52 protein-coding genes and 1 pseudogene (1 of these 53 running past the window's edge) are annotated in these 56,110 nt (G+C 63.9%); 12 read left to right on the top strand and 41 right to left on the bottom strand.

Going from position 1 to position 56,110, the window contains the following annotated elements; genetic code table 11:
* Positions 1 to 639, bottom strand: the 5' portion of a protein-coding gene (locus tag FJ967_RS11850; protein ID WP_140731888.1) for a lysozyme inhibitor LprI family protein. The gene continues 213 nt to the left of window position 1, outside the view; only the first 639 of its 852 coding nucleotides appear in the window; it begins with the start codon at positions 637 to 639; the stop codon falls past the left edge of the window.
* 137 nt (positions 640 to 776) lie between these two features.
* Between FJ967_RS11850 and FJ967_RS11855 the strand changes: the two genes are divergently transcribed.
* On the top strand, positions 777 to 1,022 hold the full coding sequence (locus tag FJ967_RS11855) for a hypothetical protein (RefSeq protein ID WP_140731889.1): 246 nt from the start codon (positions 777 to 779) through the stop codon (positions 1,020 to 1,022).
* A gap of 23 nt (positions 1,023 to 1,045) precedes the next feature.
* On the opposite strand, the gene FJ967_RS11860 is transcribed toward FJ967_RS11855, so the two are convergent.
* From FJ967_RS11860 to FJ967_RS11870, 3 genes are all read right to left on the bottom strand, one after another.
* Positions 1,046 to 2,308 carry a sodium:proton antiporter gene (locus FJ967_RS11860; RefSeq protein WP_140731890.1) on the bottom strand — a complete coding sequence of 421 codons (1,263 nt, stop codon included), beginning with the start codon at positions 2,306 to 2,308 and terminating at the stop codon, positions 1,046 to 1,048.
* A gap of 83 nt (positions 2,309 to 2,391) precedes the next feature.
* Positions 2,392 to 3,102, bottom strand: coding sequence for a hypothetical protein (locus tag FJ967_RS11865; RefSeq protein ID WP_140731891.1), 711 nt, complete (start codon positions 3,100 to 3,102; stop codon positions 2,392 to 2,394).
* A 6-nt stretch (positions 3,103 to 3,108) separates the two neighbouring features.
* On the bottom strand, positions 3,109 to 4,221 hold the full coding sequence (locus FJ967_RS11870) for an endonuclease/exonuclease/phosphatase family protein (RefSeq protein WP_140731892.1): 1,113 nt from the start codon (positions 4,219 to 4,221) through the stop codon (positions 3,109 to 3,111).
* Positions 4,222 to 4,412: 191 nt separating this feature from the next.
* Between FJ967_RS11870 and FJ967_RS11875 the strand changes: the two genes are divergently transcribed.
* Both FJ967_RS11875 and FJ967_RS11880 read left to right on the top strand, forming a co-directional pair.
* Positions 4,413 to 4,982 (top strand): BA14K family protein, encoded by a 570-nt coding sequence (locus tag FJ967_RS11875; protein WP_140731893.1) that lies wholly within the window; start codon positions 4,413 to 4,415, stop codon positions 4,980 to 4,982.
* A 180-nt stretch (positions 4,983 to 5,162) separates the two neighbouring features.
* Entirely contained in the window at positions 5,163 to 6,452 is a 1,290-nt protein-coding gene (locus FJ967_RS11880; protein ID WP_140731894.1) for an alpha/beta hydrolase, read from the top strand.
* A 71-nt stretch (positions 6,453 to 6,523) separates the two neighbouring features.
* On the opposite strand, the gene ilvC is transcribed toward FJ967_RS11880, so the two are convergent.
* The 3 genes from ilvC to FJ967_RS11895 form a co-directional block, all read right to left on the bottom strand.
* Entirely contained in the window at positions 6,524 to 7,543 is a 1,020-nt protein-coding gene (gene ilvC, locus FJ967_RS11885; protein ID WP_140495398.1) for a ketol-acid reductoisomerase, read from the bottom strand.
* 25 nt (positions 7,544 to 7,568) lie between these two features.
* Complete coding sequence (locus FJ967_RS11890) at positions 7,569 to 8,222, bottom strand: TetR/AcrR family transcriptional regulator (protein ID WP_181175795.1); 654 nt, start codon at positions 8,220 to 8,222, stop codon at positions 7,569 to 7,571.
* 132 nt (positions 8,223 to 8,354) lie between these two features.
* Complete coding sequence (locus FJ967_RS11895; RefSeq protein ID WP_140731896.1) at positions 8,355 to 8,813, bottom strand: MarR family winged helix-turn-helix transcriptional regulator; 459 nt, start codon at positions 8,811 to 8,813, stop codon at positions 8,355 to 8,357.
* 101 nt (positions 8,814 to 8,914) lie between these two features.
* Between FJ967_RS11895 and FJ967_RS11900 the strand changes: the two genes are divergently transcribed.
* A complete protein-coding gene (locus FJ967_RS11900) occupies positions 8,915 to 9,640 on the top strand; it encodes a glutathione S-transferase family protein (protein WP_140731897.1) in 726 nt (241 codons plus the stop codon).
* A gap of 34 nt (positions 9,641 to 9,674) precedes the next feature.
* Here the strand turns inward: FJ967_RS11900 and FJ967_RS11905 are convergent, their stop codons facing one another.
* The 4 genes from FJ967_RS11905 to FJ967_RS11920 form a co-directional block, all read right to left on the bottom strand.
* Positions 9,675 to 12,455, bottom strand: a complete 2,781-nt coding sequence (locus FJ967_RS11905) for a CHAT domain-containing tetratricopeptide repeat protein (protein ID WP_181175797.1) — start codon at positions 12,453 to 12,455, stop codon at positions 9,675 to 9,677.
* A gap of 56 nt (positions 12,456 to 12,511) precedes the next feature.
* Positions 12,512 to 13,771: an NAD(P)/FAD-dependent oxidoreductase gene (locus tag FJ967_RS11910; protein ID WP_140731899.1), complete on the bottom strand. Its 1,260-nt coding sequence runs from the start codon at positions 13,769 to 13,771 to the stop codon at positions 12,512 to 12,514.
* Positions 13,772 to 13,791: 20 nt separating this feature from the next.
* Positions 13,792 to 16,761 carry a caspase family protein gene (locus tag FJ967_RS11915; RefSeq protein ID WP_140731900.1) on the bottom strand — a complete coding sequence of 990 codons (2,970 nt, stop codon included), beginning with the start codon at positions 16,759 to 16,761 and terminating at the stop codon, positions 13,792 to 13,794.
* 144 nt (positions 16,762 to 16,905) lie between these two features.
* Positions 16,906 to 17,310 (bottom strand): helix-turn-helix domain-containing protein, encoded by a 405-nt coding sequence (locus FJ967_RS11920; protein ID WP_140731901.1) that lies wholly within the window; start codon positions 17,308 to 17,310, stop codon positions 16,906 to 16,908.
* Between the two features lie 135 nt (positions 17,311 to 17,445).
* On the opposite strand from FJ967_RS11920, the gene FJ967_RS11925 reads away from it, so the two are divergent.
* Complete coding sequence (locus FJ967_RS11925; protein ID WP_140731902.1) at positions 17,446 to 18,336, top strand: SDR family oxidoreductase; 891 nt, start codon at positions 17,446 to 17,448, stop codon at positions 18,334 to 18,336.
* A gap of 34 nt (positions 18,337 to 18,370) precedes the next feature.
* Here the strand turns inward: FJ967_RS11925 and FJ967_RS11930 are convergent, their stop codons facing one another.
* The 4 genes from FJ967_RS11930 to FJ967_RS11945 form a co-directional block, all read right to left on the bottom strand.
* Entirely contained in the window at positions 18,371 to 19,411 is a 1,041-nt protein-coding gene (locus FJ967_RS11930; RefSeq protein WP_140731903.1) for an aldehyde reductase, read from the bottom strand.
* A 104-nt stretch (positions 19,412 to 19,515) separates the two neighbouring features.
* On the bottom strand, positions 19,516 to 21,435 hold the full coding sequence (locus FJ967_RS11935; protein ID WP_140731904.1) for a potassium transporter Kup: 1,920 nt from the start codon (positions 21,433 to 21,435) through the stop codon (positions 19,516 to 19,518).
* A 194-nt stretch (positions 21,436 to 21,629) separates the two neighbouring features.
* Positions 21,630 to 23,543: a potassium transporter Kup gene (locus FJ967_RS11940; RefSeq protein WP_140731905.1), complete on the bottom strand. Its 1,914-nt coding sequence runs from the start codon at positions 23,541 to 23,543 to the stop codon at positions 21,630 to 21,632.
* Positions 23,544 to 23,640: 97 nt separating this feature from the next.
* Positions 23,641 to 24,381 (bottom strand): pyridoxine 5'-phosphate synthase, encoded by a 741-nt coding sequence (locus FJ967_RS11945; RefSeq protein ID WP_140731906.1) that lies wholly within the window; start codon positions 24,379 to 24,381, stop codon positions 23,641 to 23,643.
* A 158-nt stretch (positions 24,382 to 24,539) separates the two neighbouring features.
* Here FJ967_RS11945 and FJ967_RS11950 point away from each other — a divergent pair, with 158 nt between their 5' ends.
* The gene (locus FJ967_RS11950) at positions 24,540 to 24,944 is read left to right on the top strand and encodes an STAS/SEC14 domain-containing protein (protein WP_140731907.1); all 405 of its coding nucleotides are present in this window, start codon (positions 24,540 to 24,542) and stop codon (positions 24,942 to 24,944) included.
* A gap of 24 nt (positions 24,945 to 24,968) precedes the next feature.
* On the opposite strand, the gene FJ967_RS11955 is transcribed toward FJ967_RS11950, so the two are convergent.
* From FJ967_RS11955 to FJ967_RS12000, 10 genes are all read right to left on the bottom strand, one after another.
* Positions 24,969 to 26,096 (bottom strand): ATP-dependent RecD-like DNA helicase, encoded by a 1,128-nt coding sequence (locus FJ967_RS11955; protein ID WP_140731908.1) that lies wholly within the window; start codon positions 26,094 to 26,096, stop codon positions 24,969 to 24,971.
* Positions 26,097 to 26,237: 141 nt separating this feature from the next.
* Positions 26,238 to 27,167 (bottom strand): EamA family transporter, encoded by a 930-nt coding sequence (locus FJ967_RS11960; protein ID WP_140731909.1) that lies wholly within the window; start codon positions 27,165 to 27,167, stop codon positions 26,238 to 26,240.
* 83 nt (positions 27,168 to 27,250) lie between these two features.
* On the bottom strand, positions 27,251 to 27,595 hold the full coding sequence (locus tag FJ967_RS11965; protein WP_140731910.1) for a nitrile hydratase accessory protein: 345 nt from the start codon (positions 27,593 to 27,595) through the stop codon (positions 27,251 to 27,253).
* The gene (gene nthB, locus FJ967_RS11970; RefSeq protein ID WP_140731911.1) at positions 27,582 to 28,241 is read right to left on the bottom strand and encodes a nitrile hydratase subunit beta; all 660 of its coding nucleotides are present in this window, start codon (positions 28,239 to 28,241) and stop codon (positions 27,582 to 27,584) included. The genes FJ967_RS11965 and nthB overlap by 14 nt, the downstream gene beginning before the upstream one ends.
* Positions 28,238 to 28,843, bottom strand: coding sequence for a nitrile hydratase subunit alpha (nthA, locus tag FJ967_RS11975; RefSeq protein WP_140731912.1), 606 nt, complete (start codon positions 28,841 to 28,843; stop codon positions 28,238 to 28,240). Before nthA ends, nthB begins: the two co-directional genes overlap by 4 nt.
* Before the next feature lie 78 nt (positions 28,844 to 28,921).
* Positions 28,922 to 32,083, bottom strand: coding sequence for an efflux RND transporter permease subunit (locus FJ967_RS11980; RefSeq protein WP_140731913.1), 3,162 nt, complete (start codon positions 32,081 to 32,083; stop codon positions 28,922 to 28,924).
* Positions 32,080 to 33,345 (bottom strand): efflux RND transporter periplasmic adaptor subunit, encoded by a 1,266-nt coding sequence (locus FJ967_RS11985; protein WP_140731914.1) that lies wholly within the window; start codon positions 33,343 to 33,345, stop codon positions 32,080 to 32,082. Before FJ967_RS11985 ends, FJ967_RS11980 begins: the two co-directional genes overlap by 4 nt.
* Before the next feature lie 226 nt (positions 33,346 to 33,571).
* A complete protein-coding gene (locus FJ967_RS11990; protein WP_140731915.1) occupies positions 33,572 to 34,168 on the bottom strand; it encodes a LysE family translocator in 597 nt (198 codons plus the stop codon).
* 122 nt (positions 34,169 to 34,290) lie between these two features.
* Positions 34,291 to 34,866 carry an acetolactate synthase small subunit gene (gene ilvN, locus FJ967_RS11995; protein WP_140731916.1) on the bottom strand — a complete coding sequence of 192 codons (576 nt, stop codon included), beginning with the start codon at positions 34,864 to 34,866 and terminating at the stop codon, positions 34,291 to 34,293.
* Positions 34,867 to 34,949: 83 nt separating this feature from the next.
* Complete coding sequence (locus FJ967_RS12000; protein ID WP_140731917.1) at positions 34,950 to 36,731, bottom strand: acetolactate synthase 3 large subunit; 1,782 nt, start codon at positions 36,729 to 36,731, stop codon at positions 34,950 to 34,952.
* A gap of 380 nt (positions 36,732 to 37,111) precedes the next feature.
* Here FJ967_RS12000 and FJ967_RS12005 point away from each other — a divergent pair, with 380 nt between their 5' ends.
* Complete coding sequence (locus tag FJ967_RS12005) at positions 37,112 to 37,996, top strand: AraC family transcriptional regulator (RefSeq protein WP_140731918.1); 885 nt, start codon at positions 37,112 to 37,114, stop codon at positions 37,994 to 37,996.
* Positions 37,997 to 38,092: 96 nt separating this feature from the next.
* Here the strand turns inward: FJ967_RS12005 and FJ967_RS34085 are convergent.
* The 4 genes and pseudogenes from FJ967_RS34085 to FJ967_RS12020 all read right to left on the bottom strand — a co-directional run.
* Positions 38,093 to 38,374, bottom strand: a pseudogene (locus tag FJ967_RS34085) (PcfJ domain-containing protein); the annotation flags it as partial.
* Positions 38,375 to 38,407: 33 nt separating this feature from the next.
* The gene (locus FJ967_RS12010; protein WP_348643091.1) at positions 38,408 to 39,238 is read right to left on the bottom strand and encodes a hypothetical protein; all 831 of its coding nucleotides are present in this window, start codon (positions 39,236 to 39,238) and stop codon (positions 38,408 to 38,410) included.
* 668 nt (positions 39,239 to 39,906) lie between these two features.
* On the bottom strand, positions 39,907 to 40,491 hold the full coding sequence (locus tag FJ967_RS12015) for an HD domain-containing protein (protein WP_140731919.1): 585 nt from the start codon (positions 40,489 to 40,491) through the stop codon (positions 39,907 to 39,909).
* Complete coding sequence (locus tag FJ967_RS12020) at positions 40,488 to 41,639, bottom strand: gamma-butyrobetaine dioxygenase (RefSeq protein ID WP_140731920.1); 1,152 nt, start codon at positions 41,637 to 41,639, stop codon at positions 40,488 to 40,490. The genes FJ967_RS12015 and FJ967_RS12020 overlap by 4 nt, the downstream gene beginning before the upstream one ends.
* A gap of 118 nt (positions 41,640 to 41,757) precedes the next feature.
* Between FJ967_RS12020 and FJ967_RS12025 the strand changes: the two genes are divergently transcribed.
* Entirely contained in the window at positions 41,758 to 42,645 is an 888-nt protein-coding gene (locus FJ967_RS12025) for a LysR family transcriptional regulator (protein ID WP_140731921.1), read from the top strand.
* A 6-nt stretch (positions 42,646 to 42,651) separates the two neighbouring features.
* Here the strand turns inward: FJ967_RS12025 and FJ967_RS12030 are convergent, their stop codons facing one another.
* The 3 genes from FJ967_RS12030 to FJ967_RS12040 are packed head-to-tail and all read right to left on the bottom strand — an operon-like array spanning position 42,652 to position 44,096.
* Positions 42,652 to 43,176, bottom strand: coding sequence for a GNAT family N-acetyltransferase (locus tag FJ967_RS12030; RefSeq protein WP_140731922.1), 525 nt, complete (start codon positions 43,174 to 43,176; stop codon positions 42,652 to 42,654).
* A gap of 43 nt (positions 43,177 to 43,219) precedes the next feature.
* On the bottom strand, positions 43,220 to 43,528 hold the full coding sequence (locus FJ967_RS12035) for a hypothetical protein (protein WP_140731923.1): 309 nt from the start codon (positions 43,526 to 43,528) through the stop codon (positions 43,220 to 43,222).
* A gap of 4 nt (positions 43,529 to 43,532) precedes the next feature.
* Positions 43,533 to 44,096, bottom strand: coding sequence for an XRE family transcriptional regulator (locus FJ967_RS12040; RefSeq protein WP_140731924.1), 564 nt, complete (start codon positions 44,094 to 44,096; stop codon positions 43,533 to 43,535).
* A 154-nt stretch (positions 44,097 to 44,250) separates the two neighbouring features.
* Between FJ967_RS12040 and FJ967_RS12045 the strand changes: the two genes are divergently transcribed.
* Positions 44,251 to 46,083 carry an ATP-binding protein gene (locus FJ967_RS12045; RefSeq protein WP_140731925.1) on the top strand — a complete coding sequence of 611 codons (1,833 nt, stop codon included), beginning with the start codon at positions 44,251 to 44,253 and terminating at the stop codon, positions 46,081 to 46,083.
* A gap of 312 nt (positions 46,084 to 46,395) precedes the next feature.
* Here FJ967_RS12045 and FJ967_RS12050 read toward each other — a convergent pair whose 3' ends face one another.
* Both FJ967_RS12050 and miaA read right to left on the bottom strand, forming a co-directional pair.
* Entirely contained in the window at positions 46,396 to 47,190 is a 795-nt protein-coding gene (locus FJ967_RS12050; protein WP_140731926.1) for a GGDEF domain-containing protein, read from the bottom strand.
* A 104-nt stretch (positions 47,191 to 47,294) separates the two neighbouring features.
* On the bottom strand, positions 47,295 to 48,260 hold the full coding sequence (gene miaA / locus FJ967_RS12055; RefSeq protein WP_140731927.1) for a tRNA (adenosine(37)-N6)-dimethylallyltransferase MiaA: 966 nt from the start codon (positions 48,258 to 48,260) through the stop codon (positions 47,295 to 47,297).
* Between miaA and serB the strand changes: the two genes are divergently transcribed.
* Complete coding sequence (serB, locus tag FJ967_RS12060) at positions 48,250 to 49,137, top strand: phosphoserine phosphatase SerB (protein ID WP_140731928.1); 888 nt, start codon at positions 48,250 to 48,252, stop codon at positions 49,135 to 49,137. The genes miaA and serB overlap by 11 nt on opposite strands.
* Positions 49,134 to 49,706, top strand: coding sequence for a GNAT family N-acetyltransferase (locus FJ967_RS12065; RefSeq protein ID WP_140731929.1), 573 nt, complete (start codon positions 49,134 to 49,136; stop codon positions 49,704 to 49,706). The genes serB and FJ967_RS12065 overlap by 4 nt, the downstream gene beginning before the upstream one ends.
* Before the next feature lie 44 nt (positions 49,707 to 49,750).
* Here FJ967_RS12065 and FJ967_RS12070 read toward each other — a convergent pair whose 3' ends face one another.
* The gene (locus tag FJ967_RS12070) at positions 49,751 to 51,268 is read right to left on the bottom strand and encodes a DegQ family serine endoprotease (protein ID WP_140731930.1); all 1,518 of its coding nucleotides are present in this window, start codon (positions 51,266 to 51,268) and stop codon (positions 49,751 to 49,753) included.
* Between FJ967_RS12070 and FJ967_RS33945 the strand changes: the two genes are divergently transcribed.
* On the top strand, positions 51,258 to 51,383 hold the full coding sequence (locus FJ967_RS33945; RefSeq protein WP_281405676.1) for a hypothetical protein: 126 nt from the start codon (positions 51,258 to 51,260) through the stop codon (positions 51,381 to 51,383). The two genes, FJ967_RS12070 and FJ967_RS33945, sit on opposite strands and share 11 nt — an antisense overlap.
* A 30-nt stretch (positions 51,384 to 51,413) precedes the next feature.
* Here FJ967_RS33945 and FJ967_RS12075 read toward each other — a convergent pair whose 3' ends face one another.
* From FJ967_RS12075 to FJ967_RS12100, 6 genes are all read right to left on the bottom strand, one after another.
* Positions 51,414 to 51,602, bottom strand: coding sequence for a DUF2065 domain-containing protein (locus tag FJ967_RS12075; RefSeq protein WP_013894746.1), 189 nt, complete (start codon positions 51,600 to 51,602; stop codon positions 51,414 to 51,416).
* Between the two features lie 6 nt (positions 51,603 to 51,608).
* Positions 51,609 to 52,574, bottom strand: coding sequence for a protease modulator HflC (locus tag FJ967_RS12080; protein WP_140731931.1), 966 nt, complete (start codon positions 52,572 to 52,574; stop codon positions 51,609 to 51,611).
* Complete coding sequence (gene hflK, locus FJ967_RS12085) at positions 52,574 to 53,689, bottom strand: FtsH protease activity modulator HflK (RefSeq protein WP_140731932.1); 1,116 nt, start codon at positions 53,687 to 53,689, stop codon at positions 52,574 to 52,576. Before hflK ends, FJ967_RS12080 begins: the two co-directional genes overlap by 1 nt.
* A gap of 151 nt (positions 53,690 to 53,840) precedes the next feature.
* The gene (locus FJ967_RS12090) at positions 53,841 to 54,458 is read right to left on the bottom strand and encodes a dimethylsulfonioproprionate lyase family protein (protein WP_140731933.1); all 618 of its coding nucleotides are present in this window, start codon (positions 54,456 to 54,458) and stop codon (positions 53,841 to 53,843) included.
* Entirely contained in the window at positions 54,455 to 54,985 is a 531-nt protein-coding gene (locus FJ967_RS12095) for a dihydrofolate reductase (RefSeq protein WP_140731934.1), read from the bottom strand. Before FJ967_RS12095 ends, FJ967_RS12090 begins: the two co-directional genes overlap by 4 nt.
* Positions 54,985 to 56,001, bottom strand: coding sequence for a DUF4424 domain-containing protein (locus tag FJ967_RS12100; RefSeq protein WP_140731935.1), 1,017 nt, complete (start codon positions 55,999 to 56,001; stop codon positions 54,985 to 54,987). The genes FJ967_RS12095 and FJ967_RS12100 overlap by 1 nt, the downstream gene beginning before the upstream one ends.
* Positions 56,002 to 56,110: the final 109 nt, after the last annotated feature.

Here is a 56,110-nt window from a genome sequence, read left to right on the forward strand (position 1 = left end):
GCATTTCGCCCGCGCCTGCGCGCGCCCATCGACGATATCGGCGACAATGCGCGTGGTCTGCGACGTGTAGGAGGCAAAGTCGGTGCTCTCGCTGCAGACCCTGTCGCCGTTCTGGCGGCTCATGCTGCCGAAGCAGTTGTAGGTATAGTCGTTGGGATGCTGCCGGTCGGGGATGAAATAGCAGCTGCTTGAAAATCCGGCCCACGGTCCTTTACCGCTTGGCCCAAGCGCCTTGCGCTGCGCCAGCGCGCCGGCCACGAAGGCGGGTTTACCGCCGGCGGTCTTCTTCAGGAAGCTGGTGCGCTCCCGGGTCACGCGGGTGAGGACATCGGCCCAGCTCGGCGGCGTCGAATCGTCATCGGTACCCGAGCCTTCGAGGGTCGCCGGGTCATTGATGCCGCTGTCCCGCGCCTTGATCCAACGGCGCTGGCTCTCGATCAGGGCCGCGTGGATTTCAGGATCGTCGAGCGTGCGCAACAATTTCGTATAGGCCGCGCTCATGTCCTCGTCGGCGCGGCGCAGGGCCTTGCTGCCGCAGATCTGATGTTCGACGTCCGAGCTTGCCTTGGCGCAGTCGAACGCGAAGGCCGGCGCCGTCAGGCCAAACACCGCGGCGGTGGCAAGTATAAGCGATTTCATGGATGGATCCTGCAATCAGAAGGCGAAGAGCGGTGTTTCATATTCGTCCTCGCCCGGCAACTCACAGGATGCAACTCGGCCAGTGGCCTGCTATCCAGAACGGCATCGATTCCGGCGCGCCAAGCAAGGACAATCAGATGAGCCGCAAAAAACGTGTCTTGATTGTATTCGTGGTCATCGAAGCCGCGCTCGCCGGCATCTGGTGGTGGCTCGCCCGCTACGGCATGGCCAACCCCGATCGCGTCACATCGGACTTCCAGGCCGTCGTCGGCCAGACGCTGGGAGCGGCCATGGGCGGGTTGCTGGGCATCGGCCTCATCCTGTTCCTTGCCGCCGCGCGCAATGATCGCAAGGCGGCACAGGCCAGCACGCCGCACCGGTAAGGACTGGTGAAACCGGGCACGCGCTACACGCTGGCCGGGTCCGTCGTCCTGCCGATCACCCATTTCATTGTCAGCCCCTGCACGATGATCGAGAAGATCACCACCGCGTAGGTCGCCGTCAGCAGCACCGGTTTTGCCGCGCTGTCCGGCAAGGACAGGGCCAGCGCCACTGAAACCCCGCCGCGCAGGCCGCCCCAGGTCAACACGGGAATAGACCCGGCTGAGAAAGTCTGGCGTATGGCCAGCAGCGAGATCGGGATCCAGACCGAGGCCAAGCGCCCGGCCAGCACGATCGGGATCGCGATCAGCACGATCCAGCCATGCGAGGGATCGAACGACAGCACCAGCACTTCCAGCCCCAGTAGCAGGAACAGGACGGAATTCAGCATCTCGTCGACCACCTCCCAGAAGGCGAAGAGATAATCCTCGACCGTCTCGCTCATCGCATGTTCGGCGCCATGATTGCCGATCAACAGACCCGCGACGACCACGGCGATCGGCCCTGAGAGGTGAAGCCGGTTGCACAGCGTGTAGGTTGCGATGCAGACGGCCAGCGAGATCAGGATCTCGACGATATGGTCGTCAACCGCCAGCATGGCGCGATAGGCGATCCAGCCCGTGGCCAAGCCGAACAGCGCGCCGCCCAGCCCATCACGCAGCAGCAATTCGCCGATATCCCAAAGATCGGGGCGATGCTGTCCCGTGGTCGCGACCGCCACTGCCAGAAGCACGCCGAACGCGACCACCGCGACGCCGTCATTGAACAAGGATTCACCGGCGATCTTGGCTTTGATCGATTCCGGCAGGTTGATGGATTTGAGCAGGCCGAGCACCGCGACCGGATCGGTCGGCGAGATCAGCGCGCCGAACACCAGCGCCCATGGCAGTGGAACGGTGAAACCCAGCGCGCCGGCGGCAAGCCACAGCGCCACGCCGACCACCGCCGTCGAGATGACGACGCCGATGCTGGCCATCAGCGTGATCGCCCATTTCTGCCCCTTGAGCAGGTTGAAATCGACATGCAGGGCGCCGGCGAACAGGAGCAGGGACAGCATGCCGTTCATGATCGCCGACGTGAAATCGATCTCCTGCATCACGCTTTGCAGCGTGGCGGTGATGCCGAGGCCGGGCGCGATCTTCTGCAAGGCAAGCAACAGCAGCGAGGCCGCCAGCGCCATGATCAACAAGCCGATCGTGTGCGGAAGTTTGAGGAACCGCAGGTTCAGCCAGCCGAACAGCGCCGATAGCGTCAACAGCAGTGCTGCGATTTCAAAGACTGACAGCATGCGGCCCCCGCCGATTCGTCAAACCATAACGGATTCTAAAAGCCTGCGACGCGAAACGGCAACCGGGTGGGCGCCAAAATGAGCTAGTCCGCGAAATGCCACTCGACCAGCGGCTTCATGTGCGGCGACAGGCCATCCGGCAGGTCGCCGGCATGGCGGATGATCACCGGCCCCTCGATCTCCGGGTCGGCTTCGGTGGCGACGAAGGCCGCTATCCGGCGCGCGATCTCATCGGCCGGCGCATCGACATGATAGCGGCGGAAGATGACGGTGCCGCTTGCGCTCGACAGCGCGTGCCAGCGCACACCGCGCCTGGCATCCGACAGGTCGAGGCCGGTTTCCTCCCGCACCTCGCGGATCATGTTGAAATCGACATCGACAAGGCCGTCGCGGAAGTCGGCCGGCTCGAACGAGCCGGCGGCGAAATAGACACGGCCGGCATTGACGGTTCGCGGCCCCATGCGGATCGCCACCAGCGCATTGTCGCCGGCCACCAGCACGGCATGGCCATAGACATGCTCGGCGCCCGAATTCTCGCGCCGCTTCCGCCACAGCATGAAGGTCGAGTAGTTGACCGCATGGCAGCGGCCGATAAGGCTGCGGTCGCGATAGGCAAGTTGCGAAAGCAGCACCACCGTGCCGTCGAAAAGCGCCGGATTGGCAGCGATCTCATGGCGCCAGTTCACGGCGATCGCCTCTGCATTGTCCACCGCGAAGGGATGCGGGCCGGGATCGAGGCGGACATCGATGGCATCGACCGGCAGGATGACGTTGCGCGGAAGGTCAAAACTCATATCGGCTCAGGCCATATCCAGCGTGATCGCCACCGGGCAATGATCCGAAGCCTTGGGCCTGTCCCAGCCGGCGCGCGGGAAGCGCTCGACTTCCTGGCCCGCTGGAAAGATCGTGCGCCATGGCTGGCCGTTGCGGATGATGTCGGGAACCGCGGTGGCATTTTTTGCCGCCAGTCCCCTGGAAAGCAGGATATAGTCGAGCTGGCAGAGATGCCGCTCTCCAGGTCCGCGCGTGTGGTAGAAAGTCCAGCGGTTCATTTCCGGCCGCCGCTCAACGACATTTTCGCAGAAGCCGCCTGATGTCAGCACATTGATGCAGGACAGGGTCTCGTCGACCACCTCGAAACGGTAGCCGTCGACATCGTCGCCGGCGATCTTCACGCGCTGACGGTAATCGTTCATGTCGCCGCAGATCGCCCAGCGCTTGTCGGCCGCATGCTCTGCGCCGAAGCGCTCCTCGATGATGCGCCGCACGGCCTGCGCTTCCGCGACCCGCACCGGCATTGTCGCTTCACGCCCGTCGAGCCCGTTGCGGGGCGAGCCCATCGACTTGAAGTGCACGAGGTAGAGAGTCATCGGCGCGCCGCCCACCTTGATGTCGACTTCCAGGCAGTCGCGCCGGAAGATGCGTTCATTGGCCTGGTTGCCGAGCGCCGCCAGTTCAGGCGTATGCAACCCGAACTGCTCGTAGGTGACATAGGCGTGGCTGGTCATGCGCACGAATTCGATCGGCTGTCCCTGCGCGGTCTCGCTGCGCATCATCACGGCGACATCGATGCCGCGCGAATCATTGCCCGACGTGGTGTATTTCTGCCGGTAGCCCTGCCCCACCATCTTGAACAGATATCCGTATTCGAAGGCCTTCAGGGCCTCGATATTGTCGACCTCCTGCATGCAGATAATGTCGGCACGGGTCGCGGCGATGGCCAGCGCGGTCAGTTGGCGCGTGTCGTCGGACTGCGCGATGGCGCGGGCCTGCTCCAGCATCCTGTATTCGGCCTCGCTCTGGATATCGAACAGCGCCAGCGTTCGATCCTCGTTGAGCTGGTTGCGATAGCCGGAAAAATCGAACCTGTTCATCAGGTTCTCGACATTGAAGGTGGCAAGGCGCAGCGACATGGCTGACCTTTGCCTGCAAGAGCGCCGGAAGACAAGGTCGCAGGGCCACAAGCAGGGATCGTTTGGTCCTGGTCGCGTTCGCGCCATGGTTGACGGAACCTTTCCGTTCATCCGCCGTTCAGACGCAAAGATCCACAGTAGGCCCATTCCCAGGGTAGGCGTGGGGCCTGTATCTCTTGGAGAGTGCAAAGATGAATTCGCTCTTTTCTTCCACCATCAAGTCCGGGCTGATTGCGCTCGGCATTGTCGCCGGCATCACGGCGCCCTCCGCCGCTGGTCCGATCCTGCAGCCGGACCTCTCGATCCCGGCCAGCACGGCCGCGCCGACGGTCACCCCGGTCCGCGACGGCTGGGCCGGCGGCAACAACAATGGCGACAATTGGAGATGGCGCCGGTCGGGCAACTGGAACGGACACCACTGGAATGGCGGTCGCAACTGGAACGGTGGCCGCAACTGGAACCGCGGCGACAACTGGCGCTGGCGCCACGGCCGCCGCCACTATCATGGCGGCTATTACGATGACGGCGCCGCCGCCGTGCTGGGTCTTGGCCTGGGGCTCGGCCTCGGCAGCATGTACAACAACAACTACTATAACGACGACTACTATGCGCCGCCGCCGCGCCGCTACTACCGCGCCGGCCGGTTGTCGAACGCCCATGTGCAATGGTGCTACAACCGTTACCGTTCGTACCGGTCCTGGGACAACACCTTCCAGCCCTATAACGGCCCGCGCCAGCAGTGCTATTCGCCCTATAGCTGAGCGTTAGCCGATCGAAAAATGAAAAACGGCGCTGCAACGCGGCGCCGTTTTTCATTTGGCATCCGGTTCGAAAGAGCTTGCGTGCCCGGCGACAGTGACAGCCGGCGGCGCACTTAACTTTTCTTGCCGATACAACTATCATTACTCCCGCGAGACTTCGTTGCTTGGGGGAAAAGCGGGATGTCCGAAGCGCCCGTGGTGATCCTTGTCCATGGAATCAGGACTGCCGCCTGGTGGCAGAACCGGATTGCTTCGGTTATCGAAAGCGAGACTTCGGCGACCGTCATTCCGATAAAATACGGCTATTTCGACCTGCTGCGGTTCTGGTGCCCGTTCGGTATCTGCCGGTCCGGCCCGATCGAGAAGCTGCGCCAGCAGATCGAAGGCGTGGGCAAGCACTACGCCGACCGGCCGCTGATCGTCTTTGCGCACAGCTACGGAACCTATGCGCTGACCCGGGTGATCCTGCAGAACCCCTACTTTCGTTTCGACAGGATCATCCTGTGCGGCTCGGTGGTCCCATCGGATTTCGACTGGCGCGCCGTCGAAGACCAGATACGCGGCGCGGAAAAGCGCGACGCCATCATCAACGAATGCGGGACCCGCGATATCTGGCCTGTCATGGCGCAGTCCGGAACCTGGGGTTACGGCGCCACCGGCACCTACGGCTTCGGAACATTCAATGTTCGCGACCGCTTCCACGACATCACGCACAGCGACTACTTCACCAACGAATTCGTCAAGGCCTACTGGATCCCGCTGGTGAAGGGCGACAAGGTGACGTTCTCCGACCTCGACACACAGGGCGGCGGAACGCCGGCATGGTTCAACCTGCTGCGGCTGCCGTTGAAATGGATTCCGCTTGCCGCTGCGGCGGTGGCGGCCGCATTGCTGGTCGTCCACCCCGTCAAACTGTTTGGCGGCTGCGCCGAGGGTTTGAAGCCCTACAAGGACCAGTGCGTGACAGAGGACTGGCTTGCAGGCCGCAAGGATCTGAAAAGACAGCTCGGCGATGTCGTGGCCGAGGTCAACAAGACGCTCGACCTCAAGGGCGGCCGGCTGTTTCCCCTGATGGACGCCTATGAAGCCGATCCAACGCCCGAAAAATGGGCCGAAATCGTAGAGGTCGCCGATGTGTTGCTGAAACAGATCGATGACGGCGTGGCCAAGGCGCTGGCCTATGATTCGAGGATCAGCGACATAGGCAACAACATCATTCTCATCACGTCGACGGGAAAGCAGACGATCGAGAAGAAGTACAGCAATGCCTTCTCCACGGTCGAAAAGCAGTGGGATGGCCGTCAGTTCGTCGTCAAGCAGATCACGACGGTGAAGGAAATACCGTCGGTCGAGCAGGCACGGCAATGGCACCAGCAATTGTTCGACATGCATCAGCAATTGCAGGCGGAAATGGGCAAGTTGATGGATCTGCTGGATGACGACGGCGAGCCGGGCGGATCAAGCGCGTAGCGTCGCGGCGCGCCGATAAGAGAAGGGCGGCATTCGCCGCCCTTCTGACTGACACTGCGTGTCGACGTCGCTCAGTTCTTGGCCTTGTCGACCAGCTTGTTCTTGGAAATCCACGGCATCATCGCGCGCAGCTTGGCGCCGACTTCCTCGATCTGGTGGCTGTCGTTGTTGCGGCGGATGCCCTTGAAGCGCGACAGGCCGGCGCGGTATTCCTGCATCCATTCCGAGGTGAATTTGCCGGTCTGGATGTCCTTCAGCACGCGCTTCATCTCGGCCTTGGTCTCGGCGGTGATGATGCGCGGACCCGAGACGTATTCGCCCCACTCGGCGGTATTCGAGATCGAGTAGTTCATGTTGGCGATGCCGCCTTCATAGATCAGGTCGACGATCAGCTTCACTTCGTGCAGGCACTCGAAATAGGCCATTTCGGGCGCGTAGCCGGCTTCCACCAGCGTCTCGAAACCGGCGCGGATCAGTTCGACCAGGCCGCCGCACAGCACGACCTGCTCGCCGAACAGGTCGGTCTCGCATTCTTCGCGGAAATTGGTCTCGATGATGCCCGAACGGCCGCCGCCGACGCCGCAGGCGTAGGACAGAGCGAGGTCGAGCGCATTGCCCGACGCGTCCTGGTTGACGGCGACCAGGCACGGCACGCCGCCGCCCTTCTGGTATTCGCCGCGCACCGTGTGGCCCGGCCCCTTCGGCGCGATCATGACGACGTCGACGGTCGACTTCGGCTCGATCAGGCCGAAATGCACGTTGAGGCCGTGCGCGAAGGCGATCGCCGCGCCGTCGCGGATGTTCGGCGCGATCTCGTTTTTGTAGATGTCGGCCTGCAATTCGTCTGGTGTCGCCATCATCATCAGGTCGGCCCATTTGGCGGCGTCGGCCACGCTCATCACCTTGAGCCCGTCGGCCTCGACCTTCTTGGCGGTGGCCGAACCGGCCTTGAGACCGATGGCGATCTCCTTGGCGCCGGAATCCTTGAGGTTGAGCGCATGCGCCCTGCCCTGGCTGCCATAGCCGATGATGGCGACCTTCTTGCCCTTGATCAGGTTGAGATCGGCATCACGATCGTAATAGACGCGCATTTTACTTCCTTCCCGTTTCTTGAGATCAGAGGCCCTGAGGCCCGGTTTTTGCTCCGAAAAGAGCGAGAAACTGCTGCGTCGCGCGGATGGCATCGCCGCCGATCGCCGCCTCAGTCAATTCCAGCCGGTCGCCGAGCAGCAGACGGATCTGCACATCCCGGCCAACCAGCCCGAAGAAGGTACGGAACGCCGCCTCGGCATCCGTAAATTCGAGCAGCCCGGCCTTTCGCCCGGCTTCAAGCACCGGCTTCAGCCGCTTGGCCAGCGCAAAGCGCCCGTTCTCCAGCACGACCGCACCGAGATTGTCCTTGCCTGAACCCGCATGGCTTACCGCCACCCGGTTGAGCGCGATCGAGGTGTCGCTGGAAATGACCTTCAGCCAATCGGAGGCGAAGCGCTCGAGGCTCGCCGTCAGCGAGGCAAGGTCGAGCCCCTTGCCGTCGACCGAAGCCACCCGCACCTTCGACGCCTGCCACTGCACCGTTGCCGTCAACAGTCCGTCACGGTCGCCGAACCATTTGTAGAGCGTCTCTTTCGAACAGCTGGCGCGGCGGGCGACGGCGGTCATCGTCAGATTGTCGCCCTCCTCGACCAGCAGGCGCAACGCCGCGTCCAGAACGGCCTGCTGCCGCTCCGTCAGCGCCTCGCTGTTGTCGATGTCGGGCACGCTGTGCAACACGCTCTTCCCTCGGCCGGACGAAACCCGCCGATCATTCAACGAGCCGTACCGTACGTTACGGTTCGGCTTTCTAGGGCATCACGCCGAGCGGTGCAAGCCCTATTTCGCTCCAAGCCGCCAATGCGCCCGGCGTCAGTCAGCGGCCGGCGGATGGCGCAACCGGCCAAGCAGCGCCGAGACCATGCCGAGCTCGTCCGCCGAGAGCTTGGCGCCAACAAGGTCCGCGATCGACCGGCCATAGACGGCCCACATCCGGCGCCGCGTCTCCCGTCCCCGGGCCGTGATGCGGACGGTTTGCCCACGGCCGTCATCGGCCACCGCCAGCTTCTCGACCAGCCCATCGGCTTCGAGCCGGGCCAACAGCCGCGAGACGTTGTACTGCGCAAACAAGGTGCGCTCGATCAGCTGGAACGGACGCAAGCCGCCTTCGCCCGCTTCCGCGAGCTCATGCAGCACGTCGTACCATGCGAGCGGCGGCAGGCCGTCCTCCTTCAGCGACTCCTCGGCGCTTTCCATCAGTTGGCGCGATACCCGCATCAGGCGGGCCCAGGCCTTGATGGCATCGGGCGAAGGCATGGTTCTCTCTGTCATACCCGCACCATAAGAGATAGATGCAAATGCATCAAGCTTGACGATCGATGCACATGCATCTACATAGATGCAACTGCATCAATTTGTCGAGGAGCAATGCCATGGACCATGCCAACACCCTCACTCTCGTCAGCCACCCCCTCTGCCCGTACGTCCAGCGCGCGGCGATTTCGCTGGCCGAGAAAGGCGTGCCGTTCGAGCGCGTCGACATCGACCTCGCCAACAAGCCTGTGTGGTTCAAGGCGATTTCGCCGCTCGGCAAGGTGCCGCTGCTGCGCGTACGGCAAAACGGCGACGAGACGGTGATTTTCGAATCCGCCGTCATCCTCGAATTCCTCGAGGAGACGCAGGCCAATCCCCTCCATCCAGCCGATCCCTATGAACGCGCCCGGCACCGCGCCTGGATCGAGTTCGGCTCGGCGACCCTGAATGCCATCGGCCGCTTCTACTCCGCATCCACCGAGGCAGGCTTCCTGTCCGAGGCGGCATCCCTCTCGGCAATGTTCGATCGCGTCGAGGACGAGCTCGCCCGCCAGGCAGGACCGTGGTTCGGCGGCGAGCGCTTTTGTCTGGTCGACGCCGTCTACGGGCCGGTCTTCCGCTATCTCGATACATTCGACCAGATCGGCGATTTCGGCATACTGGACGGCAAACCAAGGGTCCAGACCTGGCGCAAGGCATTGAGCGAACGCGCCTCCATCAAGGGCGCCGCCCCTGGCTATCCGCAGCGCCTGCGCCAGTTCCTGCGTGCGAAAAATTCGTTCCTCTCGACCCTGATCCCATCCGACGATCTGACCGGTCCGCTTCCTCTGGCCCGATCCGCCTGAGGGGATCGATCGCGGGCAGCCATACTCAACCGCGTCAGTTCTCGAACATGACGAAAGCCGCCCACACACGCGGATCGTGGGCACGCGATATCTTGCCGTCGCGGGCGTCGCGGCGGGTCTGGCGCAGCGCCTGCGAATAGGTCTGGCCGCCGGCGAGGCGGCCGTAGAAGCCGGTCATGAACGCTGCGGTGCCGGCGTCATCCACCGGCCAAAGCGTCAGCAGGGAGCGCTTGGCACCGGCGATATCAATTGCTGTCGGCAGCCCGCGCAGGCCGCCGACAAAGGTCTCCTCGCCTCGCGCCGTCTCACAGGCCGACAGGACCAGGAGATCGAGATCGGACAGATCCCAATTCATGATCTCCATGCCATAGAGGCGGTTGTCATCGTCGTCGCGTTTCATCGACTGCCGGTCACCGGACCGCGACAGCACGACCTGGCTCTGCCACAACGCATTGAGGGCGTTGGTCCCGCCTTCCGCCTCGTCGCGGTAGGCGCCATGCGTGGCGAGATGCGCCAGGGTCGCCTGCTCCATGCGCTGGCGCAGCGCCCGTTCCACTGCCGCGTCTCCCGTAAGCACCTCGGTCGAATAATTGTCGCGGCGCAGGATTGCGGCAATTGCGTCGACTTCCTTCCTTGTCCCGGGCAGCGGCTCGGCGCCCTTCTGCGCGCCGCGCGCATAGTCGAGACCGCCTGCCAGCACAGCCTTGCCGTTTCTCGGCAGGCCTTGATCGGCCCCGACGTTCAGCAGCGCCTCCGGCCGGGTCAGCATGCGAACATCGAAGCGGTCATCGAGCGTCGCGCCCATGCGATCCCGCAGCAGCGGAAACGGCACCGAAAACAGCTTGCCGTCCGGCACCACGAAAAGCGTGTCCGCTCCCATAAGCGAAGACTCCAGCGGCGCGATGAGACCGGCATAGAGCCCGGTGAAGGTGGCATCGAGATCGACCATCGGCACGGCACCGCGCGCCTGCCCCGAACGGCTCGATCGCAGGTCCGCCATGCGGGTCGTGCGCGCGGCGGGAATGAGCCGGCGCGGATCGCCAAGATCGAACATCCGAGGCGGCTGATCCTTGCGCGTGACGATCGCATAGAGGCGCTCGTCCTCCAGCGGATCGGCGCTCTCGCGATCGGCCCGCCACTTGCGGGTGATGAAATAGTCGATCAACGCCTGGCTGGACTGGAGCAAAGTCTCGGCCGAAGGCAGCGGTTTGTCGACCATGCTCTGGCTGAAACTGTATCTGGCCATGACTTGGGCGGTGGCTTTCTGGTATGCCGTCTCAACCTGCCCCGGCTGCACCGCGCCTGGATCGTCCGAACTGTCACCGCTCGAAGCAGCCTCCTGGTAGGCCAGGGACAGCCGGATCCCGGTCTGGATCAGATGCCGTGTCTCGATATCATTCAGATCGATCAGGCGCGACAGCCTGCGCAACAGGTCCCGTTTCTCGTTCTCGAGAGTCGGCCAGCGCCGCACCGCCTCGGCGAACGCCGGCACCACCGATGCGTTTTCCTGTGCGAGGCGCGCATAGTCGTGGAGCATGTCGTCGGCAAGGGCGCGGCTGGCTTCGGCCACGATTGGGTTGCCTGCGGTGCTGACCTGAAACCAGTTCCAACGCAGCATGTCATCGTTCAGAGCCGCGAAATCGGCCGCTGCCGCGGTGGGGTTCGTCTTCGCCTTCAGATTTGCAATGGCCTGCCGCGCGGCAAAAGCCAGCGGGTGTACCGCGCCGTATGTCGCTTCCGCGATACTGGATGCCCGCTCGAATTGGCTCATGCTGCTTTGCGTATCGCCCACCGCCGCGAAATGCGCGGCGAGCAGATTGGCGATCCTGATTGCCAGTATTTCGGGATAGCTCTGATCCCCCGTCAAACGCTGCAGTTGGGCCAGCGTCGGCTCGTCGAGCGGCTGTGCGCCTGAAAGCGCCCTGGTGTAGAGCACCCAGGCGTCGGCCTGTTCGACCAGATTGCCTTCCTGCTTGAGAACGACCGCAACGTCGCGATCCTGCTGGAAATAGCGCAAGGCCTGATCATACCTGCCAAGGTCGAGATAGTCCTGCGCCGTGTTGTTGGCGCTGACCAGCACGTTGAAGTGGTCAGGCCCGTAATAGGCAGTGCGCTTCTCCAGCACGGCCAGATCGTACTGCAAGGCGCGCGTCGGGGCTCCCATCTGGCGCAACATGTCGGCCAGATTGTTCTCCAGCTTCCAGACGAAGCGATCATCTGTTCCGGCTACCCGCTGAGCCAGCTTCAGATTGCGTTGCTCGATATTGATCGCTGAAGCGATTTGACCGAACGCAGCGACCCCCGTCGCCAGGACATCGTTGGCAAACAGGAGTTCCTGGGATTCCTGGCCATGGTAGTGGGCGTAGAGATTGGTCGCTGTCGCGCACATGGAAACGAAGCCCTGATAGTCCTTCTCGGCCTGTTTCAGCATCGCGTAATTCAGATAGAAATCGGCGCGCTTCGCGACGTCCTGCTGCATCGCCCTGGTTTTCAGTCCCTCGGCGAAAATCTCCTCGGCATTGTCGAGTATCTGGTTATTGAGGAACGTCGCGCCGGCGTTCGAATAACTCTCGACGGTGAATTCGTAGAGGTCGCTTCTGGCGGCATCGAGCAGCGTCGCTCGCAACTGCGCGTAGCCTTCGTCGAAGCGTCCCGTGTCCATCATCAGCGTGTAGGCGGCGTCGATGCGGGCTTTCAGCGCCTCTTCGCTGGCTGCCGGCGCCTGCTGGCTGGCGCCGCCCGGCGTCTGTGCCTGCGCCTGGGGCAAGGGCGCGACCACGATCAGCGTCACCAGGACGGAGGCAACAATGCACATCAGGCATGGTGATTTTCGCGATAGCGACATGACGGACGGATCGGCCTGGGCGAACTCTATGATGCGGTCGTATCACGACCTGGGCTTCTTCCGAAATCCCAGTCCGTTTCCCTGAGCCCTGCCCGCATGAACGGATCGATCGCGGTGCCGGCCACCATCGAGGCCAGGAATTGCGGCGCCGGCGGGATTTTCGCGATCGTCGCCACCAGCCTGTCGCGGATGAACGGCAATGCCACGGAATCCGACTGATAGAACGGCGTGAACGCCAGCGACAGCGCCTGGAAGACCCGCACATGCCAGCGCCGCGCCTTGGCATAGGCTTCGAGCGCGGCTTCCACGCCGTCCGCTCGCGCCAGCGCATGGCTGAGCGCGGCGGCGTCGAGCAGCGCCATGTTGGCGCCCTGGCCGAGCTGCGGACTGGTCGAATGCGCGGCGTCGCCGATCACCGCCAGCCGCCGGCCAGCCGGAAACCGCATCGTGTGATGGCCATAGCGGGCCAGCGAGAGCTGGTCGAAACTGTCGATCTGGCTGGTGAATGCCTCGGCCTGCGACCACAGCCGCACCACCCTTGCCTTCCAGGCGTCGAGGCCCTGGGCACGCACACCGTCGGCCTCGTCTGGTTTCAAGCTCCAGAAGAATGCCGCCATCCTTTCGGCACCCGGCTCAGGCCGGCCGATCGGCAGCACGCCGATCATCACGCTGGCCTTGTCATAGCGCTGCAGAAGCGCGTGCTCGTCAAAACCTTCGCCGCGCCACTTCAGCGATGCCCAGAACGCACCGTAGGGGAGCGGCCTCGGCCCGCCTGGATCGCCGGCGCCGCGCCGCAATTTCGAGCGCGCGCCGCTGGCGTCGACGACCAGATCGAACGGCCCTGCCCTTCGCCCATCGCCACGGATCAGCATCGCCCGCTCACCGATCTCGACAAGCTCGATCTCGACGCCGGTTTCGATGGGGATCGCCTCCCGTTGCGCCGCCCGAAAAAGCACGCCGAACAGCGCCGCCCGATGCACCGCCAGCCCGAAGCGGCCGCCGCGCTGGGCATCGTAGCGGACATCGAGAACCGTGCGGCCGGTCGAGGCATCGGCGCCATGCAGCCGGTCGATCCTGCTGCCCAGCGCCATGATGTCATCGAGCAGGCCGAGATCGGCGAGCACCGTCAACCCGGTCGGCTGCAGGATCAGCCCTGATCCGACCGGCTTCGGTTGCGCGAAACGCTCGAAAATGGTGACACGGTGCCCGGCCCGCTTGAGATAGAGCGCCATGGCCAGCCCCGCTGGACCGGCTCCGGCGATCGCGATGTCGAGGCCTCTATTCATGATCGGGGCAATCCCATGCGCTAGTTGCGGACCCCGTCGATTCTGGCCAGCGCATGGTCCCGGCTGGCCGTGTAGAGGACCTCGTCCGGCTTTAGATCGATGGCCTTCCGGATGCTCTTGAGCGCGGCCTCATAGGCCGCCGCGGCACCGGCCTTGTCGCCTTGGTCCTCGAGCACATAGCCCGTCTTGACCCGCGCATTGTAGACGGCGAAATCGAATTCCGGGGCTTTGGGTTCGATGGAAGCCGCGGTCGCCGCGGCTGTTTCGGCGGCCTTGTAGAGCTTCATGGCGTCCTGCGGGAAATTCTGCGTGTAGGAATCGGCGACTTCGACATAGGCCTCGTAGAGATCGCGCAGGCTGTTGACGTCTTGCGGGAACTGACCGGCGAATTTCTTGGCCGCCTCCAGCCGCAGATCATTCTGAGCCCAATAGCCCTTGTAGTCGTTCATCTGGCGCTTATCGATCGCGACCCTGGAATGGAAGATGATGAGGTCGCTCTGATAGGGCTGCCTGTCCGGCTGCGCGGCGACGACCTTGGCCGCGTAGGCCAGGCCAGCCTCGTCATATTTCAGCGCGTTGGCATAGTCCTTCATCTGCGCGTAAGAGCCGGCGATCTTCGCGTGGTAGAGCGTCGCATTGTGCTGCCAGCCCATGTTCTGCGGGTCGAGCGCAGCCAGGTTCAGGGCCGCCTGATGCGCCTTCTTGGTGAATTCCAGCGCGGTGACGTCATCGGGCACGAACTCGTACCACGTAGCCATCTTCTCGTAGGACGTGACCAGGTCGGCCACCCATAGCTTGTTGGCCGCGTCCGATTGGACAAGCCGCTCGCGGATGCCGTTCGCCTCTTTGTAGGCGGCCAGTGACCGATCGGCATCCTCATGGGTAATCACGCCATCGCCGAAATAGATGGCTTGTCCCATTCTTTCCAATGTCCCGGCGAGCCCGCGCTGCCAGGAGGTGTTCCTGGGGTCGGCCGCGATCAGCCGCCGCGTGATGGCGACCGAACTCTCGAAGGAAGCAACCGCGCTCTCGCCGGCCGGCGTACCGCCCCCATCGGCCTGGTTCTTGTCGTACTGGACATAGCCCAGCGCGTCATAGGCCGTGGCCAGGTCGAATTGGCGCAGCGCGTTGTCCGGCATGGCGTCGGCCAGCTTCTTCGATATGTCGAGGCTCTCCTGCAACGACGCCAGCGCCTGCGGAAGCTGTTTCCTGTCCTGCTGGATCTCGCCGATCCGGCGGTCGCTGAGCGCCAGCGTGGATTGCAGTTCGTCGTCTGACGGCGTGTTGCCGACAAGCCGCGCCGCGATGTCACGCGCCGAAACATAGGCAGCCATGGCCATCTCGTCATTGCCCTGCAGCTTGTGCAGCGCGCCCACTTTCAGGAAAGCATCGGCCTCGAGGCCGAGCGCGCCGGCAGGCGCGTCACCCGTTGCGAGCTCTTTGCGAAGTGCGAGGCCGCGTTCATAGGACGCCAATGCGGCGGTGGAGTCGCCCTGATCGCGCAGCACATCGCCGAGTTTCAGCGTACTGGCCGCGATATTGTCCTGCCATGCGGTGTTGGACGGTTCGGCCGCGGCAAGAGCGGTGGCCAGCGTTTGCTGGCGCTCATAGGCGCCGCGTCCGCCCGAGAGATTGCCGACCGTCAGATAGAGGTCGCCAAGCACGGCAAGCGATTCCAGTTGCTGCTTGCGCTGCGCTTCGGGAAGCGTGTCGCGCGCCAGGTCATCATAGAGCGCGCTCGCCTTCTCATAGCTTTCGATCGCCAGCTCGTATTTCAGGTTGGAACGGGCCGCGCCGCCGCTGATCACATGCGTGGTCGCTTCCGAAAGCGTGCGATCGACGAAATTCGCCTTGAGCGCATCGCGTGAGGTCGCATCGATCGTCGCGGCCTCGGTGAGCTTGCCGCGCGCCGTCTCGAACGCGCCCAGATCGAGCTGACGCTGCGCTTCCCCGCGCAAGGTAGCGACCGCCGGATCGGCCGATGCCAATGTCTTCATCTGCGCGCGCACGGCGACGAACGCGTCGGCCGCCTCGGCAAGCTTCTTTCGCCGATCGTCGGCCGACAACGACTTGGCGCCCGAATCGATCAGCGCCCCGTAGAGCGGCGCCAGCGGCATGTCCTTGTCCCTGGCCAGCCGCTCGACCTCGTCGCGCAGATCCGGCGTCACATCGGCCATCGCCAGCAGCAGGCGCTCGCGTTCCGGCAGTTGGCTGGCGGTCTTGGAGGCGAAGAACATTTGCGGCAGGCCGTTCTCGACATAAGGCAGTTGCGCGCCGCGCGACAGGTCGTAGACCTCTTGCTGCACCAGGGTCAGCACCGAACGGATTTCGAGCCCATCCGTGTCGAGATATTTTGCCAGGCCCGCCGTGAACGGCGAATTCTCGCCACTGCCGTCGGCCGCGGTCGCCCCGGGAGCCGCCGAGAACGTGTAGAGCAGGTTTTCGGCCTTGCCCAGGCGACCGAGCCCGGGCCTCACCTCCTTGGCATCTTTGACGGTCAGCGCCTTGACGCCGCGGCCCGCCCCGCCGCCGCCCGCGAACGGATCGTTGCGGCAGGCATCGAGCAGGATCAGCCCGACTTTCGAGACGCTGGCGACGGTCTCGCGCACCTCTTCCAGCGGCAGGCTGGTCTGCTTCAGCGTGTCGGCCGAAGTCGCGTCGGCATCGGTTGGCAGAAGCCGGTTCTCCCCCGCTATTTCAACGCCGTGCCCGGCAAAATAGACCAGCGCGACATCGGCGCCAGCGGCGTCCTGGCGGAAATCCTCGAGCGCGCGGCGCATCCGCCTGAGGTCGCGATCGGTCTCTAGAGTGACCTGAAAACCAAGCTTTTCCAGCGACTTCTTGATCGTCTGCGCATCATTGACCGCATTGCCCAGCGGCCGCACGTTCTTGTAGCCGTCAACGGCCATCACCAGTGCGAAACGCTGTTCGGCCAGGGCCGGAAAGACGGCCGAAAACGTCAGGATCAGGACAATCAGGAATCGCCGCAATTGAAACTCCCCAAGCTGACTTTTCAGCTCACACACGATTGTGACGACTGCAAGGTCTGGTTGTCGGGAAGGCCAGTCGCAGTCCGCCGCCTGGCCCACCCTCGGCCGCGCCGAGGCGAATGCCAGCCGAGGTCGAGCGTTCGACTATGCGGCGTCGAAGGCGGCGCGCGCGTCGCGCACCGCGTCGTGGTTGTTTTCAGCCCACTGCAACAAATGCTGCAAGGCGCCGAACATCGAGCGCCCAAGGTCGGTCAGGCTGTATTCGACGCTCGGCGGCTTGGTCGGGAACACTTCGCGATGCACATAGCCGTCGCGCTGCAGATCGTAGAGCGTCTGCGTCAGCATGCGCTGCGAGATGTCAGGCACCAGCCTGCGCAATTCGCCGAAGCGATAGGGCTGCTCGGCCAGGGCCGCCATCAAGAGTGAGCTCCATTTGCCGCTGAGGCCCTGAATGACGTCGCGGACCGGGCAATCGGAAAGATTGCCTCCATCGGTCATGGCTTTGTAGATCTCGAGCTTGGATCTCAGTTTGACGAGCGAGCTGTCCACGGCTGGTTCCCTGCCTGTGCCTACCTCCCGAAAAACTGCCTTCTTTACGGCATTGGGTCAATTCCTATTTTAGTGCTGGTCTCTTTCTGAGACCACCATCCGAACCGCCTCTCCGGCGCAACGTCAGGACCTCCCATGACCGACACCCTTCTTGTCACCGGCGCGTCCGGCCAACTCGGCCGCAGCGTCGTCAATCACCTCTTGGACACATTCAACGTACCGGCGGCCCGGATCATCGCCACCACTCGTACGCCGGCCAGCCTCGCCGATCTGGCCGCGCGCGGCGTCACGGTCCGCGAGGCCGATTTCGACAATCGCGCCTCGCTCGCCGAGGCCTTCGCGGGCGCCGATCGGGCCCTGATCATCTCGACCAACGAGCTGGCCATCCAGGGAAAGCGTCGCGAACAGCAGACCGCCGCGGTCGCGGCCGCAAAGCAGGCTGGCGTCGGCCATCTGCTTTACACTTCGCTGCCCAACACCGAGCCGGGTTCAGCTGTGCTTTTTGCTCCCGACCACTACGACACCGAGCAGGCGATCAAGGCCAGCGGCATTGCCTACACGATCTTCCGCAATGGCTGGTACGACGAGAACCTGTTCATGGCCATGCCGCAGATCCTCGCATCGGGTCATTGGTATACGTCGGCGGGCGAAGGTGCCATTTCCTATGGCGCGCGTGACGATTACGCCGCGGCCATAGCTGCTGGGCTCGCCTCGGGCGCCAGCGAGAGCAAGACTTACACGCTGACAGGCCCCAAGGCCTATACGTCGGCCGAAGTCGCCGCGCTCGTCACCGAAGTCACCGGCAAGCCGATCCAGGTCGTCCAGCTCTCCGATGAGGCGCTGACCGAGGGCATGAAGGCGGCTGGTCTTCCAGAGCCGATCGCCAGGCTTCTGGTGTCCTTCGACGCTGCGACACGCGCCGGCGACCTTGGCATGGTGACGGGCTCGGTCGAGACGCTTTCCGGCCGGAAGTCCGTCCCGCTGAAGCAGTTCCTGGAAGCCAACAAGGCCGCCCTGGCCGGTTGAAACCCGCGCGGCGGGACGTTCTCCTCCCGCCGCGCTATTTCGGCGTCCTGACCAGTCCGAGCCGGACCAGGCTTTCTCCGGTGGCGGCAAGCGCGTCCTCGCGTGAGCGCGGCGTCCAGCCGAGCATGCGTACCGCCTTGGCATTGGTGGCGTTCTTGACCTTGCCGAGTTCCGTCACGAGTTGCGCGGCTTCCGCATTGAACAGCCCCACCACCCGCACCAGCCAATCGGGCAACTCCCGCGTCGAGACACGCGAGGCGGCCGCACCCAGCCGCGTCTTCACGGTTTGCGCGATCGCCCGCACGGTCATGAAATCGCCGGCAACAGCCAAAAACCGCTCGCCCTTGGCGACGGGATCGATCATCGCGCGCACATGCAGGTCCGCCACGTCGCGCGCGTCGACGACACCGAAGGACAGGCGTGGCAAGCCGGGCATGGCGCCGTTCATCATGCGCTGGACGAAGGCGGTGGAGGTCGAATGGTCGGAGCCCAGCACAGGCCCGAAAATGCCGACCGGATTGACGACCGAGAGCTCCAGGCCGCCGCCTTCGGCGGCAATGAAATCCCAGGCCGCGCGCTCGGCAAGCGTCTTCGACTTCACATAGGCACTGACCCTGGCCGTCGGATCGGTCCAGCTCTCCTCGGTGAACGGCCGGCCGTCGGGCGGCATCTTGCCATAGCCGATGGCCGCGAAGGATGACGTCAGCACGACGCGTTTGACCCTTGCGTCCCTTGCAGCCCTCAGAACGCGCAAGGCACCTTCGCGGGCCGGAACGATCAGGTCATCCTCATGTTTCGGCACACCGGGCGGAAACGGCGAAGCGACGTGCAGGACATAGTCGCAGCCGGCGACCGCTGCCGGCCAGCCGGCATCCGCCATGAGGTCGGCAATGGTAAAGGAGAGCCTGTCGCCCGGCTCGGCACCGCCTGCCTTCAGCATGGCGAGAACGTCGGCCTCGCGCTTGCTGGACCGCACGGTGGTGCGCACGCGATAGCCTCCATTGAGGAGAGCCACGATGCAGTGGGCGCCGAGGAAGCCGGAGCCGCCGGTAACCAGCACCAATTCGCCGCCCATATCAGCCTCCCGATCCATGCGCACCATACATGTACAACGGTTCGGTTGCCACGGCATGCCGAAAGATCAACAGGAGCGCCGCTCCGTTCGATGCCTGTCGGCGTTCAGATGGCGACCTGCGTGCCGATTTCAACGACACGTCCGGTGGGGATCTGGAAATATTCGGTCGCATCCGCCGCCGTGCGCGCCAGGCCGATGAACAGCCGGTCCTGCCACACCGGCATGCCGGAATTGGGCGAGGCCTTGAGCGAGCGCCGCGACAGGAAGAAGGACGTCGTCATGATGTCGAACTTCCAGCCCTGCTTGCGGCAGATCGCCAGCGCGCGCGGAATGTTGGGCTGTTCCATATAGCCGAAGGTCAGCGTCACCCGCATGAACAGCTCGTTGACCGTCTCCATCTTGACGCGGTCGCTGTCCGGCACCACCGGCTGCGGCGCCGTCACCACCGAGAGGATGACGTTCTGCTCGTGCAGCACCTTGTAGTGCTTCAGGCTGTGCATCAGCGCGGTCGGCGCGCTCAAGGGATCGCTGGTCAGGAAGACCGCGGTGCCCGACACCAGTTGCGGCTTCTTCTTCAACAGGTTGGCGGCCAGGAAATCGAGCGGGATTTCGTTGCGCCGCGTCTTGTCGAAGAGATAGCGGCTGCCGCGCACCCAGGTCCACATGCCCAGCACGATGGTGAACGCCACGACCAGCGAAGCCCAGCCGCCTTCGAACACCTTGACGATGTTGGAGGCGAAGAAGCCGATATCGATGAATGCGAACAACGCGGTCAGGGGGATGGCCACCGACAGCTTCCACTTCCAGATACGGGTCATGACGACATAGAGCAGCACAGTCGTCACCAGCATGTTGCCTGTCACCGAGATGCCATAGGCCGACGCCAGCTTGCTGGATTCGCCGAAACCGACCACCAGCATCATCACCACCAGCGCCAGCAGGAGATTGACGCGCGGCATGTAGATCTGGCCGGACTGCTTTTCCGACGTGTGCAGGATTTCGAGCCGTGGCAGCATGTTGAGCTGCACCGCCTGCCGGGTCAGCGAGAAAGCCCCTGAAATGACCGCCTGGCTGGCAATGACGGTGGCGGCCGTCGCCAGCACCACCATGGGGATCAGCGCCCAGCCTTCATTCATCTCGAAGAATGGATGACCGACCACGCCGTTCTTGGCGAGCACGAAGGCGCCCTGCCCGGCATAGTTCAGGAGCAGGCAGGGAAACACGATCGAAAGCCACGCCAGCACGATCGGCTTGCGGCCAAAATGGCCGAGATCGGCGTAAAGCGCCTCCGCGCCGGTCACGGCCAGGAAAATGGCGCCGATCGTCACGAAGGCGACGTCGGGCGAATGGATCAGGAAGGCGACGATATAGTGCGGGCTGATCGCCCACAGGATCTCCGGATCGGCAATGATGTGCTTGAGGCCGGAAAGGCCGATGGCCAGGAACCAGATCGCGGTCACCGGGCCGAACACCAGGCCGACGCCGCCGGTCCCGAAACGCTGGACCGCGAAGACGATGGCGAGGATGAGCAGCGTCAACGGCACGACATAGGGCTGGAAGGTCGGGGTGACGACATTCATGCCCTCGACCGCCGACAGCACCGAAATGGCCGGAGTGATGACGGCGTCGCCGAAAAACAGCGAGGCGCCGACAATCCCGATGCCGAGCATCAGCGCCGAACGCTTCGGAAAGCTGCCCCGCGCCAGCGCCATCAGCGACAGCACGCCGCCCTCGCCGCGATTGTCGGCGCGCAACACGAACATGATGTATTTGATGGTGACGATGATCGTCAGAGACCAGATGATCAGCGACAAAACGCCAAGGATGTCGCCACGGTCGGCAACCTGACCACCCGACGAAGCGACCAGCGCCTCCCGGAAAGCATAGATCGGGCTGGTGCCGATATCGCCGTAGACCACGCCGAGCGCGCCCAGCATCAACACCTTGGTGCTGTGCTGCTCGATTTCAGGATGGCTCGATTGGTCGACGGGTTCTGCCTCACTACCAGCATTGGCAAGGGCCATGTACGACACTCCGATAAACGCGCGGTGCTCTACGCTTGCTGCGCTGCAATATCAAGTGCCGTGACGTTATGGCACTCATGTTCGCTGCGCGCGGCTCCTCGTCTGCGAGTTCTCGCGGATGCCTGTCCAGGCGACGTTCGCAGGCTCACGTCCGAAACCACCGCAAATCCGCGGGGCCGGTGAGCACGTGTCTGTTAAATGGCGACCTGCGTGCCGATTTCAACGACACGTCCGGTGGGGATCTGGAAATATTCGGTCGCATCCGCCGCCGTGCGCGCCAGGCCGATGAACAGCCGGTCCTGCCACACCGGCATGCCGGAATTGGGCGAGGCCTTGAGCGAGCGCCGCGACAGGAAGAAGGACGTCGTCATGATGTCGAACTTCCAGCCCTGCTTGCGGCAGATCGCCAGCGCGCGCGGAATGTTGGGCTGTTCCATATAGCCGAAGGTCAGCGTCACCCGCATGAACAGCTCGTTGACCGTCTCCATCTTGACGCGGTCGCTGTCCGGCACCACCGGCTGCGGCGCCGTCACGACCGAGAGGATGACGTTCTGCTCGTGCAGCACCTTGTAGTGCTTCAGGCTGTGCATCAGCGCGGTCGGCGCGCTCAAGGGATCGCTGGTCAGGAAGACCGCGGTGCCCGACACCAGTTGCGGCTTCTTCTTCAACAGGTTGGCGGCCAGGAAATCGAGCGGGATTTCGTTGCGCCGCGTCTTGTCGAAGAGATAGCGGCTGCCGCGTATCCACGTCCACATGATCAGCCCCATCAGGCAGGCGACGGTGATCGAGACCCAGCCACCTTCGACGATCTTGACGACATTGGCCAGGAAGAAGCCGCTGTCGATGACGCCGAACAGCAAGGTCAGCGCCAGAGCGAGCGCCAGCTTCCATTTCCACAATTTGCGCATGACCACGAACAGCAGGATCGTCGTCATCAGCATCTCGCCTGTCACCGAGATGCCGTAGGCGGAGGCCAGCGAACTCGAACTGCCGAAGCCGACCACCAGCAGCATCACGCCCATCGCGATCAGCAGGTTGACGCGGGGCATGTAGATCTGGCCGAGCTGCATTTCCGACGTGTGCTGCACTTCGATGCGTGGCAGGAGATTGAGCTGCACCGCCTGGCGGGTCAGCGAAAAAGCCCCTGAAATGACCGCCTGGCTGGCAATGACGGTCGCTGCCGTCGCCAGCCCCACCATCGGCATCAGCGCCCAGTCAGGCAGCATCTGGAAGAATGGATTGGTCGGTTTTCCGTCATTGGCGAGCACGAAGGCGCCCTGCCCGAAATAATTGAGCAGCAGGCAGGGAAAGACCACGGAGAACCACGCCAGCACGATCGGCTTGCGGCCAAAATGGCCGAGATCGACATAGAGCGCCTCGGCGCCGGTCACCGCCAGGAACACGGCGCCGACCGTGACAAAGGCGGCGGTGGGTGTGCTGACGAGATAGGCGACCGCGTAATAGGGATTGATGGCCAGCAGGATCGATGGGTCGTCCATGAGGTGCCAGAGCCCGGCAACGCCGATGGCCAGGAACCACAGCGCCGTCACCGGCCCGAACACGGCCGCCACCTTGCCCGTGCCGAAGCGCTGCACCGAAAACAGCACGGCAAGGATGACCAGCGTGATCGGCACGACATAGGCGTCCAGCGTCGGGGTCACCACCTTCAGGCCTTCGACCGCCGACAGCACCGAAATGGCCGGCGTTATGATCGAATCGCCGAAAAACAGCGCCGCGCCGCAAAGGCCGATGATCAGGATCAGCCGGGAGCCCTTGGGATAGGCGCTGCGCGCCAGCGCCATCAGCGACAGCGTGCCGCCCTCGCCCTTGTTGTCGGCACGAAGCACGAAGGCGACATATTTGATGGTCACGATGATCGTCAGCGCCCAGACGATCAGCGACAGCACACCAAGCACGTGAACGCGCGTATCGACGCCCGGCGAAGCGTGCAGCGCCTCGCGAAAGGCGTAGATCGGGCTCGTGCCTATATCGCCGTAGACGACGCCGAGCGCGCCCAGCATCAGAACCTTGGTGCTGTGCTGCTCAACCCCGGAATGGCTTGATTGTTCGGCGGTTTCAGCCTCGCTCCCGCTACCGGCAAGGGCCATCGACCACTCTCCGATAAGCGCGCGGTGCTCGATGCATGCTGCGACACGACATCAGATGCATGCGATGGCTGCCATATTGCAAAGCGAAGCTCTACCCCTACCAGCCGCAAGCCTTGAGAAACCGGCCCACTGTACCGGCCATGCCATACTCCAATGCGTCGGCTGTCAACCCATGTCCGATTGACACTTCGGCCAATGCCGGAATGCGCCTTGCCAGCGCGGGCAGATTGCCCACCGTCAAATCGTGCCCGGCATTGACCTGGAGGCCCGCGGCAAAAGCCGCGTCGGCCGTTTTCCCCAATCTTTCCAATTCGTTGGCCGCCTTGCCGGAATCGGAATGATAGCTGCCGTAGGGACCGGTATAAAGTTCGATGCGATCGGCACCCGTATCGCGCGCGGCGGCTATCCCCGCGGGATCGGCGTCGGAAAACAGCGAGACCCTGAAACCACCCTTTTTCAGACGCTTGACGACAGGCGTAAGAAACGCCGCCTGCGCCGCGAAGTTCCAGCCGTGGTCGGAGGTTGCCTGTGCCGGATCGTCGGGCACCAGCGTCACCTGTTCAGGCTGATTCTTCTCTATAAGCGCCAGGAAATCCTCGCTTGGGTAGCCCTCGATGTTGAATTCCGCCTTGGGAAACTCATCGTCGATCAGCGCCCTGATCTGGGGCAGGTCGGAATGCCTTGTGTGGCGTTCGTCGGGGCGCGGATGCACCGTCAGCCCATGCGCTCCCGCGGCAAGGGCAAGCCGGCCGATGCCGATTACATCAGGCCATGGCAGGTCGCGCCGGTTGCGCAGCATGGCGATGGCGTTGAGGTTGACGGAAAGCTTGGCGGGCATGGGCGGCGTCCGGGAAACAGGGCGGTTGAGCGCACCGCATCCATCCGTTTGGCCGCGGCGCGCTTGAGAGACCGGCATCTATAGCGCCTTTGACGGGAACAGATAGGGGTTTCCGGTGTTCCAGAAGACCCAGTTGTTCAGCGAAAGGAGGCACCGCCTTGAATTTCCTCCAGTCCGTGCCGGCGATCCGCCGTATCGACACCAGCCGCGACGACCTTTTCGCCATCGATGTGGTCGGCCATGTCTCGGCGGCCGATGCCGAAAACCTGTACGGCCTGCTGGAAGCGGCTTACGCGCTGCACCAGCGAATCGACGTGGCCGTGCGCATCGCCGACCATGATGGCGTCGATTGGGCCGATATTTCGGATGAGACCCTGAAACTGGGAGCCGTCCATGCGCTGGAACATGTCGGCCGTTGCGCGGCGATCGGCGCGCCCGACTGGACCAGCGATGCAAAACACGCCCTGCCCTCGCCGTCGCCGATCGAATTCAGGCATTTCAAGGCCGAGGACGAAGCCGAGGCCTGGGAGTGGCTTGGCGTTCGGCCGCCTGGCGGGCGATGACGGGCAGTCATTGGCCACCATGCGCTACCGGACGATCGTCAGCCGTTCCGCGGCCCGGGTGATCGCCGTATAAAGCCAGCGCTGGCGCGTTTCCTTGAAGGCCCAGCTTTCGTCGAACAGCACGATTTCGTTCCACTGGGAACCCTGGGCCTTGTGTACGGTCAAGGCATAGCCATAGTCGAAATCGTCGAAGCGCTTCTTCTGCTGCCAGGGGATATCTGCGTCCGGATCCTCGAAGGCGGCCTTGAGCAACTTGATCTTGGCGACGCCGCGGTCCGGATCGTCCTCTTCGGGCGAGACCAGAAGGTTGATGCCGGGTTTGACCGTCTCGCGCGACGAGGTCATCACCTTCCACAACGAGCCGTTGAGCAGACCCTTGGCTGGATCGTTGCGCAGGCAGACCAGCTTGTCGCCTGCCTGCGGATAGTCAGCGTTGAAGCCTTTGAGTTCGCGCAGGCGCTGATTGTAACGCCGCCGCGTGCGATTGGTGCCGACCAGCACCTGATCCGCCCTGAGCACCAGGTCCTGGGTGACCCCCTCCCGGCCGATCACCTGCGCCGTGCCGTAATCACCCTGCATGAACTCTCGGCCCTCGCGCACGTCGAGCGCCAGCCGGATGATCGGATTGTCGCGCGCCTGGCGATGGATTTCGGTCAGCAGCACATCCGGCTCGTGCTCGGTGAAATAGCCGCCGCCCGAAATCGGTGGCAACTGCGCCGGATCGCCCAGCACCAGGATCGGCGTACCGAAACTCTGGAGGTCGCGGCCAAGCTGCTCGTCGACCATCGAGCATTCGTCGATGACCACAAGCTTGGCGCGCGCGATCGGGCTTTGCCGGTTGAGCGAGAATGTCGGCGACATCGACGTCTTGCCCGTCACCTCGTCTTCGACCGATTCCTCACCTTTCGGCCGATAGATCAGCGAATGGATGGTGCGGGCGTTGGTCGCGCCCTTCGAGCGCAGCACCTGCGCCGCCTTGCCGGTAAAAGCAGCAAACTGCACCTGCCCGTCGACATGTTCGGCGAAATGGCGCGCCAGCGTCGTCTTACCGGTGCCGGCATAGCCGAACAGCCGGAAAATCTGCGGCCGGCCCTCCTTGAGCCAGCGCGCCACCGCTTTCAGCGCTTCATCCTGTTGGGGGGAAAATTCCATCAGTGCGAGAGACCGGATTCGCAAGGGAAAGACAAGACGGCCGCCACCATGCCGACCGCCTGTGATGGCGCACCGAGCCCCATCGGCGGTTCACGCTATCAGTCCCGATACAGAACGTAAAGTGAACAAAACCAGCCGCGGTCAGCCAAGCGCAATCAGCGATGTGCCGGCGAAGGCCAACACCGCCCCGGCCCAGGCCGGCGCCGGCGGTCGGCTTCTGGTGCGCAGCCAGACCATCGGCAAGACCAGAACCGGCGACAGCGACGACAATGTCGAGACGATCCCGACCTTGCCGCCGGCAAGTGCGGCCATGATCAGCGACATCCCCATGCCCGTGCCGATCAGTGCGCCGCAAATGCCGATGCCGAGCGTTCGCCCGGACGGCCGGGGCCGCTTGACGGCGCCGCGCAGGGGAACCAGGGCCAGCAGAAGGAAGAGCACAGCCGACACGCCGGTCCGGATCGCCATCGCGGTGAACGGGTTGACCCCCGACGCCATGACCGGACGCGCCACCAGCGCGCCGGCGGCCTGCCCCAGCGCCGCGACCAGTCCAAGGGCCAGACCGACAGGCAAGGTCATCTGCCTTGGCGGCAGCATCACCGTCTCGATCGGCGGTGTCGGGAAAATGCCTTCCGGCTGAACCCTGGCCGGGCGTCCGAACAGGATCGCCAGGACGATGCCGGTGATGACCAGCGCCACGCCGCCCAGTTTCACGGGACCGACAGTCTCATCCAGGAAGACATAGCCCATGACCAGGGCAAAGGGCGACGTCAGCGAGAACACCAGCAGCGCCAGGCGCGGCCCGAGCGCGAATATCGACGAGATATAGGCCGATGAGGCGATGAAGATACCGAATATGCCGGACGCCGCGAGATAGCCCACCTGCCATGGCGCGAGCCCGGCCCAGCCGCCCAGCCCGGTCGCCGCCATTGCCGTGGCGATGGTGACCGCAAGCGTTTGCAACCGGGTCAAGGTCAACGCGTCGATGCGGCCGACCAGCTCACCGGCCAGCATGCCGCTGGTGGCTATGCACAGCGCCGCACCGATCGAGAGGATTTCCGACAGGTACATTCATGTTCTCTTGATGAAGACGTCTTTTGCGAGGAAGGCGGCTGCCGCCATCCGGCACGCCGTGAGTCTGGAAGATGTCTGCCTTAACAGGCGAACTCAGGATCGTTTTCCAGCAGGATCGGCTTGCCGTGCGGCGTGGCATGCGCGGCGCGCTCCCAGGCCTGCGCCATCGCATCGACGTCGGGCTTGGCGGCCAGCCCCTTTGCGGCAAGCAGTTTCTCCAACGCCGCCAGCCAATGCTCGTAATAGTCGTGACCGTCGCTTGCGGCGCCAGGCTGCTTCACCTGCGCCGACAAAGCCTCCGCCCATTCGCTCCACGAAAACAGGCCTTTGTCGTGCAACGCCACTGTCATGGCAAAGGCCTCGGCCTGCCACGGCTCCGCGAACACCGGCTCGTCGAACGGCACGGCGCCTTCATGCCGGCTCAAGATAGCTCTCCCAGGCATCGATCGAAACGCTGAGCGTCGGGTCCGCGCCCTCGCCCCAGATTTCGGCTGCGTCGAAAACCACGGTGTAGACCCGTTGCGGGTTCTCGCCTTGGCCATGCGCGTTGCTGTCGGGAAAGACGAAGCCGTCGCGCACCGCTTCGATGATGCCTTGTTTGCCACGCGCATAGCGCGGCAGCCTGGTGTGACCGGTCGGATTGAAATTCTTCGTCCGCACGGCATCGCCGGCCTTGAAGCGCGGCGCGGTCCCGACCGGCCGGTCGCATGGACCGCCCTCGGCCAGCACGGCCGGCACGTTTTCCGCCTTCAGCACTCTTTTGGGCGTCGCCGCGGCATCGATCGCCTCGCCCGCCGCGAGGTCGCGCGCGCTGACGAAGCCATGCCGCTCGAGCAGGATCTCCAGCGCCCTGATCCAGATCTCATAATAGCTGGAGCCGTAATAGACGGCCGGATGCAGGGATTCGCGCGCGTGCCGGCTCTCGTCGATGTTCCAGGCACCCATGCCGCCGGCGCAAAGCGTCACGCCAAGCGCCCGCCGCTCCCAGTCGGCATGGAAATAGGGCTCGTCCTTCTCCGGAGCGACCGGGCCGAACCCCATCTGTCCGCCGAGATCCTGCGGCCCGTTCACGCGGGTTGCCCCGCCTGGGCGGTGCCGATCATCGCATCGCGGCTCACCAGCTCGGCCAGCCGCTCCTCGCTCCAGCCTTCGGTGCCGCCGGGCCGCGCCGGCACGACGAGATAGCGCAATTCCGCCGTCGAATCCCACACGCGTATCTTCGTTTCGGCCGGCAGCGTCAGCCCGAATTCCTCCAGCACGCCGCGCGGATCGATCACCGCGCGCGACCTGTAGGGCGGCGCCTTGTACCAGACCGGCGGCAAGCCGAGCACCGACCACGGATAACAGGAGCACAGCGTGCAGACGACGAGGTTGTGGGTGTCGGCGGTGTTGAACACCGCTTGCATATGCTCGCCCTGGCGGCCGGTATAGGAGAGCGAGGCGATCGCTTCCGTCGCATCGCGCTTCAGCCAGTCGGCATAGGCTGGATCGCTCCAGGCTTTCGCGACGACCCTGGCGCCGTTGCGCGGGCCGATCTTGGTCTCATAGGTGTCGACGATAACGTCGATGGCGGCCAGGTCGATCAGCCCCTTGCGGGTCAGGATGGTTTCCAGCGCGCGCACCCGCGCCGCAAACGGATCGAGTTCGTTGTCGTGGTCATGATCATGGGACATGGCCGCAAATTACGGTCCCGATCCGCCGGCCGCAAGCGCAAGGCCTTGGGCCAGCGGAGAACGGTACCCATCCGTCCGCTACTCGGCGGCCGTCTTCTGTGGCTCGGCCGGCATGTCGTCATTGGTGCCGAACAGCGAAGGCTGATCGCCGTTTTCGACGATCAGAGGCTCGGCTTTGCGCTTGGGCATAAGCCCGACCAGCCAGCCGGAGAAATTCTCCATGTAGACATAGATCACCGGCGTGACGAACAGGGTCAGCGCCTGTGAGGCCAGCAGGCCGCCAACGACCGCGACGCCCAGCGGCTGGCGCAGCTCCGCGCTGGCGCCGGTGCCCAGCGCGATCGGGAACGTGCCCATCAGGGCCGCCAGCGTCGTCATCATGATCGGCCTGAAGCGCATCAGGCAGGCCTTGTGGATGGATTCGGTGGCCGACATGCCTTCTCGTCGCAGTTCGAGCGCGACGTCGACCATCATGATGCCGTTCTTCTTGACGATGCCGATCAGCATCAGGATGCCGATCACCGCGATGACGGACAGATCCATCCCCGCGAAGCGCAAGGCAACGACCGCCCCGAGCACTGCCGACGGCAGGCCGGTCAGGATGGTCAGCGGGTGGATAAAGCTCTCATACAGGATGCCGAGCACGATATAGATGGTCAGGATCGCTCCGCCGACCAGCAGGCCCTGGTTGGCCAGCGAATCCTGGAAGGTCTTGGCCGTGCCGGCAAAGGTCGTCGAGATCGCCTTCGGCATGCCGATCTGATCTTTCAACTGCTCGATGCGGGTCACCGAGTCACCGAGCGACACGCCTTGCGGCAGGTTGTAGGAGACCGTCACCGCGGGCAGCTGTCCGAGCTGGTTGACCGTCAACGCGCCGGCCGTGCGGTCGACCCGGGCGAAAGCGCCAAGCGGTACCAGACTGCCGCTCGCCGTGCGCATCTGGATGGCCAGCATGCGTTCGGGCGACCATTCGATCTTGGGATCGAGCTCGGTGATGACCTCGTAGCTGTCGGCCGAACCGAAGATCGTCGAAACCTGATCGGTGCCGAAGCCGCCGTAGAGCGCGGTCCGCAGCGTGTCGGTGTCGATGCCGAGTTGCGCGGCCTTGTCGCGGTCGATCACCAGCGATGCCTGCAGCGCATTGTTCTGCAGGTCGCTGGTGACATCGGTGAAGGTCGCGTGGTCGGCCGCCATCGCGTCATTCAGCTTCTGCGCCCACTGGTCGGTCAGGCCGGTATCGAGGCCCTGGACCACGAGCTGATAGGCGCTGGCCGACGAGCGCGAACCCAGCCGCAAATTCTGCACCGGCTGCATGTAGGTTTCGATGCCGGGCACATTCGAAAGCTGCCGCCTGAGATCGGCCTGTACCTTCTCGATGTCGGGGCGCTGGCTCTTGTCCTTCAACTGAACATAGAGCCGGCCCTGATTGAGCGCGCTTTGCGAACCGCCCGCCGACCAGGCGACATGGGTGACATAGGGGGAATGCATGAAGACGTCGGCAACCTGGCCCTGCAGCTTGATCATCGCGTCGAAGGAAATGTCCTGGCGCGCCAGTGTCGTCACCGAAATCTGGCCGATGTCCTCCTGCGGGAAGAAGCCTTTCGGCGACACCTCGATCAACCATACCGATGCCGCCGCGGTGCCGATGAACACCAGGAACACCAGGAAGGTGTGCCGCAGGCAGAAGCTCAGCACCCGGTCGTATCCGCGCGTGATGAGGTCCGGCTTGTGACCGGGCGCATGCTTGTCACGGTCGGCCTTGCTCACCGACAACAGGCGCGAGCACAGCATCGGCGTCAGCGTCAGCGACACGAACATCGAGGCCAGGATCGCGACGGTCACCACGACCGCGAACTCGTTGAAGATGCGGCCGATGACGCCGCCCATCAGAAGCACCGGGATGAACACCGCGACCAGCGAGATCGAGATCGAGATGATCGTGAAGCCGATTTCGCGCGCGCCCTTCAGCGATGCCTCGAAGGCCGAGAGCCCATCCTCCTCCATGTGGCGGAAGATGTTTTCCAGCATGACGATGGCATCGTCGACGACAAGGCCGACGGCGAGTGTGAGACCCATCAGCGAGATGTTGTCGATCGAGAAGCCGAACAGGAACATGGCGCCGAGCGTCGCGATCAGCGAGATCGGCACCGCCACGGCCGGAATGATGGTTGCCGTGACGCGGCGCAGGAATACGAAGATCACCATCACCACCAGCGCGATGGTCAACAGCAGCGTGAACTGCACGTCGTCGACGGCCTGGCGGATCGAGCTCGAGCGATCGTTGAGGAGCTTGATGTCGGCCGCCGCCGGCATCTGGTCGCGGAACGACGGCAGCATCGCCTTGACCTTGTCGACGACGTCGACGGTGTTGGCGTCGGGCTGGCGCTGAACGGCCAGGATGATGGCGCGCGTGCCGTCATACCAGCTCGCGGTCGTCGTGGTTTCGACCGAGTCGACCACGCGGGTCACCTCGCCCAGCCGCACCGGGTGGCCGTTCTTGGTGGCAATGATCAGGTTGGAGAAGCCAGCGGCATTGTCGAGCTGGGTGTTGGCGGTGATGGTGAGCTGCTGCTTGTTGTTCTGCAGCACGCCGAGCGGGGTGTTGCTGTTGGCCGAAGCGATCGCGGCCTGCAACTGGTCGATCGAGATACCACGCGCTGCAAGCGCGGTCGGATCGATCTGGATGCGCACGGCGTATTTCTGCTGGCCGTAGATCGAAACCTGCGCCACGCCGTCGATGGTCGACAGCGACGGCGAGATGACATTCTCAGCGAAGGCATCGAGATCGGTCAACGGCACGGTGTCGCTGACCAGCGACATCAGCAGGATCGGTGCGTCGGCCGGATTGACCTTGCGATAGCTTGGCGGCGCCGTCATTTCCGGCGGCAGCGATTTCTGCGTACGCGCGATCGCCGCCTGGACGTCGGCGGCGGCCGCGTCGATATCGCGGTTGAGCACGAACTGGATGGCGATCGAGGTCTGGCCGAGCGAATTGGTGGTCGAAATCGAATCGATGCCGGCAATCGTCGCGAACTGCTTGATCAGCGGCGTGGCCACCGACGTCGCCATCGTCTCCGGCGAGGCGCCGGGCAAGGAAGCGGAAACGTTGACCACCGGAAATTCGGCGCTCGGCAGCGCCGCCACCGGCAGGAATTTATAGGCAAATATGCCGCCCAGAATAAGGGCAAACGACATCAGCAGCGTGGCGACGGGCCTGCGAATGCAGAATTCGGAGATCATTGCGCGGCCTCGCCGGCGTTGGTCGCCTCGGCCACCTTGGGCGCGGCTGTCGCGGCACCCTCATGCACGGCGGCGCCATCCTTCAGCCTGGTCTGGCCTTCGACGACCACCTTCTCGCCGCTCTTCAGCCCCTGGCTGATGGCGCTGTTCTGGCCTTCGGTCAGCGCCACCTGGACCGGGCGCATCTCGACGGTATTGTCCGGCTTGACGACATAGACGAACGGCCCCTTCTGGCTGGGCTGCACGGCGACCGTCGGAACCGAAGTCATCTGCGGCATCGTGCCGGCATCGAGCACGACGTTCACATACTGGCCGGGCCACAGGGAAAGATCCGCGTTCGGGATGCTTGCCCGCGTTGCGATGGTGCCCGAGGCGGTGTCGACGCTGGAATCGACGAAGTCGAGCATACCCTTGCCGATCGGCGTCGGATTGCCATCCTGGGTCAGCGTCACGTCGCCCTGTTGCGGGTTGGCCAGTTCCTTGTGCAGCAAGGCAAGGTTGCTCTCCGGCAAGGTGAAATTGACCTGCAGCGGATCCATCTGGGTGATCGTCACCAGTGGCGTGCTGGTGCTCGAACTGCCGTTGCTGACGGTAACGAGATCGCCGACCGATACATTGACCGCGCCAAGCCTGCCCGCGATCGGTGCCGCGATCTTGGCAAAGCCGAGCTGGACGTTGTCGGCGTCTATCGTCGCCTTGTCGGCGTCGACGGTCGCCGCCGCCGCCTTCTGCGCGGCAACGGCTTGATCGTAGGTTTGCTGGGTGCCTGCCTGCTTGGCGACAAGATCCTTGGCACGCTGGAGATCGGAATTCGAACTGGCGAGCAGCGCCTGATCCTTGGCCAAAGTCGCCTGGTCCTTGGCGAGCTGCGCCTTCAGCGCCCGGTCATCGAGCTGGAACAGAACGTCGCCCGCCTTGACCATCTGCCCGTCCTTGACGTCGATGGACACGATCTGGCTGGAGACCCGCGCATTGATGTTGACCACTGCCGGGGACGACACGAAGCCGATGGCGTAGCGCCTGATCGGGAAATCGGCGGTCGTCGCCGTGGCGGAGACGATCGAGGCCGAACGCGCGCCATTGCCGCCGCCCGCCTGCTTGTCCCCTGCCGGCTTGTCGCCTGCCGGTTTGTCCGCCGCCGCGACCTGCTTCGCACCAATGAGTTGCTGCACCTTGCCCAGCGCATCGGGGGACAGATACAGCCATGCCGCCGCGCCCACGCAGGCGGCGGCGATGACCGTAAGAGCGACTTTTCCACGCATCGTCAGAAGGCCCCTTCCACCCGACACGTCGTGGCGCGGTGGTTCCTATCATAGCTCAAATCACGGCACGTTGCCGTGATTTCGCCGAATAGATAGGACACGCCTGGGGCGGAAAAGGGCCAAAACACGGCATTACGAAGATTTAATGTGCGCTGCACAATAGCTATGCAGCCGGCTACCGTTCGGGCTGGTAGGCCAGACCGGCCCTAAAAACAGCCTCCCGGGCCTATCGCAACATCGGCCAGAGCGTTGCCGCCAGGAGCACGCCCATGGCGATGTTGAACCATTTCAGCCGCACCGGGTCCGACAGGAAACCGCGCAGCGCCGTGCCGAATCCCGCCCATACCGAGACGCTCGGCAGGTTGACGATGGTAAAGGCCACCGAGATCAGCACCACCGACAGGAACGGGTGATCCGGATTGCTGTAGACGGCCATGGCGGTGATCGCCATCACCCAGGCCTTGGGATTGACCCACTGGAACGCTGCCGCATCGATGAAGCGCATCGGCGTCCCCTTCGGCTCGCCCTTGCCGCTGAGCGAACGCGACATGGCGATCTTCCAGGCGAGGTAGAGCAGATAGACGGCACCGGCGATCTTCAGCCCGGTGTGCAGCGCGGGAAATGCCGTCAGCACCGCCCCCAGGCCGAGCCCGACCGCCAACAGCAGGACAAGGAACCCGATGCTGATGCCAAGCATGTGCGGCACACTTCTGACCAGTCCGAAATTCACCCCCGATGCCAGCAGCATGAGGTTGTTCGGCCCCGGCGTGATCGAGGTGACGAAGGCGTAGACAAGCAAGGCGAGGAATGCATCGAGCGACATGATATCCTCCCAGATAAGTCAGTATTATTGTCTCTTTTCACGGATCGCACAAAAGCCAGCCGCCCGCCTGCCGCCGGACCAGGCATCGCGCCTGCAGGTCACTGGTGAGGTGTGGCTGAGCCCTACATCCCTTGCGGGCCGCGGTTCATCGCCGCGACGCCGGTGCGGCAGATCTCGACCAGGCCGAGCGGCTTCATGATGGCGATGAACTGGTCGAGCTTGGAGCCCTTGCCGGTGATCTCGAAGATGAAATGCTCGGTGTTGGCGTCGATGACGCTGGCGCGGAAGGCATCGGCCAGCCTGAGCGCCTCGACCCGGGCCTCGCCGGTGCCGGCGACCTTGACCAGAGCCAGTTCGCGCTCCAGCGGCCGCTCTTGTCCAAGCTCGTGCGAGCGGACGGAAAGGTCGACCACCCGGTGCACCGGCACGATGCGCTCGAGCTGGTTCTTGATCTGCTCCATCACATGCGGCGTGCCGCGCGTGACGATGGTTATGCGCGACAGGTGCTTCTCGTGCTCGGTCTCGGAGACGGTCAGGCTCTCGATGTTGTAGCCGCGGCCGGAAAACAGGCCGATGACCCGGGCTAGCACGCCCGGCTCGTTGTCGACCAGCACGGAAAGCGTATGCGTCTCCGGCTTTTCGGTCTCCTTGGCGATGAAATAGGCAGAGCCTGTCGGTTGAAGGTGCTGTGCGTTCATGACGTGAATCTCGATTTCAGACTTTTGAGCTAATTCTCTGTTTGCGCACGGCTTTCTCGCGACAGCCCCGCCTTTGTGGCTGCCTAAACCAGTTCCCTGCCCTTGGCATCGATGGCATTGGCCACGGCCTCGTCGGTGGCCTCGTCGGGCAACAGCATCTCGTTATGCGCCTTGCCTGAAGGGATCATCGGGAAGCAGTTGGCGAGTGTCGCCACGCGGCAGTCGAAGAGCACCGGCTTCCTGACCGAGATCATCTCCTTGATGGCATCGTCGAGCTCGTCGGGCTTGTCGCAGCGAATGCCGTGGCCGCCATAGGCCTCGGCCAGCTTGACGAAATCAGGCATCGCCTCGGTGTAGGAATGCGACAGACGGTTGCCGTGCAGCAGCTGCTGCCACTGGCGCACCATGCCCATATACTGGTTGTTGAGGATGAAGATCTTGATCGGCGCGTCGTACTGCACCGCCGCGCTCATCTCCTGCATGGTCATCTGCACCGAGGCATCGCCGGCGATGTCGACCACCAGCGCGTCCGGATGCGCGATCTGAACGCCGAGCGCGGCCGGCAGGCCGTAACCCATCGTGCCCAGCCCGCCCGACGTCATCCAGCGGTTCGGCTTCTCGAAATGATAGTGCTGGGCCGCCCACATCTGGTGCTGCCCGACTTCCGTGGTGATGTAGGTGTCCATGTCCTTGGTGAGTGCATAGAGCCGCTGGATGGCATATTGCGGCATGATCACGTCGTTGTTCATCTTGAACGCCAGCGAGTCGCGTGCGCGCCATTTGGCGATCTGCTCCCACCAGGGATAGAGCGCCTTCTTGTCAGCCTTGGCGCTTGCCCGCCACAGCCGCACCAGATCCTCAAGCACGCGCCCGACATCGCCGATGATCGGCACGTCGGTATGAACGTTCTTGTTGATCGAGGACGGGTCGATGTCGATGTGGATCTTCTTCGAGTTCGGAGCGAATGCGTTGAGCCGGCCGGTGATGCGGTCGTCGAAACGGGCGCCGATGCAGACCATGACATCGCAGTCATGCATGGCCATGTTGGCTTCGTAGGTGCCGTGCATGCCGAGCATGCCCAGCCAGTTCTTGCCCGAGGCCGGATAGGCGCCGAGCCCCATCAGCGTCGACGTGATCGGGAAGCCGGTGAGGTCGACCAGTTCGCGCAGGAGATGGCTGGCTTCCGGGCCGGAATTGATGACGCCGCCACCCGAATAGATGATCGGCTTCTTGGCGCTGGCCATCAGTTCGACCGCCGCCTTCACCTTCTCCAGGTCGCCCTGGACCTTCGGCTGGTAGCTGGTGCGCGGCGCGATCTGCGGCGGGACATAGAAACCCTTGGCGAACTGCACGTCCTTCGGAATGTCGACAACCACCGGACCAGGCCGGCCGGTCGTGGCGACATGGAAGGCCTCGTGGATGGTGGCTGCCAGCTCGTTGACGTCCTTCACCAGCCAGTTGTGCTTGGTGCAGGGCCGCGTGATGCCGACCGTGTCGCACTCCTGGAACGCGTCGGAACCGATCAGCGAGGTCGGCACCTGGCCGGTCAGGCAGACCAGCGGGATCGAATCCATCAGCGCGTCCTGCAAGGGCGTCACCGCATTGGTGGCGCCGGGGCCCGATGTCACCAGCATGACGCCGGCCTTGCCGGTCGAGCGGGCGTAACCCTCGGCGGCGTGGCCGGCACCCTGTTCGTGGCGCACCAGAATGTGCTCGACCTCATCCTGCTGGAAAATCTCGTCGTAAATGGGAAGGACGGCGCCGCCGGGATAGCCGAAGACGTGCTTGACGCCGTTGTCCTTCAGCGCCTGCACCACCATTTCGGCGCCTGTCATTTCGCGCCGCTCACTCTGTCCATTGCTCATCGGTCTGGTCCCGTACTGTGCGCCATCTGGCGTTTGCCATTTGGGTGTTATTGGTCGTTTAGTCGTGTTTCAGGCAATAAAAAAGGCCCCCGAGGGAGCCTGTGTGTTGCGCATGGGAGGTTTTCGCCCGGCGGTTACACCGCCTTGCCCACGCGCCTTCCTACGAGAATGAGTGCCGTTTTCATGGTGGCGGACCATAAAGGCCAACGCGCGGGGTCGTCAATGGGGTACTGCACGAATTCACTCAGCCTTGAGATCGGCCTGTCGAGGCAGCGCGCGGCGCTGCCGGATACCCCTGCCGCTCGTGACAAAACCGCAAGATCGGTGGAGCGTGCCATGCCTGCGCGCGCCTAACTGGTGCTGCCACGGAGAATAAGACGATGAAGGCGGCGCTTCAAAACTACCATGTCCGGATGCAACGTGTGCTGGATCACATAGACCGGCACCTGGACGCCGATCTGGACCTGGATGCGCTAAGCGCCGTCGCGGCATTTTCAAAATACCACTTCCACCGGCAATTCACGGCGACCTTCGGATTGTCTGTGTATCGCTATGTCCAGCTCGCTCGCATGAAGCGCGCTTCATACCGGCTGGCCGACAGGGATGCCGAAAGCGTCACCGACATAGCGATGGATGCCGGCTACGATGCACCGGATGCCTTCGCCCGCGCCTTTCGGCAACGGTTCGGGCAATCACCTTCGTCGTTCCGGAAGTCGCCCGATTGGGCACCGTGGCTTGCGGCCTTCGGGCCTTTGGACAACGCGAGGAGCAAGCTCATGCGCATTACCTACGACCAGGACGACGTGACGATCCGCGATGTGCCCCCGACGCCGGTGGCGGTCATGGAGCATCGAGGCGACCGGGCGACACTCGGCGACACCATCCAGCGATTCATCGCCTGGCGCAAGGCCGCCGGCCTGTCGCCCGAAACGAGCCCGACCTTCAACATCTTTCGTTCCGAGAGGATACCCGCGATCCCGGCCGACTACAGCATGGACCTGTGTGTCGGGACCGACCTGCCGATCGATGCCGATGACGGGCAGATGAAGCCGGGGGTGATCCCCGGCGGACGCTGCGCGGTGTTGCGCGTCGTCCACGACACGCACAATCTGGAACCCGCCGCGCTTTACCTTTATCGCGATTGGCTGCCGGACAGCGGCGAGGAAGCGCGTGACTTCCCGATCTATTGCCGACGACATTTTTCATTCTTCCCGAACGTGCCGGTGCATGACGTGGTCGTGGAACTGTTTCTGCCGCTGAAATAGCGGCTTGCGGCGGGAGCCGGCCTGTCCGTCGCAGGAAACCGAAGCTAGAAAAAAGTTCGGCCCCGCGCGGCATGTCCGCCGCGCGGGGCCTTGCTGTCAGTTCCGCAACACCACGCCCCTTGCCTTCGCCCAGCGTTCGATGACCTTGCGCTCGTCGGGCAAGGCGACGCGGTTGGAGAAGCCGCGCACCTGCACCGCACGGTTCTGCGGATCGACCTCGATCGTCAGCAAGCGCTGGATCTTGCCAAGCGCCGTGCGCCGCAGCACCCAGATCGAGGCGTTGCCGGCGATGCATTTGGCCGCGTAGGTCGAGACGCAATGGTGCATCGCCCGGGACTCGGCGACCAGGTCCTCGGCGGTCTTCAATTGGCGAACGAAGAAGCGCTCGCCATGCTCTTTCGCCTCCTTGGCCTATGGCTGCCACTCCCAGTCCTCGAGACGCGAGCCGTCCCAGGCGCCGTCCTTTGTCGGCGAAGCCCGGCCGGCGGCGCGGCGACGCATGCCCTCGATGCGTTCGATCGCGGCGATGTCGCGATGCCACTCCGTCATCTGCCGGCGCAGCGAGCCGAGCGTGCGGCCCTTCAAGCTGTAGCTTCGATCACGCCGGTGCATCGCACCGATGTAGTCGCAGAGGTCGTCGATCTCCTCCCTGGACGTGGGCTGTCCGCAGAAGAACCGCGCCACCTCGCGCCAGAAGGCCAGATCGGCGCGTGGCGTGCGCGCGATCTTGGTGCGGGCCAGCCTGGCCGCCAGGCCGGGATCATCCGTGTAGGACCGCACGATCGCCAGCCAGAACGCCTCCTCGAACGTGAAGTCGCCCGACAGGTTCAGGAAGCAGTGCACCTCCTTGCGCGACAGCCACGCATTGGCGCCCGCCTTGTAGAGCGAGTCGCCACGCGCGACCGCGACATACCAGGCCTTGCGCAGCGCGATCTCTTCGGCATTGAGCCCCGAGCCGTCCTGCCAGATGGCTTTGAGAGCGGCCGAGACCCGATAGCGGGCGTAGAGATGACGGGCCGCCGCAAGCCGCAGGCGCGCGGGGTCGCGCGTCTTCAGCTTCGGCCGCCACAGCGCGCCGTCGCGGACCGCCACGCCGGCAAAGCCCCGGCGTACCTCGTCGAGCGCCCGCTCGAAATCAGGAGCAGGACGCGCCACGGCGCAAACGCGCCGCAACGTTGCATCATAGGCTTCAGTACGTTCGCGCTCGGCGTCCTGCCTGCGCTGGATCATGGACCTGGCCATGGCCGTTCTTCCCAATTGGAACCCTGTCAGCCGCACGCATTTCCAGCGCCGGCACGGACTGTGTCGATCTGGTCTGGCGTGACATTTGACAGGTCTCCTCTGGGGACGACGGGTTGGACTGGGCCAGCTCTCTAGGCTTTCAAGGGGCACTGAGGCAAGAGCTATTCTTCAATGTTTACAAAGGCATGCCCAGGTGTTGCAAAGGCGCATCTCAGGCCTCCAGGCAGCCGCGTTCGCCGGCCGGGAGCTTCCGTGCTACCACCGCATCAATGACATGGGCGACGCCAATGGCGCGCATGGACATGGCCCTGCGCATGCCGGGGCCAGGCGCTTTCTGGATCGTGGGAAATTGAAATCCGCCTAGGCGCGGATCGGCCCGCTCGACCGCCGAAGGCGCTGAACGCTTGAACCAGATCTCATCTCGCCTCCATAATTCGTGTGGTCGATATCCGCGCCGGTTTAACTCTGGCCGCGGATTGGGCGTGGCTGATATCGCGAAACGGTGGCAACAACAAGATGGCGGGCCCGGCGCGCCGGGCGGTCGGCAACGGCGCGAAAAGGTCAACCTCAGCCGAACGCTCGCGGCAGGTCTGCGGCCGGAAAGCGGCCACCGCTTCCTTGCCGTCGAAGCAGAAACACATGCCTGCCTCCTCCCGTGATTGTTTGCCTCAGGGGCGATTGGCGAAGTCGCGCACGACGCGCTGCAGCAACGGCACGTAGTCGCGAAACGCCCGCGTCTCCATATTGGCGACCTTGCCGCCCTCGTCCCAGATGCGAACCCGCACCGCTTCCTCATGGAACGGATTCTCGCGAAACTTGGCCACTTCGCCTGCGCTCATCGGCCCGCCCTGCAGCGACAGCGTATGAACCGAAGCCGGTGACAGTTTGGAGAAATAGGTCGGGTCGGTGGCGCAGAGATAGCGCTTGGCGGCAACGTGCAGCCGCACGCATTCGACGATGACCGGCGGGAAGAACGGCGCCAGCACCTCGCCGCCGGCCTCGTCATGATGCTTGTCCTCGACATCGTCGGGCGAATAGGTGCCGAACTCGCTGGTGTAGTGGCCGATATCGTGCAGCAGCGCGGCCGCTACCAGCACCTCGGGTGCGCCATCCTGCTCCGCCAGCCAAGCGCCCTGCAGCATGTGTTCGGACATCGTCACCGGCTCGCCGAGATAGGATTCAGCACCCCGGCGCTCGAAGATGTCGGCAATGAATTCGACGATCGTGTCCGCGTTGAGATCCTGGCCGCTCATTCCGCGGCCTCCTTGAAGCTGTGTTCGATCGCCGCGAGCGTCGACAGCAGGCCGTCCTTGTCGGCGTAGCAGCCCTGCAGCCAGCGCTTGCCGGTGCCGGAAAACGCCTTGCGGGCATGCATGACGCGGGTGTTGTCGACGATGAAGGCCTGACCCGGTTCCAGCTTGAAGGTCACCTCGAACGACGGATCCTCGATCAGCTCGGCGAAGCGGCGGTATGCGGCATAGTAGGCGTCCATGTCGGCGAACGGCACGTCGACGACCGGCGCCAGCGAACGGTTGTTGAAGCGGATGCAGATGAGCTCGCCATCCGGCCCGAGCTCGATCATCGGACGTTTCGCCCGCAGCCGGACGCCGGATGAACCGGCATATTCGAAGCGCGCCGGACAGGAACTCAGCAGGCGGAAACCTTCCGGGTTTTCCGCCTGCAGGGCGGCCGAGACGGCAAAGCCGTCGACGACGCTGGATTCACCGCCCTCCACCGTGTTCTCGATGCAGGACAGGATCTGCAGCGTCGGCACCGGATCGCGGTAGGGATTGTCGGTGTGCGCCTGCAGGCCAAGATTGGTGTAGGCGAGATTGCTGGGGTTGACCTCGGCGCGCACTTCGAACCAGCGCCCGTAATTGGTCTCCCTGATATAGCCGAACAAATCCGACACCTTGCACAGCGCGCCCGACTCGGCCGGTAGCCCGTCCATCACCGCAAAGCCATAGGTCCGGACCGCCGAAAGCCATTCGCGCAGCACGCTGCGGCCATGGAGGGCCGCCGGATAGCTGGCGCGCGGCACCGAGTTCTGCATTGTCGCCCTGGTCCAGCGCTGGATGATGTCGCCCGTCCAGCCGGGCTGGCGCGGCTCATCGCGGTCATAGGCATTGGCGCGAAGCCATTGCGCGGGAAAGCTGACCGTTTTTCCCTCCGGCACGAAGTGGAGCTCCAGCGCCCCGCCCTTGATGGAAGCGGCCCCAATTCTGGTCTCGACAGGAATATCGAGGATGGTGATCAGCCGCTGGCCATTGCCGGCGCTGCGCGTCTTGTCGTCGAGCGCGTTGTCGCGCAGCCATATCGAGTGGAAGCGGGTCCGCCTCCCGTCATTCCAGCCAAGTTCGATGGTTCTGCCTTCGTCGCCAACCAGCGCGTGGGTCAACATGGGGATCAGGTCCTGTATCTATCCGCCCACGGCCACATGCTGGGCTTCGATTGCATGTTGAGTGCGCGGAAGGCATAATTCAAATTATGATTTTTTGGTCAATGGCATCGATCTAGTAATGGCTCGCCGAACCGTACCCACCTTGCCTCCGCTCGACTGGCTGCGCAGTTTCGAAGCGGCGGCGCGGCTGTCGAATTTCACGGCGGCGGCGGCCGAACTCGGCCTGACCCAGGCAGCGGTCAGCCAGCACATAAGGCTGCTCGAGGAGCGCCTGAAGACGCGGCTGTTCTCGCGGCTGGCGCGCGGGGTCGCTTTGTCGCCGGAGGGTGCGGCCTACCTGCCCCACATCCAGTCGGCCTTCGCCACTATTGGCAGCAGTACCGCGGAACTGTTCGAGCCGCGCGCCGTCCGAACCGTTTCGGTCCGGGTGCCGATCTCTTTTGCCTTGCTGGCGCTGGTCCCGGTGCTGCCCGACCTCGCCGAAGCGCTGCCGCGCATCCAGCTCGATGTTGTGACGATCCATCGCCCGACCGACTACGATCTGCCGGGTTCGGTACTTGACATCCGCTTCGGCAACGGCTCCTTCCCCGGACGCGAGGCCGAGAGGCTGACCGCCGAGCGGCTCGTGCCGGTGGCAAGTCCGGCCCTGGCCGGCGCCGCCGACTGGACGTCCCTGCCATTGCTGCTCGTGGCCGGCGCGCGCGAGATGTGGGCGGAATGGTTCGCTGCGGCCGGACTGGCCGGCCATCCCCAACGGTCGCACCGCTTCGACAGCTTCGTCGCTGCCATGGAGGCCGCGAAGGCCGGTGCCGGCGTGCTTCTGGGGTCGCGGCCCCTGATCGACGCGGCGCTCGACAGCGGAGCGCTGGTGCCGCTTTCCGATTTTGAGCTCTCCAGCATGTCGGGGCATTTTCTGACAAGGCCGTCGACCGCGCAGCTGACCGGTGCCGAGCAGGACTTCCGTCACTGGCTGCCGAGGCGTCTTGCCGGCAAGGCCCGTGCCTGACCGGCGTTACGATGTGCCGATACGCTTCCAGTAGATCAGCGTGCCCGTCAGCCCGCCATGCGGCTTCAGCGCATAGTCGGGAATTTCGCCGGCGAGGGTGAAGCCGAGCTTCTCATAAAGTCCCGAGGCACCTTCCTCCGTCGCCGTATCCAGAACCAGCAGCGTGCGTCCCTGCTTGGCCGCAAGGCGTTCGGCGGCCCGCATCAGGCGCGTACCAACACCCCTGCCCCGTTGCTCGACCGATGTCATCAGCTTGGCGATTTCCGCGCGATGCGGCTGGTTGGGCGGGCAATCGAGCAGCACGGTGACGGTCCCGACCAGAACCTCGCCCTCCCATGCCCCGAGCACCGTTCTTTCCCCCCGGGCGGCCGAGGCCAGGGACTTCTCCCAAAACGCGCTTGCCGCCTCCGGAGCCAGCGGATGCATGAAGCTCACCGATCCGCCGGCGGCGACCGTTTCGACCAGCAGATCGCTCAGCAATTCCAGTGTTTCCTCGCTGGCGGTCAATGGTGCGATTTCCACTGCATTCATGTCTGGTCCTTTGGAAAAGATGATGGTGTCCATGGCGCCGGCGTCAGTCGAGGCGGCGCGCGCGACGACGCTTGCGCGCGGCCTTGATGGCGCTGATGCGCTCGGTGTCTTCTTCCCTGAGATGCCGGCCGCGCTCCAGGATTTCGAGCGTGTATTCCTCATAGGTCAGGCCCAGCCGTTCAGCCTTGTCCGTGCGCATCAGCATCACCTCGCGGCTCGGCGCCTTCCACGCCTTGGCATGCGCGGCCTGCCAGGCCAGGAAAATGTAGGGATCGCCCTTGCCCCATGGCGGCCCCTTATAGTCGTCGAGAGGCGGCCCCCCATTGTGGGAGCGTTTTGGCCGTCGTGCCATGATGTCAGCCCCTGACCAGCGCGACGAGATAGTCGGCCCCGGGCTCCAGCGCGTGGAACATGCAGTCCGACGGCGCCCCGAGCGCAAGGCAGTCGCCGGGCTCCAGCCTGTGCACCCGATCGCCCTCGGTGAATTCTAGACTTCCCGAGATCAGCCAGATCTGCTGCTTGATGAAGGTGTAGGAGGCGGCCGGCAGGCTCACCCTGGCGCCCGCCGGCAGATGGACCTTAACCAGTTCGAGCGGCATCTCGCCGGCCGGCGACAGATGCCGCCTGACATAGCCCGTATCGGGGTCGCGCCACACCGGCTGATCGGCCGCGCGCAGCACTCCGCCGCCTTGCAGCTCCGCACGCGCGATGAGGGTCGACAGCGTCATGCCGAAGGCCGCGGCAATGCGCACCAGAAGCGCGGCGGTCGGGCTGGTCATGCCGCGCTCGATCGTGCTCAGCATCGCCTTGGAAACGCCGGATCGCTCGGCGAGTTCGGCCAGCGACCAGTCCCGCACGGTCCTTTCGGCGTGGATGCGCTTGCCAATGGTCGAAGAGATGTCGTTCGCTATATCATCCATTCGTCCATTATAACGAAACGGGCAAATGGGTGAAGAGCCATCTCACGAAAATTTTCACCTCGCTTTTAATCCTCTCTACACCATCCGACCTCATCCGACCTTAACCCCGTTCCTGTAGTGTCCGGTGTCCAGGGAAATGGGGATTGGCCTGTCCATGTATGTCGAACGCGAAGCCTCCGTCGGAGAACCGACATCGCAGGAGCGCCGCAACGCAGAGCAGAACGACCGGCGCATCCTGGGCAATGTCGTTCAATGCGACGGCGCGCGTGCCACCATCAGCGCCTATGCCGACGACGCCGACGGTGCGGTCACCGGCCTGTGGACGGTCGGCAAGATGATCTCCATCAATCTGGGCACGACGCGCACCGTTGGCCTTGTCTATGGAATCGGCAAGTCGGATCGCGCCTGGAGCAATGAGGGCCAGAACGCCATCGAGGTCAGCATCGAACTGATCGGCGAAGTCCGCGACGGCGCCGAACCCGGCGCCAAGCCGATCTTCGACCGCGGCATCACCACCTATCCGCATATCGGCGCCATCGCGCACCGCATCCGCAGCCGTGACCTGCAGGCGGTCTACGATCTGGCCGGGCGCCATTCCATCACCATCGGCTCGCTGTCGCAGGACGAGGCGATCGCCGCCAATATCGCCATCGACGACACGCTGGCGCGCCATTTCGCCGTTGTCGGAACCACCGGCGTCGGCAAATCCACGGCCGTGTCGCTGCTTTTGCGCAAATCGATCGAAGCACGCCCCGATTTGCGCATCCTGATCCTCGACCCGCACAACGAATTTGCAAGCTCGTTGCCCGAATATTGCGTCAGGGTCGATTCCAAGGCGCTCGACCTGCCGTTCTGGATGTTCAAGCTCGAGGAATTCGCCGAGGTGCTGTTTCGCGGCCGCGAGACTGACCCGGAAGAGATCGATGCCTTGCGCGACCTCATTCCGCTGGCCAAGAACCTCTACCGCAACCCGAATTCAGGCGCCTATCTCAGGCGCGGCAGCGATGCGCTGACGGCCGATACGCCTGTGCCTTACCGCATCGCCGACCTGCTCAAGCAGATCGACGAACGCATGGGCTTGCTCGAAAGCAAGAACGAGCGCCCGATCCTGAAATCGCTGAAGACGCGCATCGAATCGGCGTCGGCCGATCCGCGCTACCGTTTCATGTTCAATTCGCGCCTGATCGAGGACACCATCCACGAGACGATCGGCAACATCTTCCGCGTGCCGCATCACGGCCGCCCCGTGACCTGCTTCGAGATGGCCGGCATGCCCTCCGAGGTGGTCAACTCAGTCTGTTCCGTGCTGGCGCGCCTGGCCTTCGATCTCGCTCTGTGGAGCGAGGGCAAGCTGCAACTCCTTTTGCTGTGCGAGGAAGCGCATCGCTACATGCCTGCCGACGCGCGCCTCGGCTTCGCGCCGACCAGGCACGCTCTATCGCGCATCGCCAAGGAAGGCCGCAAATATGGCTGCTACCTCGGCGTCGTCACCCAACGCCCGGGCGAACTCGACCCGACCATCCTGTCGCAGTGCTCGACCTTCTTCGCCATGCGGCTCGCCAACGAGCAGGACCAGGCGATCATCCGCTCTGCCATCGCCGACTCGTCCGCCTCCACGCTCGCCTTCCTGTCCTCCATGGGCCAGCGCGAGGCGATCGCCTTCGGCGAAGGCGTGGCGACGACCATGCGGCTGAAATTCGAAAGACTGCCGGCGCATCTGCTCCCGGGCACGTCCAAGCGCGAGGAAGAAGTGACGTCGAAAGCCGGCGACGTCGACCTGGTGGCGATCGTGGAACGGCTGCGCAACGTGCCGAAACCGCAGAGCCAGTCAATGGCGTTCGCCGAAGTCGTCGACACCGGCCGGCAGGCCGGCGATCCCGACTACCGCAAGCCGGCAACCGCGGTGCGCGCACAGCCGGAAGACGATTTCGACACGCGCTACGGCCTCAAGCCCGCCACCTTCGGCCTGCGCCCGCAGAACGACTAATGCATGTCGCCCGAAAGTGTCCTCGGTTCCGGGACAACGACACGCATAAAATCAGAAGCTTACAGTAGGTCGGGCGAATCCTATTCGCTGCGACATGCTGTAGGCCGGCGGACCGCGCGCCAATCGACCCAATTGAGCGCCGCTTATAAGCCTGGGCAAATCCCGTCAGGGAATTCGTCAGGCTGAGTCGGCTGGTGCTGTTTTCGAGAACCGAAGCGGAGCGGACATTGAGTCCGTGAGCACAGTTCTACTGCGAACGCAGCGCAGAAGTCGGCATCAAGCGGCCAGCATCACAAATTTAGTGGCGGGATTTCAGGCGCAGACGCGATTGCGCCCTTGCCTCTTGGCCTCATAGAGCTGGCGGTCGGCGCGGCGATAGAACTCCTCCGCCGTCTCCTTGCGGTCCCAGACGGCGAGCCCGACGCTGGTGGTGATCTTGAGCCGGACATTGTTGCCGGAGAGGATCGACATGTTGGCGATCGCCTTGCGGATGCGCTCGGCGAATTTGGCCAGCAGGTCAGCCTCCATGTTGGGCGTAACCACGGCGAACTCCTCACCGCCCAGGCGCGCCACCACGTCGTGATAGCGTGTCATGTCCTTGAGGCAGCTGGCGACGGCCTTGAGAACTTCGTCGCCGACATCGTGGCCATGCGTGTCGTTGACCTGCTTGAAATGGTCGAGATCGAGGATCATCAGCCCGACCGGCTTTTCGATGCGCCGGAATTCCTCGAGATATTCCTTGAGCGCGTCATCGAAATAACGCCGGTTCTGCATGCCGGTCAGGCCGTCCGTCAGGGCGGCGTGCTCCAGTGTTTCGGAGCGGGCGCTGAGCGAAACCGTCATGGCGCGCAGCTTGCCTTCTTCCGTCGCCTGTTTGCGGATCAGCGGATAGATGAAGAAGATGCCGAAAAACAGCGCGGTGGCAAGCAGCACGCCCGTCGCGAACAGGAGCTTGTTGAGGTAGATGACCTTGTCCAGGCCCGAGTCCGTATGAAGTTCCGTGGCGAAGGATTGCAGTTGTCCATAAGCGTGCAGCGTCACCAGGCCGGCGGCCAGGATCACGAAGATAAAGACGAAAAAAGCGGATTCCGCCTTGTGGAAACGCATCTGCTCCCCGATGGAAAAGTGCCCCACGACCTTATGGCACGGACCGCCTTACGGAGCGTTAATTGCGACAACTTCGGCGGGAACCCTTCCCTCCGGGTCAACTTTTAAGTTGCATTAGCGACAAGTGTTTGGATCGTGGTTTCGAGATCGTCACCAGGGTGCAATCTCAGCCATTCCGGCCCCAATTGATGCCGAAACCAGGTCGTCTGCCGCTTGGCATATTGCCGTGTCGCGATCTTGGCGCGTTCGATCGCCTCGGGAAAGCTCGATTGCCCCGCAATGGCCGCCTGCAGTTCCCGAACGCCGATCGCCTTCATCGCCGGCAGCTCCGGATCGAGGCGAAGCGCCGCAAGCTGCCTGACTTCCTCCAGCGCGCCCTTGTCCAGCATCTGGTCGAAACGCCTCTCGATGCGACCAACGAGCGCCGCGCGGTCCGGCTCGACAACCAGGAAATGCGCGCTCCGCCTGTCGATAAGCGGCCGGCCGCGTTGCGCTTGCCATTCCAGGATCGACCGGCCGGAGGCGTCGAGAACCTCGAGCGCCCGCACGATGCGATGGCTGTCGGTCGGCTTCAACTGCACGGCAACTTTCGAATCCTCGCGCAGCAGCAAGGCGTGTAACTTGACCGCGCCTTGCTCCTTCAGTTCATAGCGCCAGCGGTCGCGGATGCGCTGCGGAATGTCGGGCATTTCCGAAATGCCCTCGGCCAGGGCGCGAAAGTAAAGTCCGGTGCCGCCGACGAAGACCGGTCGCCGCGAGAGCGTTCCCTCGTCGATGAGTTTCACCACGTCGCGCAGCCAGGCGCCGGTCGAATAGGCGGAGCCGGGATGGACATGCCCATAGAGAAAATGCGGCGCCCGTGCGAGGTCGGCCGCCTCGGGCCTGGCGGTCAGCACGTCGAGCACCGAGTAACCTTGCATGGAATCGGTGTTGACGATGACGCCGCCTGTACGTTCGGCCAGCTCGAGCGCCAGCGCCGACTTGCCGCTGGCAGTCGGCCCGGCTATCAGGATCGCGTTCTTCACGCGGCCTTCGTCCGCATCCGCGCCGGAATTCTCGATGCCGCTCATTGCCACGCTTGTGTCCCGTCCCGCTGACCGCGCCTTGTCGCCGTCGCTTGCGAATATGGCCTCACGGTCGCTAGGCGCAAGCGCTGTCGTCTGGCTGGCCGAAGGCATTGCCTGTGATCTCGCCTTGCCGCAAGGTGCTAATGCCGCCGACATGACCGCCGCGCTGCGCGCGGCACTGGCCTCGGAGCCGGTCGACGTCATCGTCCAGCAGGCTGAAGCGAGGCGAAAGAAGATTCTGATCGCCGACATGGATTCGACCATGATCGACCAGGAATGCATCGACGAACTGGCCGACGAGATCGGCGTCAAGGAGCGCGTCGCTTCGATCACCGCGCGGTCGATGAATGGCGAAATCGCCTTCGAGCCAGCCTTGCGGGAACGCGTGGCGCTGCTCAAGGGGCTCGATGCCGCCGTCGTCGACCGCATCGTCGCCAACCGGCTGACATTGGCTTCCGGCGGCCGCGCGCTGGTCCAGACCATGTGCGCCAACGGCGCCTGGACGGCCCTTGTCTCGGGCGGCTTCGAAGTGTTCACCACGCGCATCGCGGCCATGCTCGGCTTCCAGGAACACCGCGCCAACCGCCTGCTCGAACAGGACGGAAGCTTCACCGGCCTGGTCGGCGAGCCGATCCTCGGCCGCGCCGCCAAGGCCGAAGCGCTGATCGAGATTTCGACCCGGCTTGGATTGACGCCGGCCGATGCGATCGCCGTTGGCGACGGCGCCAACGATCTCGACATGATCCGCCTGGCCGGAACGGGTGTCGCGCTGCATGCCAAGCCGAGCGTGGCGGCGCAGGCAAAAGTCCGCATCGATCATGGCGACTTGACCGCGCTGCTCTATCTGCAGGGCTTCAGACAAGACGAGTTCGTCCAGTGAAACCAATCCGTACCGAACGCCTGATCCTGCGCAACTGGGAGGAGCGCGACCGCGAGCTGTTCCACCGCATCAACTCCGACGACCGCGTCATGGAATTTTTCCCGTTCCGCCGCGACAGGGCGCAGGCCGATGCCAAGATGGACGAGGTCCGCGCATGGATCGACGAGGACGGCTACGGCTTCGCCGCGGCGGAGGTTGCCGCCACCGGCGAGTGCATCGGCTTTGTCGGACTGTCTGGAACGGAGGATATCGATGTCCTGCCTGCCGGTACGATCGAGATCGGCTGGCGGCTGGCTCCCGAATTCTGGGGCAAGGGCTATGTCACCGAGGCATCCGAGGCATGGCTCGCCTACGGCTTCGAGACCTTGGCCGTCGACGAGATCGTCTCCTTCGCGGTTGCGGACAACCACCGTTCGACGGCCGTCATGAAACGGCTCGGCATGACAGCCGATCCTGCGGCCGATTTCGATCATCCCAGCGTTCCCGACAGCCACCCTACGCTCAGGCGGCATGTGCTCTACAGGCTGACGCGCCACGAATGGCAGGCAAGAAAAAGGGCGGCTCGTTAACCGCCCTTTTCCTTCAAATCGAGGTTCCGCTGGCTGCGCCAGGTTCAATCCATCCGGATTGTCACGAATCTGAGCTCGCCGGTCTTGGACGCCAGCATCAGCAGCGCATTCTTGCGCCCCTGCTCCTTCAGCGCGCCGATCCGGTCCATGACGTCCTTGGGCGTCGCGACCGATTCCTGCGCGATCTCGGTAATCACCTCGCCAGGCTGGATGCCGCGTTCGGCGGCGGCCGAATCCTTGGCCACGTCGGTGACGACGACGCCCGAGACATCCGCGGCGATGCTGAACTTCTTGCGCGTCTCGTCATTGAGCTCACCGACAGTCATGCCGAGCACCGACGCGGTCGACACGGCCGGCGCCTTGTCGCCCTTGTCCTGATCGGTGTTGCCGTTCTCGCCATTGGCGAGCTTCTCGCCATCCTCGAGCCGGCCAAGCGTGACCTTGACGGTCTGCTCGACGCCCTTGCGCACGATCAGCACGTCGACGGCCTTGCCGACCGGGCTTTCGGCGACGACGCGTGGCAGGTCGCGCATTTCATGGATGTCCTTGCCGTCGAACTTGATGATCACGTCGCCGGCCTGGATGGTGCCGTTGTCGACAGGTCCGCCCTTGATAACGCCGGCGACCAGCGCGCCCTTGGCGGTCGTCATGCCGAGGCTTTCGGCGATATCGTCCGTCACCGGCTGGATGCGAACGCCGAGCCAGCCGCGCCGCGTCTCGCCATACTGGCGCAACTGGTCGACGACACCCGAGGCAAGCTGCGAGGGAATGGAGAAGCCGATACCGATCGAGCCGCCGGACGGCGAAATGATCGCGGTGTTCATGCCGATGACCTCGCCCGCGCTGTTGAACAGCGGGCCGCCCGAATTGCCGCGATTGATCGCCGCGTCGGTCTGGATGAAGTCGTCATAGGGACCTGAATTGATGTCGCGGTTGCGGGCCGAGACGATGCCGACCGTGACCGTGCCGCCGAGGCCGAACGGATTGCCGACCGCCATCACCCAGTCGCCGACGCGCATCTTGGTGGAATCGCCGAACTTCACCGCCGTCAGCTTGTGGCCTTTCGGATCGACCTTCAGCACCGCGACGTCGGTCTTGGTGTCGGTGCCGACCAGCGTTGCCTTCAGCGTCACGCCATCGGAGAAATTGACCTCGATGTCGTCGGCGTCGGCGATCACATGGTTGTTGGTGACGACGATGCCTTGATCGGCGTCGATGACGAAGCCCGAGCCCAGCGACTGCACCTTCTGCGAGCCGCCGCCATCCTTGTCGCCGCCACGATTCTTGAAGAAATCGTCGAAGAAGTCCTGGAAAGGCGAGCCCTCGGGAAGCTGCGGCATCGGCACCGCGCCCGGCCCTTCCGTGCCCTTCACCGTCTGCGAGGTCGAGATGTTGACCACGGCGCCGAGCACGCGGTCCGCCAGGTCGGCGACCGAAGCCGGCCCGTCGGCGGCGAATGCCGGTGTCACGAAGGACGGAACGGCGGCGGTGCCCAGGACAAGCGCCGCCGTACCGGCGACCAGGGTCCGTCGAGCGGCACGCAAAAAGCTGTTGGATGTCATCGAGAAGCCTCCCGGCATTTCTGAAAGAGAAAAGCGCTTCGACGAAAACGCCGTGTCGCGCCATGATGGCAAGAAATACGGCACGTTTGCGGCTATGACCATCGGCAGAGCGTAAATCGAGCGTTATTCCGCGGACGCTCGGCCTTTACCCGCCCCGCACCAGCCAGACGATGCCGACACCGATGGCGATCGCCACCAGGCCGCCGATCCGCAAGGCATTCTCCGGCATCGACAGGACTTCGCCGGCGAGCTTCCTCGCAAAGCCGGGAAAGCCGCCATAGACCAGGCCCTCTATGACGAGGACCAGGCCTATCGCCGCGAAGAAATCCTGCACCGGCCGTTACTGGCCGGTGCTGGGTTGCGTCGCCGGTGCGGCCGGTGCCGCTGGCGCGGTGGGCGCCGGCGACGTCGGTTTCGCCGGTCCTTCCTTGCCGTCGGGATCGCGGAAGTAGCGGAAGAACTCCGAACTCGGCGACAGCACCATGGTCGTCCCGGTGTTGTCCAGCGCGGTGCCATAGGCGTTCATCGACCTGTAGAAGTCGAAGAAGGCGGGATCGCGCTTGTAGGCGTCAGCGAAGGTGGCGCTGCGCTGCGCTTCGCCCTCACCGCGCAGGATCTCGGACTCCTTCTGCGCCTCGGCGATGATCTCGACGACCTCGCGGTCGGCGCGGGCGCGGATACGCTGCGCCGCCTCGTTGCCGCGCGCCCTCAGCCTTTCGGCCTCGGCCAGACGTTCGGCCTTCATGCGGTCGTAAGTCTGTTGCGAGACCTCGGCGGTGAGGTCGGTGCGGCGGATGCGGACATCCTCGATCTGCAGGCCGAGCGAGGTGGCGTCGGGCCGCAGTTGATCGCGCACTTCGCGCATCATCACGGCCCGCTCTTCGGAAAGCGCCGCCTCGAAGTCGCGCAGACCGTAGACACGGCGCAAGGCTGCGTCGAGACGGGTCCTGAGCCGTGCTTCGGCCAGTTCGATCTGGCCCGACACCGCGGCACGGAACACGCGCGGATCCGAAATGCGGTAGGCGATGAAGGCATCGACCTCGTAGAACTTGCCGCCCGAAACCTGGACGCGGATGTTGTCGAGGTCGAAACGCAGCACCCGGTTCTCGATCAGTTGCACGGTATCGGCGTCGAAGAACGAGAACGGCGCCTTGAAGTAGATGCCGGGTTCGGTCTTGACGGAAACGATCTCGCCGAAGCGCAGAACCAGCGCCTGCTGGCGCGCGTTGACCACGAAGACCGAGGAATAGATGAGGAACAGGACGACCGCCGCGATGACGACGAATACGGGAAGACGGTTACCCATCACTGGTTGCCTCCCGTGTTCGCGCCAAGGGCCGCCGGAGCCGGCGCCTTCTGCTGCAATGCCGGCAGCGGCAGGTAGGGAACGACCCCTTGCCCATTGCCTTGCTCGACGATGACCTTGCCGGAGTCCTTCAGAACCTTCTCCATGGTTTCGAGATAGAGGCGCTTGCGCGTCACGTCGGGCGCCTTGGCGTATTCGTCATAGACCGAGATGAAGCGCTGGGCCTCGCCTTCGGCTTCCTGCACGACCCTGTTCTTGTAGGCGGCCGCGTCTTCGCGGACCTGTGCGGCCTCGCCGCGCGCCTGGCCGAGCTTCTGGTTGGAATACTGGTTTGCCTGCTCGACGAACTTGTCCTCGTCCTGCTCGGCGCGCTGCACTTCGTCGAACGCGTCGGCCACTTCGCGTGGCGGTGCTGCGTCCTCGATCGAGATCGCATTGACCTGCAGGCCGGCCTTGTAACCGTCGAGCGTCGTCTGGATGATCTCGCGCACCGAGGCTGCAATGCCCTGGCGGTCGTCGCGGAAAATGTCCTGAGCCGGCCGGCGGCCGACGGCTTCACGCATGGCGCTTTCGGCAACCTGCCGCAGCATGCCGTCAGGGTCGGAGACGTCGAACAGGTAAGCCCGGGGATCGGAAACCTGGTAGGCCACCGAAAACTGCACATTGACGATGTTCTGGTCGCCCGACAGCATCAGGCCGTTGCCGCTGGTATTGCCGCCGCCAATGTCGACGAGCTGCTCTGAAATCTTGGCCGTCTCGACGGTCTCGAGCGGCCACCAGTGGAAATGCAGGCCGGGCTGGGACAGTTCTGCCTTCGGCTTGCCGAAGCGCAGTTCGACCGCGACCTCGTCGGGCTGCACGGTATAAACGGCCTGGAACGCCCACAGCACCACGAGTGCCGCCGCGATCAGGCCGAAAACGGCCGGACTTGCGCCGCCGCCACCGGGCAGCGCGCGCCTCAGCCGGTCCTGGCCGCGACGAATGATGTCCTCAAGATCGGGAGGGGACCCCTGCGGACCGCTCGGTCCCTTCGGTCCCTGCCCCCAGGGTCCCTGATTGTTGCCGCCGCCGCCCCACGGGCCGCCGCCTCCGCCACCTTTGTCGTTCCAGGGCATGAATGTCCTTTCGCTTGGAATTCCCTCAAGCGCCGCAGTTACGGCGCAAATCCAGTGTCGTTCTTCTATAGGGACGCCACGGCGCGCTTTCAACGCGATCCGGCACCGCATCATCCGATTTGGGTGGCCGCAAGCGGCAAATCGCTACGACTTAACCCTGCGGATGCGGCTTATTGTCCAAAGGCAGGCACCAGATGGCAAAAAGCGGCTTGGCTCCGGCACGCATGGCATGGACGATGTCGGGCGAATTGTAGACGACCCCGCCGACCCCCGGTTCATGCCAGGGATTGGCATTCTGCCGCCACTCGCCTTCCGACAGGACGAGGTAGAGCTCTTCGGGTGGATGCCGATGGTCGGGATAATCCATATGCGGCGCCATCACCGAAACACCGATCTCGATGGTGCTGCTCGGCACATAGCCGCCCGGCCCGACGATGAAGCAATCGGCGTAATTGTCGGCCAGCACGGGCGACTTGCGCCGCTCGGCCTGGTTGTTCCAGTCGAGATGCGGTTCGATGTCGCGCAACGCGGCGCCCAGCTTTCCGAGATTCCCGCCGGCCTTCTCGAGCTCTGCAAAGCATTCAGGAAGATAGCGGCAGGCAGGCTGGCGCTTGGGCGGCTTGTCACTGTTGTTCGGCGCTTCCAGTGCCGTATCGCCGAAAATCCGCCTATGGGCCGCGTCGCGCACGGGATCATTGCCCATGCGTGATCGCATCTCCTTGCCAAGCAGATCCATGAAAGTGCCGAGTGGATGGGGGTTTGCCGTCATGAAGACACCTGTGTCGTTGGCCGCCGGCGCTCGTAGACCGTATAACGCGTCGGGTGGCTGTCCTTCTCGCCGGCAGGGAAATCCTGCGCGTTCACCACGCGCCAGGTTTCCGGCTCGATCGGTGGGAAATGCGCGTCACCGTCGACGACGGCCAGCACATGGGTGACATGCAGACGGTCGGCCAGCGGCAGCGCCTGGGCATAAATCTCGCCGCCGCCGATGACGCAGACCTCATCGGCGCCGCTCATGCAGCGCCCGCGCACCCTTGCCAGCTGGATCGCGGCTTCCAGCGTGTGCGCCACCTCGACCCCCTCGGCGCGCCAGGCCTTGTCGCGGGTGACGACGATGTTCAGCCGCCCCGGCAGCGGCCGGCCGATGCCTTCATAGGTCTTGCGGCCCATGATGATGGGCTTGCCCATCGTGTCGGCCTTGAAACGCTTGAGATCGGTGGAGAGCCGCCAGGGCAACCCGCCATCGCGCCCGATCACACCATTCTCGGCGATGGCGACATAGATCGCGACGTCCATCAGTTGGCATCCCCCGTATTGCTGTCCGAGGGATTGAGGATCAGGATGTCGATGTCGTGGTCCGGATAAAAATCGTCCGCCGTCATTTCGAAACTGGTCGGCCCGACCTTCTTGACATTGTCGCCGCAGAACGAGACCAGCGCCTTCGGGTTGCCCTTGTCGACGGTCAACTTGAACTTGCCGATGCTGCCCGTCGCCCAGTTGCCGCCGGTGGTCAGGATATAGGCGATGCGGTTTTCGTAGAATTTGGGGTATCCGTCCGGATTGTCCTTCGCCGCCTTGCGCACCGCGTTCTCCAGGGTAGCGTCCATGCAGTAGCGGGTCTTGTAGGCGGCATATGAACCCTGGAACTGGCCTTCATTGAAAAAACTGACCGACGACGTGCCGCCGACGCTCGGCTTGTAGCGGTGCGAGACGCGAACGTCCTTGTTGGCCGGAAAGATCGATCGCCACCAATAGGTCGAGCGCAACTGCCAGTACGGCGCATAGCCTGCTATCTGGCCGTTGCTGTCGAGGGCGGTGTCCTCGATGATGATGCCGCGGTTCATCCAGTCCTCGGTCACGGCCTGGGGCAACTTGGCAAGCGCGGCCTTGGCGGCATCGCCGAACGGATTGAAGGGCACATTGTGCGCCTTGAGGTCGGCGCTGATATCGATGCCGAGCGCGAAAGCCTTCTGCTCGAGCTGCGGCTTTGCCGGCGCGCCGTCGATCGTCACCTCGAAGCCGAGGAAATTGTCGCTCTGGTTTTCTGGGATCGCCGGCATTTCCTCGGGATCGCCCGAAATGTCGGGCATCGGGAAGGCGACGATGGCGTCGACATCCTTGTCGGTGTTGTTGTGGAAGGCGTAATCGACCGTCACCTTTTCAGGCGAGATGAAGAGATCCTCGCTTTGCATCGCCACCGCATCGCTGCGCGACAGGATCAGGCCGCCGGTGCCGAGCTCGGCGATCGAATCGTTGGCAAGGGCGGGCACGGCCGAAAGCACCAGCGCCAAGGTCAAACCAAATCGCAACATCAAAGCCCCTCTCGGCTGGAACGCCCTGGACGACCCTAGCTGTTTCAATGTGGCGTTTCAAAGCCCTTCCGCGCCAATGCTCAGGTCTGAGACGCAGGCGGTCTGGACA

The organism is Mesorhizobium sp. B2-3-4 (genome assembly GCF_006442315.1).
Classification (GTDB): domain Bacteria; phylum Pseudomonadota; class Alphaproteobacteria; order Rhizobiales; family Rhizobiaceae; genus Mesorhizobium.

Coding starts and splice junctions, on each gene's coding strand:
- FJ967_RS11855 (WP_140731889.1), top strand. CDS start 777: ATGAGCCGCAAAAAACGTGTCTTGATTGTATTCGTGGTCATCGAAGCC.
- FJ967_RS11860 (WP_140731890.1), bottom strand. CDS start 2,308: ATGCTGTCAGTCTTTGAAATCGCAGCACTGCTGTTGACGCTATCGGCG.
- FJ967_RS11865 (WP_140731891.1), bottom strand. CDS start 3,102: ATGAGTTTTGACCTTCCGCGCAACGTCATCCTGCCGGTCGATGCCATC.
- FJ967_RS11870 (WP_140731892.1), bottom strand. CDS start 4,221: ATGTCGCTGCGCCTTGCCACCTTCAATGTCGAGAACCTGATGAACAGG.
- FJ967_RS11875 (WP_140731893.1), top strand. CDS start 4,413: ATGAATTCGCTCTTTTCTTCCACCATCAAGTCCGGGCTGATTGCGCTC.
- FJ967_RS11880 (WP_140731894.1), top strand. CDS start 5,163: ATGTCCGAAGCGCCCGTGGTGATCCTTGTCCATGGAATCAGGACTGCC.
- ilvC (WP_140495398.1), bottom strand. CDS start 7,543: ATGCGCGTCTATTACGATCGTGATGCCGATCTCAACCTGATCAAGGGC.
- FJ967_RS11895 (WP_140731896.1), bottom strand. CDS start 8,813: ATGACAGAGAGAACCATGCCTTCGCCCGATGCCATCAAGGCCTGGGCC.
- FJ967_RS11900 (WP_140731897.1), top strand. CDS start 8,915: ATGGACCATGCCAACACCCTCACTCTCGTCAGCCACCCCCTCTGCCCG.
- FJ967_RS11905 (WP_181175797.1), bottom strand. CDS start 12,455: ATGTGCATTGTTGCCTCCGTCCTGGTGACGCTGATCGTGGTCGCGCCC.
- FJ967_RS11910 (WP_140731899.1), bottom strand. CDS start 13,771: ATGAATAGAGGCCTCGACATCGCGATCGCCGGAGCCGGTCCAGCGGGG.
- FJ967_RS11925 (WP_140731902.1), top strand. CDS start 17,446: ATGACCGACACCCTTCTTGTCACCGGCGCGTCCGGCCAACTCGGCCGC.
- FJ967_RS11930 (WP_140731903.1), bottom strand. CDS start 19,411: ATGGGCGGCGAATTGGTGCTGGTTACCGGCGGCTCCGGCTTCCTCGGC.
- FJ967_RS11935 (WP_140731904.1), bottom strand. CDS start 21,435: ATGGCCCTTGCCAATGCTGGTAGTGAGGCAGAACCCGTCGACCAATCG.
- FJ967_RS11940 (WP_140731905.1), bottom strand. CDS start 23,543: ATGGCCCTTGCCGGTAGCGGGAGCGAGGCTGAAACCGCCGAACAATCA.
- FJ967_RS11945 (WP_140731906.1), bottom strand. CDS start 24,381: ATGCCCGCCAAGCTTTCCGTCAACCTCAACGCCATCGCCATGCTGCGC.
- FJ967_RS11955 (WP_140731908.1), bottom strand. CDS start 26,096: ATGGAATTTTCCCCCCAACAGGATGAAGCGCTGAAAGCGGTGGCGCGC.
- FJ967_RS11960 (WP_140731909.1), bottom strand. CDS start 27,167: ATGTACCTGTCGGAAATCCTCTCGATCGGTGCGGCGCTGTGCATAGCC.
- nthA (WP_140731912.1), bottom strand. CDS start 28,843: ATGTCCCATGATCATGACCACGACAACGAACTCGATCCGTTTGCGGCG.
- FJ967_RS11980 (WP_140731913.1), bottom strand. CDS start 32,083: ATGATCTCCGAATTCTGCATTCGCAGGCCCGTCGCCACGCTGCTGATG.
- FJ967_RS11985 (WP_140731914.1), bottom strand. CDS start 33,345: ATGCGTGGAAAAGTCGCTCTTACGGTCATCGCCGCCGCCTGCGTGGGC.
- FJ967_RS11990 (WP_140731915.1), bottom strand. CDS start 34,168: ATGTCGCTCGATGCATTCCTCGCCTTGCTTGTCTACGCCTTCGTCACC.
- ilvN (WP_140731916.1), bottom strand. CDS start 34,866: ATGAACGCACAGCACCTTCAACCGACAGGCTCTGCCTATTTCATCGCC.
- FJ967_RS12000 (WP_140731917.1), bottom strand. CDS start 36,731: ATGAGCAATGGACAGAGTGAGCGGCGCGAAATGACAGGCGCCGAAATG.
- FJ967_RS12005 (WP_140731918.1), top strand. CDS start 37,112: ATGAAGGCGGCGCTTCAAAACTACCATGTCCGGATGCAACGTGTGCTG.
- FJ967_RS12010 (WP_348643091.1), bottom strand. CDS start 39,238: ATGGCCAGGTCCATGATCCAGCGCAGGCAGGACGCCGAGCGCGAACGT.
- FJ967_RS12015 (WP_140731919.1), bottom strand. CDS start 40,491: ATGAGCGGCCAGGATCTCAACGCGGACACGATCGTCGAATTCATTGCC.
- FJ967_RS12020 (WP_140731920.1), bottom strand. CDS start 41,639: ATGTTGACCCACGCGCTGGTTGGCGACGAAGGCAGAACCATCGAACTT.
- FJ967_RS12025 (WP_140731921.1), top strand. CDS start 41,758: ATGGCTCGCCGAACCGTACCCACCTTGCCTCCGCTCGACTGGCTGCGC.
- FJ967_RS12030 (WP_140731922.1), bottom strand. CDS start 43,176: ATGAATGCAGTGGAAATCGCACCATTGACCGCCAGCGAGGAAACACTG.
- FJ967_RS12035 (WP_140731923.1), bottom strand. CDS start 43,528: ATGGCACGACGGCCAAAACGCTCCCACAATGGGGGGCCGCCTCTCGAC.
- FJ967_RS12040 (WP_140731924.1), bottom strand. CDS start 44,096: ATGGATGATATAGCGAACGACATCTCTTCGACCATTGGCAAGCGCATC.
- FJ967_RS12045 (WP_140731925.1), top strand. CDS start 44,251: ATGTATGTCGAACGCGAAGCCTCCGTCGGAGAACCGACATCGCAGGAG.
- FJ967_RS12050 (WP_140731926.1), bottom strand. CDS start 47,190: ATGCGTTTCCACAAGGCGGAATCCGCTTTTTTCGTCTTTATCTTCGTG.
- serB (WP_140731928.1), top strand. CDS start 48,250: ATGCCGCTCATTGCCACGCTTGTGTCCCGTCCCGCTGACCGCGCCTTG.
- miaA (WP_140731927.1), bottom strand. CDS start 48,260: ATGAGCGGCATCGAGAATTCCGGCGCGGATGCGGACGAAGGCCGCGTG.
- FJ967_RS12070 (WP_140731930.1), bottom strand. CDS start 51,268: ATGACATCCAACAGCTTTTTGCGTGCCGCTCGACGGACCCTGGTCGCC.
- FJ967_RS12080 (WP_140731931.1), bottom strand. CDS start 52,574: ATGGGTAACCGTCTTCCCGTATTCGTCGTCATCGCGGCGGTCGTCCTG.
- hflK (WP_140731932.1), bottom strand. CDS start 53,689: ATGCCCTGGAACGACAAAGGTGGCGGAGGCGGCGGCCCGTGGGGCGGC.
- FJ967_RS12090 (WP_140731933.1), bottom strand. CDS start 54,458: ATGACGGCAAACCCCCATCCACTCGGCACTTTCATGGATCTGCTTGGC.
- FJ967_RS12095 (WP_140731934.1), bottom strand. CDS start 54,985: ATGGACGTCGCGATCTATGTCGCCATCGCCGAGAATGGTGTGATCGGG.
- FJ967_RS12100 (WP_140731935.1), bottom strand. CDS start 56,001: ATGTTGCGATTTGGTTTGACCTTGGCGCTGGTGCTTTCGGCCGTGCCC.